Genomic DNA, 47,928 nt, shown 5'->3' with positions numbered 1-47,928 from the left:
CGGGCCCGGGCCGGTGCCGGGCCCCGGCTCGAACCGCACCGCCACCCCGAGCGCGCCGAGCAGCCCGCGCGCCCAGAACCGGGCCAGCGCGTGCCGCGGCCGGCGCGGCAGCAGCTTCGCCGGGACGGTGAGCGCCAGGCCCAGCACGAGCACCACCAGGAAGGTGCCCAGCCGCAGCACCCGCCGGGGGAGGGCGACGGCCGGGGCCTGCTCGGTCAGGCAGGTCGCCGGCGTGCACGGCGCGGTCGGCAGCCAGACGCTCATGACGAGGACCCGGCCCCGTCCGTCGGCCCGGCACCCGTCGACGCGGCACCCGGCGCGGCGGCCGGGGCGGCGGTGCCCACCCCGCCGACGCCGGACAGGAAGTGCCGCAGGTAGCGCGGGTCGGTCCGCTCCAGCGACAGCAGCACGTACAGGTCGGCGCAGTCGAAGTCCGCGTCGTGCGCGGGCGCGCCGCAGACCCAGGCGCCGAGCCGCAGGTAGCCGCGGAGCAGCGCGGGCAGCGGCGCCTTCTCGGCGCGCGGCACGCCGGTGGCGTCCCAGGGGCGGTGCGGGGCGACCCGGTACTCGGCGGGGGCGAGGTGCTTGGCGCTGACGGTGTCCCAGACCCGGGCGGCGGTGGCGCCGCCGTCGTCCAGCGGGATCGAGCAGCAGCCGCCGACCCAGGTGTTGCCGGTGTCCGCGAGGTAGCGGGCGATGCCGCCCCACATCAGGTTGATGACGGCGCCGTTGCCCCGGTGCTCGGCGGCTATGCAGGAGCGGCCGAGCTCGACCAGCCCGTCGCGCAGCGGGGCCAGGTTGCCGAGGTCGAACTCGCCGTCGGAGTAGAGCCGGCCGGCCCGGCGGGCGGCCTCGGGGCGCAGCAGGCGGTAGGTGCCGACGACGGTGCCGTCCTCGCCCTCGCGGACCAGCAGGTGGTCGCAGAACTCGTCGAACGGGTCGACGTCCAGGCCGGGGACGTCGCTGTGCAGGGTGGCGCCGAGTTCGGCGGCGAAGACCTGGTGGCGCAGCCGCTGGGCGGCGCGGACGTCGTCCTCGTCGCGGGCGAGCGCGACGGTGTAGACGGCCGAGGCGGAGCCGGCGGCGGAGGCGGGGGCCGGGCCGGGGGCCGGGCTCGGGGTGACTGCGGGCGGAGTGTACGTGGGGACGGTGCTCATGGCGGACCCTCCAGGGCAGCACGGACGACGGGCAGCCACGGGGGTTCCGTGGCACCGGTCCGGCCCGCGCGCTCGGCGGGCCCGCGAACCGGCACCCGTATGTCTCTCCAAGCCGACTGGAATCCACGTTGCGGTTCGGCGGAGCGCAGATGTGCACCTGCTGAATGGGGACACCTGACGTGTGCGGGACACCTGTTGGGCACCAGGACGCCGCCGAATCCTCCGCCGCGCGGGGTGGAAGCGGGGGCCGGGGTGCCGCCGTCCCCGGGTCGTCCCCGCGCCGCGAGACGGCGACCGCCCGGCCCCCGCCTGGTCGGGGGCGGGGACGGGCGGTCGGCGCGGCGCGGCGCGGGTTGCGCTACCGCTCGGGGCGCGGGTCAGAAGGTCTGCCAGCCCTGCGGGTCGAGGCCGCCCGGGATGGCCTCGGCCGGGCCGTACGGCTCCCGGGTGAGCACGAAGGAGCCGATGTCCAGGTGGCTGACCGAGCCGTCGGCGGCGTGCACCACGCGCAGGGTCTCGCCCGCGTAGTAGTCGTCGAGCCCGGTCCAGGTGCCGTCCGGCTCGGCCCGGAAGCGGGAGCCGCGGCCGAACTGGCCGAGCTGTCCGAGCGGGGCGAGCTCCAGCACCCGGTCGGCCCGCAGCCGCAGGGCGTGCGGGGCGGCGCCCCAGTACCAGGGGCCGGTGAGGGCGAGCAGCCGCTCGTCCACCTCTGGCAGCGGCCGCCAGGGCTCGGGGAGCCGGGGCTCGTGCTCGGCGGTGAGGGCGATCAGCTCGCTCGCGACCAGCGTGGTGCGGGTGCCGTGGGTGGCGTTGGCGAGCACGATCGCGGCCAGGCCGTCGGTCTCGCTGATCCAGAGCCCGGCGCTGAAGCCCGGCATCGAGCCGGCGTGCCCGTGCAGGATCCGGCCCTCGTGCTGGATGAGCTGCAGCCCGAGGCCGTAGGTCTCGCTCCAGTCGCCGGGCTCCGGGGCGACGGCGGGGCGGCGCATCTCGGCGACGGTGGCGGCGGACAGCACCTTCTCGTCCCCGCCGGTCAGGAAGGCGGCCCACTTCGCGAGGTCGGTGGCGGTGGACCAGAGCTGGCCGGCCGGGGCCATCAGGCCGGTGTCGGTGAGCGGCTCGGGCAGCATGACGTCCGCCCACGGGTGGACGGCGAAGCCGCCGGCGTGCGGGTGCTCGGGGAGCAGGGTGGTGCGGTCCATGCCGAGCGGTTCGAGGACCTCGCGGCGCAGCACCTCGCCCCAGTGCTCGCCGCGCAGCCGCCCGACCAGCGCGCCGAGCAGCGCGAAGGTGGGGTTGGAGTAGTGGTGCACGCGCCCGACCGGGTGCCGGCGCGGCCGCTCCTCCTCCAGGATGTCGGCGAGCGCGGGGCGCAGCGCGCCGTCGGTCCGCTCCCACCACGGCCCGGGGGTCTCGGCGGCCAGGCCCGCGGAGTGGGAGAGCAGCTGGGCGACGGTGGCGCCGTCGGCGGGGGTGCCGGGGAGGTGGCGCTCGACCGGGTCGGCGAGGTCGAGCAGGCCCTCGTCGCGCAGCCGCAGGACGAGCACGGCGACGAAGGTCTTGGTGATCGAACCGATCCGGAACTGCACGTCGGCGTCGGGCGCGTGGTCGTCGATCATGCTGCGGGCGCCGCTCCAGACCAGCCGGCCGTCCCGGACCAGGGCGCCGACCACCGCGGGGCTGCGGCCCTCGGACTGGGCGACGGCGAGCCGGTGCAGCAGCGCGCGGCGGGTGGTGGGGAGCAGTTCGTCGGACAGGTGGGTCATCTGATCCTCTGACGGGAGACGGCGGTTCGGTCGGCCGCGCCGGGGCACGGCCGCCCCCAACCTAGTTCGGCGCGACCCTCGCCTTCCACCGTATTTCCAGGCAATCCGCCCGTTGCCCGGACCGCCCGCCCGGCGCCGGACCGGACGTGTCGTCACCGACGCTTCGGGGGAGGATGCCTGACGCCGTCGATTGGTCCAGTCCACTTGACGGCCCCGTGCACCGCCGTCCCCGCACCGCCGTCCCCCACCTTTTCCCGGAGGCCACCGTGCATCACCGCACCCGCCTGCCCGCCGTCGGCGCCGCCACCCTGCTCGCCGCCACCGCCGCGTTCACCGCGCCGGCCGCGGCCCACGCTGCCGAACCGCCGGCCGCCACCGCCGCCGGCTTCAAGCAGGCCGCGCCCTACCTGTACAACGGCTGGGGCAACCCGCCGGCCGCCACCACGGTGATGAAGGCCACCGGCGTCAAGTGGTTCACCCTGGCGTTCGTCCTCGCCCAGAACGGCTGCAACCCCGCCTGGGACAGCCAGCGCCCGCTGCTCGGCGGCGTCGACCAGGCGACCATCAAGGCCGTCCGGGCCGCCGGCGGCGACGTCGTGCCGTCGATCGGCGGCTGGAGCGGCAACAAGCTCGGCCCCAACTGCGCCACCACCGCCGACCTCGCCGCCGCCTACCAGAAGGTGATCGACGCGTACGGGCTCAAGGCGATCGACGTCGACATCGAGAACACCGACGAGTTCGAGAACGCCGCCGTCCAGGACCGCGTCATCGGCGCGCTCAAGACCGTCAAGAAGAACAACCCCGGCCTGCGCACCATCCTGACCTTCGGCACCGCCACCACCGGCCCCACCTCCTGGGGCAACCGGCTGATCGAGCGGTCCAAGGCGCTGGGCGCGGACATCGACGTCTTCACGATCATGCCGTTCGACTTCGGCAACGCCTCCACCGACATGTACGCCGCCACCGTCAGCGCCACCGAGGGCCTGAAGACCAAGCTCAAGTCCACCTTCGGCTGGAACGACGCCACCGCCTACGCGCACATCGGCATCTCCGGAATGAACGGCCTCAGCGACACCGGCGAGACCACCACCGTGCGCAACTGGACCGCCATCCGCGACTGGGCCAACGGCCACCACCTGGCCCGGCTCGCCTTCTGGTCGGTCAACCGCGACCGCGGCTGCCCGGGCGGCGGCCAGCAGGAGACCTGCTCCGGCATCGCCCAGAAGGACTGGCAGTTCACCTCGATCACGGCGGGCTTCACCGGCTGACGGACCCCCGTCCGGCACCACCGGCCCGGCCCCTCCGTCCATGGGCCGGGCCGGTGGTGCCGGGCGACCCCGGCGGCGTGGCGCCACGGCCCGCTCCCTCGGCGCTCCTAGGGTCTGTGCGATCCGGCCGACCACGTAACGGAGCGTCATGCCCAGCCACCCCGAGCCGACCCTTCCCGAGCCGCGCCGGCCCGAACCGGCCACCGGCGTCCAGGCCCGCCGGGTGCTCCGCAACCCCAAGCTCTGGGTCGTCCCGGGCGTTCTGGTCGGCCTGCTCAGCCTGCTGATGTCGCTGCTCTACCTCGGCGGCATCCTCGACCCGCGCGCCGACCTGCACGACGTCCCCATCGCCCTGGTGAACACCGACCGCGGCGCCACCGTCGGCGGGCAGCAGCAGAACCTCGGCGAACAGCTCCTCACCGGCATCGCCACCGCCCCCGGCCAGGGGGACGCGGTGTCCTGGCGCCGGCTCGACGAGGCGACGGCGAAGGAGCAGCTCGCCTCCGGCAAGCTCTACGGGGCGCTCCAGGTGCCGGCCGACTTCACCGCGACCGTCGCCGCGCTCGGCGCCACCAGCGCCGAACCCGCCCGCCCCACCGTCGTCCAGTACACCAACCCGGGTGTCGGCAGCCTCGGCTCCTCGCTCGCCGCCCAGATCGGCCAGCAGGCCGTCCACCGGGCCTCGCTGCACCTCGGCGCCACCCTGGCCGCCCTGCCGCAGGCCCAGGGCGCGGGCAACGCGGCCCGGCTGCTGATCGCCGACCCGATCGCCGTCAGCACCACCCCCGGCCACCCGATCGGCAACCGCAGCGGGCTCGGCCTCACCGCCTTCTACTACACCCTGCTGCTGGTGCTGGCCGGCTTCATGGGCGCCAACATCATCGGCAACGGCGTCGACGTCGCGCTCGGCTACGCCGACAACGAGATCGGCCCCTGGCGGGCCCGCCACCCGGTGGTGCCGATCAACCGGACCAGCACCCTCGCGGTGAAGTGCGCGATGTCGGTGGTCCTGTCGCTGCTCACCTCGTCGCTGATCATGCTGGCCAGCGTGGTGATCCTGGACATGGACGCCGCCCACCTGCCGTTGCTCTGGGTCTTCTCGGTCTGCGCCACCAGCGCGGTCGGCCTCGGCGTCCAGGCGATCAACGCGGCCTTCGGCGGGCTCGGCCTGCTGATCAGCATGTTCGTCTTCATCGTGCTCGGCCTGCCGTCCTCCGGCGCGACCATCCCGCTGGACGCCCTGCCGTCGTTCTACAAGTTCCTCGCCCTGTTCGAGCCGATGCGCCAGCTCACCGACGGCGTGCGGGCCATCCTGTTCTTCGACGCGCAGGCCGACGCGGGGCTGGCCCGGGCCTGGATCTGGATCGCCATCGGGACCGTCGCCGCGCTGCTGTTCGGCTTCGCGATGACCCGCTACTACGACCGCAAGGGCCTGCACCGGGCCGTGCCCGAGATCGCCTGACCCCGGGCCCGGCGCCAGTGCGGAGGCTCCGTCACACCGGCAGCGGCGGCAGCTCCGGCCGCCACAGCCACGCCTCGAACAGCCCGTCCAGCGGGGCCGACGCGTACCCGGCGGCGTGCGCGGTGAAGTCCGCCGTGTCGACCACGCCGTGCCGGTGGAAGCCCGCCCAGTCCCTGAGCATCCGGAAGAACGCGGCGTCCCCGAGCGCCCGGCGCAGCGCGTGCACCGTCAGGCCGCCGCGCTGGTACAGCCGGTCGTCGAACATCAGCTTCCGGCCCGGGTCGCCCAGCCGCAGGTCCTGCGGCAGCCCGGCCAGCAGCCGGTGCGCGTCGGCCGCCCGGGCGGCGGCCGACGGCCCGCCCGAACGCTCCGACCAGAGCCACTCCGCGTACTTCGCCAGCCCCTCGTTGAGCCAGATGTGGCTCCAGTCGGCCACCGACACGCTGTTGCCGAACCACTGGTGCGCCAGCTCGTGCGCGACCAGCCGCTCCCGCTCCCAGCCGCCGCCCAGGTGGTTGGTGCCGAAGGTGGCCACCCCCTGCGCCTCCACCGGCACGTCCAGCTCCTCGTCGGCCACCACCACCGCGTACTCGCCGAACGGGTACGGGCCGAAGGCCTCCTCGAAGCAGGCCATCATCGCCGGCTGCCGCCCGAAGTCGGCCGCGAACGGGCCGGTCAGCCGCTCCGGCACGAACCCGGTCTGCGGCACCGCCGGCCGCTCGGCCAGCGCCACCGGCCGGTACTGCCCGATCGACACCGTCACCAGGTACGTCGAGGTCGGCGCCGCCTGCTCGTACACCCAGGTGGTGCTGGAGGCCCGGGTGGTCCGGGTCAGCAGCCGCCCGCCCACCACCACCGTGTAGGGCGACGGCGTGGTGACCGCGATCTGGTACGTCGCCTTGTCCGCTGGCCGGTCGTTGCACGGGAACCAGGACGGCGCCCCGACCGGCTGGCTGGCCACCAGCGCGCCGTCGGTCAGCTCCTCCCAGCCCAGCCCGCCCCACGGGCTGCGCACCGGCCGCGGATTGCCGGTGTAGTGCACCTCGACGGTGAACGCCGCGCCCGCCGCCAGCGCCTTGGCCGGCCGGATCCGCAGCTTGCCCGCCCGGTGGGTGTAGCGGGCGGCCTTGCCGTCCACCAGCACCCGGCCGATCCGGAACTCGGCCAGGTCCAGCGCGAACTCGGCCAGCGCGGTCACCGCGACCGCGCTCAGTCGGGCCGTGCCGCCCAGCCGGTTCGGGCCCGGCCGGTAGTCCAGCGCCAGTTCGTAGCGGTGGACGCGGTACCGGGGGTCCCCGCTGTTCGGGAAGTACGGGTCCGGCGCGGCGACCGGGGCCGGGGCAGTGGACCGCTGGGGCTGGTGGGGCTGGGGGGACTGGGCCGGGCGGGGGTTCACCGGGTCGTACGCTCCTGCGACAAAAGGGGACCGGAAGGGACTCAGGAGGTGGGCTGCCACACCTCGATCGGGTTGCCGAGCCACCGGGTGTCGGCGGGCACGGACTCCGCGCGCATCACCAGCGAGGCCGGGCCCAGCGTGCTGCGCGCGCCCACCGTGCTGCCGGGCAGCACGATGCCGCCGGGCCCCAGGGTGGCGCCCTCGCGGAGGACGACAGTATCCATCCGCATGATCCGGTCGTGGAAGAGGTGGGTCTGCACCACGCAGCCGCGGTTGACGGTCACGCCGTCGCCCAGCGTCACCAGGTCCGCCTCCGGCAGCCAGTAGCTCTCGCACCAGACCCCGCGCCCGACGCCCGCGCCGAGCGCCCGCAGCCACAGGTTCAGCACCGGCGTGCCCGGCACCGCGCCGATCAGCCACGGCACCGCCAGCACCTCCACGAAGGTGTCCGCCAGCTCGTTGCGCCACACGAACCCGCTCCACAGCGGGTGCTCCACCGCCCGGAACCGGCCCACCAGCAGCCACTTCGCCGCCACCGCGACCGCGCACGCCACCGAACCCGCCGCCAGCAGCACCAGGCCGGACAGTAGCGCTGCCACCACCGGCGACCAGTCCGTCGACAGCCAGGACAGCGCCGCCAGGGTCAGCGCGCCCAGCGCCCCCGAGGCCAGCACCGGCAGCAGCCGGCCCACCTCGACCAGCCCGCGCGCCCACAGCAGCCGGGCCGGCGGCTCGTAGGTCAGGCTCTGGTCCGCCTGGTCGGCCGACCGCGGCAGCCGCATCGGCGGCATGCCCAGGTACGAGCCGCCCTTCTTCGCCTTCTCCGGCGTCGCCGACAGCACCCCGACCAGACCGCGCTTGGGCACCGCGCGGCCCGGCGCGGTCATCCCCGAATTGCCCAGGAACGCCCGCTCGCCGACCTTCGCCTCGCCCAGCCGCACCCAGCCGCCGCCCAGCTCGTACGGCGCCATCAGGGTGTCGTCCGCGAGGAACGCGCCGTCCCCGACCGTGGTCAGGCTCGGCAGCGCCAGCACCGTCGACACCTCGGCGTGCTTGCCGACCCGCATCCCCAGCGCCCGCAGCCACAGCGGCGTCACCAGCCCCGCGTACAGCGGGAACAGGATCTCCCGGGCCTGGTCCATCAGCTGGGTGACCGTCCAGGCCTGCCAGCCGACCCGGCCGTGCAGCGGGTGGACCCCCGGCACCAGGCCGATCGACAGCAGCCGCACCGCCGCGACCAGCTGCGCCGCGTACACCACCCCGTACGCCAGGGTGGCGGGCAGCAGACCGAGCAGCGCGCCACCGAGCGCCCCGCCCAGGCCGGCCGCCGGGTCCACGAACGGCGCCAGCACCGCCAGACCGGCCACCGCCGGCAGCAGCGGCAGCAGGCTCAGCGCGGTACCGCTCACGCCGTACAGCGCCGACCAGCGGGCCTGCCGAACCGGACGCTCCTTCGGCCAGGACCGCTCGGCCCGGCCCAGCTTGACGGCGGGCGCGCCGCCCCAGCGCTGGCCGGTCGGCACCTGCCCGGTGACGCTGGACCCGGGCACCACCTGGGCCCGCTTGCCGACCCTGGCCCCCGGCAGCAGCGTCGACCGGGTGCCGACCACGGCGCCCGAACCGACCTTGAGCTGCCCGATCTCCAAGCGGTCGCCGTCCAGCCAGTAGCCGCTGAGGTCCACCTCGGCCTCCACCGCGCAGCCCCGGCCCAGCCGGAGCAGGCCGGTCACCGGCGGCAGCGAGTGCAGGTCCACCTCCTCGCCGACCTTGGCGCCCAGCGCCCGCGCGTACCGCACCAGCCACGCCCCGGACAGCGAGGTCGCGCCGCTCACCTCGGCGAGCCGCTCGGCCGCCCAGAGCCGCAGGTGGACCGAGCCGCCGCGCGGATGGCTGCCCGGCTCCACGCCGCGCAGCAGCAGCCGGGCGCCGCCGGCCGCCATCGCCAGCCGGCCGGCCGGGCTGAACAGCGCCAGCCCGCCCGCGCCGACCGCCCACCAGGAGGCGGTCGGCGCCCAGGCGAAGCCGTCCAGGTGCGAGAGCAGGTTGCCGAGCGCCAGCAGGGCGACCGTCCAGCGCAGGCCGACCACCGTGAACAGCGGGATCAGCAGGAGCAGCTGGAGCAGCTTGGCCCGGGTCGGCACCGGCGCGATCGTCCGGGCCTCGCCGGTCCCGGCGGCGGTGCGCTCCAGGTGCCGGGCGAGCTTGCGCAGCGTCGGGTGCTGGTAGATGTCCAGCACCGCCGCGTTCGGGTAGCGGGTGCGCAGCAGGGTGGTCAGCCGGGCGGCGGCCAGGCTGCCGCCGCCGATCGCGAAGAAGTCCTCCCGGGGGCCGCCCACCGGCACGCCCAGGATCTCGGTCCACTGCTCGGCCAGCCAGGCCTCGGTGCCGTACAGCTGCTCGGTCGGACCGGCGGCCTCCAGCTCGGGCAGCGGCCAGGGCAGCGCGTTGCGGTCGACCTTGCCGGAGGTGCGGGTGGGCAGCGTGTCGACCGGCGCGAGCAGCGGCACGAGCGCGGCCGGCAGCTCGGCGCGCAGCCGCTGCACCGCCTGCTCGCGGTCCCAGCCCTCGCCGGTCACCAGGTAGCCGACCAGCAGCTGGTTGCCGCCGCGCGCGGTGCGCACGGCCGCGGCCGCCCCGGCCACGCCGGGCAGCGCCTGCAGCGCCGCGTCGACCTCGCCGAGCTCGATCCGCCGGCCGCCGAGCTTGATCTGCTCGTCGGCGCGGCCGAGGAAGAGCAGGCCCTCGGGGTCGGCCTGGACCAGGTCGCCGCTGCGGTAGGCGCGCTCCCAGCCCAGCGCGGGCAGCGGCGCGTACTTCTCGGCGTCCTTCTCCGGGTCGAGGTAGCGGGCCAGGCCGACGCCGCCGATCACCAGCTGGCCGGTGCCGCCGGGCGCGACCGGCTCGCCCGCCTCGTCGACCACGACGAGGTCCCAGCCGTCCAGCGGCAGGCCGATCCGGACCGGGCCCTCGCCGGTCAGCAGCGCCGCGCAGGCGACCACGGTGGCCTCGGTGGGGCCGTAGGTGTTCCACACCTCGCGGCCCTCGGTGACCACCCGCTGCACCAGCTCGGGCGGGCAGGCCTCGCCGCCGAAGATCAGCAGCCGGACCTCGTTCAGCGCCTCGGCCGGCCAGAGCGCGGCCAGCGTCGGCACCGTGGAGACCACGGTGATCTCCTGCTCGGCCAGCCACGGGCCGAGGTCGGCGCCGCTGCGGACCTGGGAGCGGGGGACGGGCAGCAGGCAGGCGCCGTGGCGCCAGGCCAGCCACATCTCCTCGCAGGAGGCGTCGAAGGCGACGGACAGGCCGGCCATCACCCGGTCGCCGGGGCCGATCGGCTCGTCCTGGAGGAACAGCGCGGCCTCGGCGTCGACGAAGGCGGCGGCGTTGCGGTGGGTGACGGCGACGCCCTTGGGCTTGCCGGTCGAGCCGGAGGTGAAGATGATCCAGGCGTCGTCCCCGGGGGCGGGGCGGGCCGCGCTCCCCTCGGGGGCCTTGGCGTCGGCCGCGGAGCCGGTCAGGGGGGTGGCGGTGGCTCCGGAGCCGGTCAGGGCGGTGGTTCCGGGGCCGGCCGGGGCGGTGGCTTCGGGGCCGGTCAGGGCGGCGGTCCCGGTGCCGGTCAGGGTGAGCGCGCGGTCGGCGCCGAGGACGGCGGCGACGGCGGCCTCCTCGAAGACCAGCTGGGCGCGCTCGTCCGGGTCCTCGAAGTCCACCGGGACGTAGGCGGCGCCGGCGGCCAGGACGGCGAGGATCGCGATGTAGAGGTCGTTGGTACCGGAGGGCACCCGGATGCCGACCCGGTCGCCGCGGCCGATGCCGGCGGCGGCCAGTCGGCGGCGCAGCTGCTCGACCTCGGCGGCCAGCGCCCGGTAGCTGAGGACGGTGCGGCCGTCGTCCAGGGCGGGCTCGGCGGGGTGCAGGCGGACGGTGGCGTCCAGCAGGTCGACCAGGGTGCGCGGGGCGGCGGCGGGCCGGCCGGGGTAGTGGGCCTGCTTCTCGGCGCTGCCCTGGTCGATGGCGTCCTGCACGGCGTCCTGGTCGGGGCTGGGGCCGGGGTGCTCGATCGGCTCGGTCCGGTCCGGTTCCCGGCTCGGTTCGGCTGTCATGCTGCCCTGCGCTCCTTGTCCTCGCCCCGTCCGTGATCGATGTCCGACCCTTGGGGGCGGTGGGAGCACTCGCCTGACCGGGTGACCCCACTCCGGGGCCGGAGCGGACAACCCGACCGATGGTAGCCCCGGGCGGTGAACCGCGAATCGGTCGACACTCCGCCCAACTGGCCCCGGAATGGCCGAATCTGACGGTTTATCAGCCAACAACTGAGGCTCTGTGGGTCGATTGTGACGAGCCGTCAGTCATTTTGACGGATCGTCAGGTCTTTTTTCGGGTCGTGATCCACGCCACATCGGATTGGGCCTTTCCGGTGCTCCATCGGGGTGAATCCGGGGTGCCGGCGGGCTGAATCCGGGGTGATGCCGGGGTGATGCCGGGGCGGCCGCGGGCCCCGGGCGGCCCGTCGGGGCCGGTGCCGGGGCCCGCGGGCCGGGTCAGCGGAAGCTGTCGAGGTGCTCGCGCAGGAAGGCGTCCAGGGTGCGCGGAGGCCGCCCGGTCAGCCGGGTCGCGACGTCGTCCGGGGCCTCCGGTCGCTGGACGGCGAGCTGCTGGATCTCCGCCACGTGGGCGGCCAGCCAGTCCGGCATCCCGGCCCGGGCGACCAGGTGGGCGTGCAGCTCGGCCGGCGGAAGGTCGATGTAGCGCACCGGACGGCCGAGCATGATGCCCAGCATCGCCGCGAGCTCCGGGTGGCTGTACGCCCGCCCGCCGGTCAGCGCGTACGTGTCCCCGGCCGCCTCCGGGTGGGTGAGCACGTACGCGGCGAAGTCGCCGATGTCCCGGCAGTCGACGTAGTTGCACGGGGCGTCGCCCATCGCGCCGTGGATCAGCCCGGCCGCCGCGATGCCGGGCGCGAGCAGCAGCAGCTTCTGCATGAACGCGTACGGGCGGAGCACGGTGGTGGGGGTGCCGGAGGTCCGCAGGCGCTCCTCGATCAGGTGGTGGCCGCGGGAGATCGCGACCGGGGAGTGCGGTTCGGCGGCCGGCGCGGACACCTTGACGATGTGCTCCACGCCGCTGAGCAGTGCGAGGTCGATGGTGCGCAGCTCGTGCTCGACCTGCCGGGGCCCGTTGGCCATGGTGAGGAACAGCTGACGCGCGCCCTTGAGGGCGATGCGCATCGAGGCCGGGTCGCCGGCGTCGGCGGCCACCGTCTCGACCAGCGGGCGGGTGCGCTCGTCGAGGCCGGCCAGCAGTCGGCCGGGCTCGCGGCTCAGTGCGCGGACCGGGATGCCGAGGGAGGTGAGGCTGCGCAGGGTGGCGCCGCCGGTGGCGCCGCTGGCGCCCATGATGACGATCATGACGGGTCCTTCCGTGGTGGGTGTGCGGGTGTTTCGGGTTGGTCCGGATGTCTCCGGGGTGGGCTCAGTGCGCCGGGTGCCGGCGGGGACGGGTGCCGCGCCAGCGCCAGGTGATCATGGTCGCCGCGATCGCGGCGGAGAGCGGAAGGTCGAACCGGAGCCGTCCGGGCCACGGGCTGTCGGCGAGGGTCGGCACCCGGGGCAGCCAGTGCCCGCCGTCATGGCCGGCGCCGGCGGCCTCGCCACCCACCAGCCGGAGCTGCTGATCGCGGCCGGTACCACCATCGCCGGCACCTCGGCGGTGGTCGCCGCCCTGGTCGGCTCCCGCCTCCGCCGCCGTCCGGCCATGACGGCGGGCATCAGATAGGCGACCAGCACCTCGCGCCAGAGCACGAACGGCGGCGGGCCGGCGTCGGGGTCGGTGGCCTTCTGCTTCTTCCTGCGGGGCATGCGGGCTCCCAGGGATCTGGTTAGGTAGCTAATTACTACTGGTTAGGTGGCTAACTATTGGGGCGTGGAGTGGGCGGGCCGCCGGATCGGCTCCGGTGTGGCCCGCCGGGGTGGTCCGCCGTTGAGGCTGTGGTCAGTCCGCGGTGAGCGCGTCCATGCCGGCGACCAGCCGGGCCAGCAGGTCCAGGAAGACCGTGCGCTCCTCGACCGAGAGGCCGCCGACCATCGCCTGCATCCGCTCGTAGTGTTCGGGGGCCATGTCACGCAGTCGCTGGGCGCCGCGCGCGCTCAGCATCACGACGTTGCCCCGGCCGTCCTCGGTGGACGGGCGCCGGGCGACCAAGCCGTCTCGTTCGAGCCCGTCGACCAGGCCGGTCACGGTCGCCCGGGAGACGCCGAGTGCGGACGCCAGCTGCGACGGCGACTTCTCGCCGCCGTGGTCCTCCAGCTCGGCCAGCAGCCGGTAGCGGCCGGTGGACAGGCCGAAGCGCGCGAAGTGCGCCTCGCCGGCCTGGCCGAGCCGGGCGCCGGCGGCCATCAGCCGCGCCGCGACCAGGACCGCCTGCGGGTCGGCCGTCAGGCCGTACCGGGACAGCTGCCGGCGGGCCTGGTCGAGCGTGGGTGCGCCGTTGCCGGCCTCGTGCTGCTGAACCATGAAAGTAATATGGCACCTAACCAGATCGTGGTCAAGCCGGAGCGGGTGGTCTGCGGGTGGCCTGTGCCGCGCAGCGGCCGCCACTCCGACGCGGCACCCGTTGGACTGATGTCCCACACTTCCCCTACCGTCCACATACTTTCACACTAATTCGTATAGGGATTCCCGTATTTGACGCGCCGTGTTAGCGTGCGGCAGCCAGCTTCTCACCGTCGAGGAAGTGGGTCCCGAAAATGAGTCATGAATTCTCCCGCAGGGGATTTATCGGCAGTACCGGAATGGCCGCCGCCGGGGTCTCCGCCGCCTCCCTGGGCCTGGCCGCCACCGGCGCCGGGCGGGCCGCGGCCGCGCCGGTCGAGCAGCCCGAGGGGTACACCGTGTTCCCCCCGGACTCCCGCTACGAGACGCTCAGCCAGGGCTTCAACCAGCGCTGGCGGAGCAGTCCGGCCTACATCCGGCTGGTGGGCAACGAGGCCGACGCGGTGGCCGAGCTGAGGTCCGCGCTCGACCACGGGCTGCGGCCGACGGTCCGCGGCGGCGGCCACTGCTACGAGGGCTTCGTCGACAACGACCGGGGCGTCATCCTCGACCTCAGCACCCTGCGCGGGGTCGGGACCGCGACCGACAAGTTCGGCGGGGCCACCTACGCGGTGGAGGGCGGCGCCACCAACTGGGACATCTACACCACCCTGTTCCGCACCCACGGGGTGACGCTCCCGGCCGGCTCCTGCTACTCGGTCGGCGCCGGTGGCCACATCGCCGGCGGCGGGTACGGACTGCTCTCCCGCCGGCACGGGCTGACCGTCGACCACCTGGTCCAGGTCGACGTGGCCACCGTCCGCGGCGGCCGGGTCGAGCTCACCCGGGCCCACCGGGCGGACCCGGAGGGCTCACCGGAGCGCGAGCTGTTCTGGGCCCACACCGGGGGCGGCGGCGGCAATTTCGGCGTCGTCGTGCGCTACCACTTCGCCCACGACCTGCCGAAACCGCCGCCCCGGGTCTGGCTGAGCAGCGTCGCCTGGAAATGGGCGGACCTGCTCAAGCACCCCGAGGACTTCCGCACCCTGCTGGAGAACTTCGGCGCCTTCTTCGCCCGCCACAGCGACCGCACGGAGACGGTCTACCGGGGGCTGTTCTCCATCCTCCACCTCACCCACCACTCCAACGGGAACGTCGTCCTGTTCAGCCAGTGGGACGAGGACGACCCCGCACCGCTGGACGAGTACCTCGCCCAGGTGGAGCACGGGATGCGGACCCGGGCCGGCGTCCAGACCCACAAGGCCGGCCGGCTCCTCCTGCCCTACCCGGACAAGCGGCGCCGGATGCCCTGGTTCCAGGCGACCATGACGGTCAACGGCTCCGGCGCCAACCAACGCGGCAAGTACAAGTCCGCCTACCACCGCAAGCCCTTCACCGCCGCCCAGATCGACGCCTGGTGGTCCTGGCTCACCCGCGACGTCGAGGGGATCGACCTCACCCAGACCCTGGTCCAGATCGACTCCTACGGCTGCCAGGTCAACGCCCGCGCCACCACCGCGGCCGCCATCCCGCAACGCGACTCGATCCTCAAGCTCCAGTACCAGACCTACTGGACCGACCCCGCCCAGGACGCCGGCCACCTCGCCTACCTCCGCGGCCTCTACCAGGACACCTACCGCTCCACCGGCGGCATCCCCGAGCCCGACACCGACACCGACGGCGCCTACGTCAACTACCCCGACACCGACCTCGGCACCACCGCCGACCCCCGCCCGCCCTACCAGCGCCTCTACTACAAGCAGAACTACCCCCGCCTGCAAGCGGCCAAGAAGCTCTGGGACGAGCATGACGTCTTCCACCACGCCCAGTCCATCACCCTGCCGTCCTGACCGCACACGCAGAGCCATGTCGACCATCCGGTAAACGGATGATATCGGGGTGAAAGGTGCGAGTAAAGAGCTCTGAGTGACGGACTGCCCCGAGTGCGGACAGCTCGCCGGACCTCCTCGCGAGGTCGGAGCGGGCTCGGCGCGCTCGGCGCAGAGTCCTCAGGTGTGCGCATGTTTCGGAGGGTCCACTCGGACTGATGCTGACTTTTGCTGACCTAAGCTGGTGGTCCGTCGGGTCCGATCGGTGTGATCCGAAGCTCACCTTCTGGCATCAAGTCAGCTGTGGCATTCGTTGGTTCCCACCGTCGTCCCGCGCGGTGCCCTCGTAGAGCACGAACTCCGTCTCCACCCCCCACCCCCGCCCTCACACCAAGGCTGGCGAGGCGGTGCTGCTGCTCGGCCAGCACGGTGGCCGGGGCGAGCGGGTGCGGAAGCCCGCCGCTGATCGGATCGGCGAACACCACGACCGTGGACGGCAGCCACGGCAGCCACGGCAGCCACGGCAGCACCCGGGCCCGCTGTACGTCGGGCAGGAGCGCGATGTCGCCGAAGCCGCTCGCCCAGGAGAACGGCCCGTTCGCGGGGGCGGCCATGCCCAGGTCGGTGCCGATCACGTACCCGCACATCTCCGGAGCCAGAGCTCCCGACCGCAGCCGCTCCACCAGGTGGGCCGCGTCGAACTCCTTGCCCTTGAGCCGGCCTTGAGTGTCGACGGTACCCAGAAGCACGGTGTCGATTCCGAAGGCGTCGACCAGCTGGTCCAGTCGCCCGACCGGTGGAACCGATGACGATGCCGAGGGCTGGGCCGCACGGGTGCGGGCGGTGCGAATGGTCGCGCTCATACGATCTGCGTCTCGACCCGGGCCAGATGGGGATCGTTCACCACCGGCACACTGAACTTGCTGCCGGCGAGCCGCCACCAGGCCCACGCCAGCGCGAGGACCACGAGCAGGGTGACCGGCGCGTAGTTGAACGCCGTGGCGGTCACCGGGGTGCGTTGCGGCAGGCAGACCAGCACCGTCAGTACCACCACCCAGGCCACGGCGGCGATCCCGACGGGCCTGCTCCACCGGCCCAGGTTCCACGGGCCCGGGACGAACCGGGCGCCTTGGCGCAACCGAAGGAACACCGGAAGGACGTAACTGGGAGTCATCCCGATGACGTTCACGGCCGTGATCGCGCCGTAGGCGGTGGCGGACCACAGCGACGGCATGGCCAGGACGAACGCCACCGACACCGCCAGCCACACCGCCGCCACCGGAACCCCGGCCGGCGACACCCGGCGCCACATGGCGGATCCGGGCAGCGCGCCGTCCCGAGCGACGGCGTAGATCATCCGGGACGCCGCCGTCGTCTCCGCCGAGCCGCAGAACAACTGGGCGCCGATCACGATCAGCAGCAGCAGCTTCGCGCCGTCCGTCCCGACCGCGTCCAGGAAGATCTGGGCGGGCGGTACGGCGGCGGCAGCCGTTCCGTTGTAGTCCTGGACCGAGAACAGCAGGCCGGCCAGCAGTACGAAGCCCGTCAGCAGGGAGGCCCAAATGGCCCGGACGATGCCGCGAGGCGCGGCGACCCTGGCGTCCTTGGTCTCTTCCGACAGGTGCGCGGAGGCGTCGTAGCCGCAGAAGGTGTAGCCGGCGAGCAGGAGACCGATCGCCGAGACGTAGACCGGGCTGGACCAGCCGGTGTCGTTGGAGAAGTGTGTGAACACCCAGGACGGGGACTGGTGGTGGGAGGGGATGGCGGCGAGCACGCCGACGATCACGGCGACGCCCAGCAAGTGCCACCACACCGAGATGCTGTTGAGCAGGCTCACCACGCGGACCCCGAGGACGTTGAGCAGGGCGTGCAGCACCAGGACGCCGGCGAAGATCGCCAGGATCAGGCCTGGGGTCGGTGTGACGCCCCACTGGAGTCCGGCGAACGCGGCGATGAACGAGGCCGCGCCGTAGTCGATGCCGGCGATCCCGCCCAGCAGACCGAGGAGGTTCAGCCAGCCGGTCACCCAGGCCCAGCGCGGGCCGCCGAGCCTCTGGGCCATGTAGTAGAGGCCGCCGGAGGTGGGGTAGGCGCTGGTGACCTCGGCCAGGGCCAGGCCGACCAGCAGCACGGCCAGGCCGACGGCGACCCAGCCCCACATCATCACGGCTGGTCCGCCGGTGACCAGGCCGAATCCGAACAGCGTCATGCAGCCCGACAGCACGCTGATCACCGAGAAGCTGACCGCGAAGTTGCCGAAACCAGTCATTCTGCGGACGAGTTCGGGCTCGTAGCCGAGCGACCGGAGATGGTCGTCGTCCCCGTGGGCGGGAGCGGACCGGTGGGGCCAGGACATGGCGGGACCTCCGTGGTGAGATGGGTATCGGGACCGGCATGGGCGCCGGCCGGGGATCAGCCGGTGGCGGCGTAGGACTGGGCCGTCACCTGGCGGAGCAGGTCGTACGGCCGCTCCGACAGGCTCTGCCAGGGCTGTGCGGAGACGAACGGGGCCATGGCGGTGAGGACTTCGGCCGCCTCGCGGCGCTGACGGGCCGCCCACAGGGCGTGTGCGAGGTGGCCCTCGTCGCCGACCGGCCACCTGTCCCGTCCGAGCGCGGCCCGCCAGTGCTCGAACGCGCGCAGCACCGTGGCGCGGACCGTCTGGTCGTCCGTCCACTGCAGCTGGACCGCGTCCTTGCGCCGGGCCCGGCGGTAGCGGTCGACGTACAGGTACAACGGCAGGGCGTGGAGCGCGGAGCCCTCCGGGGCGCCGGGCAGGTAGGTGGCCAGGAAGCCGGCCGCTGGCCCGCTCTCCCCGCGGGACAGCCAGAAACGGAGCAGCCGGTGAAACGCCTCCCGGCCCCACGGATCCACCCGGCGCGCCTGGTCGAACAGGCCCCACGGGCCGGGCGGAAGCATCTCGTCGCAGGCCTGGACGCGATGCTCGGCCCGGAGCAGACCGGAGTCCAGCTGAGCGAGAGTGAGCAGGCCAAGCCACGGCACGGGGTCGTCGGCCAGCACCGAGGCCGCCAGCCAGCACCACTCCCGCGCCGCGGCTTCGAGCGCCACCGCGTCACGCGAACCGGGCTGCCGCCGGCCGGCCGGCAGAGCACGGTCGACGGCGACCCTCGACTGCAGCGCGGTCAGGCCGAAGGCGGCGGGCTCCTCGGCAGCCCAGATCCGGAGCACATCGGTGTGGCCGGCCACCGCACCGAGAGCCTGGGTACGCGACGCCCACGCACCCGGGTCACCCCACGTCGCGGCCAGCAACGCGCGGGCCGACCACCACCGCCCGTGACGCAGCTCCTCCACCGCCACCCGCAGATCGCCGTCGTGGCCGGCAGGGTGCTGGACGAACCGACCTGGATCGAGGGCGAAGGCTGTGTTCACGGCCGGATCCTTTCTGGAGACGGTGCCTGGTCGCGCCCGAGCACGGGCGGGAGGGCCGGGCAGGTCCGACGGCCCGAGTCGGTGTGATAGGTGAAGCTGACCGGCGCTGCCGGATTCGGGTGGCTCATACGGAACCATCAGCCAAACTCGGTGTGACAGTGCAGACTTGTTGCATCGCGTGGTGGTGATGTTGAAAATCCGCCCATGACCAGCGAAGTCGGCGGCCAAAGGAATCCGGGGGACGCAATGACGCGATGGGGACGGCTCGCCGTGCTGCGTAAGACTGCCGGCTACACCCAGGAACAGCTGGCGGCGGCGATGGACGTGGACCGGACGACTATCCACCGGTGGGAGAACGGCAAGGCGACGCCGCGCCCGTGGCAGATGCCGAAGCTCGCCCGACTGCTGAAGGTCTCCCGGGACGAGTTGCGCGCAGGCGTTTTCGGTAACCCGGATGCCGATCGCACTCCGAGCTCGGAAGGAGCGGCGACGAGAGACGAGCGCCTGTCCACCGCACCCTCGGCGCCAGGACCAGGTACCAGCGGGCAAGGAGCCGCGTCCATCGCCGGCGAGGCCGGACCGCGCCTTTCCGTGGTGGATGCCCTGATCGGCGACTGGGCATCCATCGACTCGAACACGCCGGCCCCCACTCTGTCGCTGTGGGTGACCGGGGAAGACGTCGCTATCGCGGAGGGCATGCTCGGCATGTTCCGCCAGCTCGACCACACACACGGGGCCCGCGGGCACTGGCAGCAGGTCAGCTCCTACATCGACACCGAACTCGAAGGCCTTCTGCGTCGGCCGGCCGTCGACGAACAGGTCGCACGTCAACGTGCCCGGCTCACGGTCGGGTTCTGCGAGCTCGCCGGGTACCAGGCCGTCGACATCGGCAGCCCCGAGCGGGCCCAGGAGTACTACCAGCGGGCCTTGGCCCTGACGACGGTTACCGGCGATCGGCCGTACGGCGCCTACCTCGTGGCAGTGAACCTCGGACACCTGGCCTTGCACTGCGGGGACCCGGAGACCGCTCTGCGGTGGGCCTCCTCCGCCCGCGCCGCAGCCGGTTCCACCGCGAGCCCGGCCACGCGGGCGGCCATCACCGCCGTCGTCGCCCGGGCGAACGCCAGAATGCTCAGGGAGAGCGAGGCGACGAAGCTGATCCTCGAAGCCGAGAAGCTCCTCGACGCAGCCGACGCGGACGACGAACCCGTCTGGATCCGGTACTTCACCCACGCCTACCTCGCGGACGAGGCCGCGCACTGCCTTCACGACCTCGGCCGAGCACCGGACGCCAGGATCCAGCTCGCCGACGCCCTCGGAGGCGTCGGCAAGGACAGAGTCCGTCGGCGCGCGATCGACGCGGCTCTGCTCGCCGCGACCTGGCTGCGCAGCGGGGACGTCGACCAGGCGTGCGCGGTTGGCCGTGATGCCGTCGCCTACGCGGCCAGGACAGGATCAGGGCGGTGCGTCGAGCGGGTGGCCGGCGTCCTGGCCGACCTGCAGAGACACGCCGACTACGTCGCGGTCCGGGAACTGCGAGAGTTCGCCCGGGCCGTGCTGCCGGACGCCGACAGACTGGCGGTCAGGCTGGCAGGCGGCTCATGATGCGTCGGTAGAAGTCGAGTTCGGCGCGGAGCGCCTGCTCCCGTGCCGAGGGTGCCGACAGATAGTGGTCGCCGCCCTCCACCAGGAGGCTGCCATGGTCACCGCCTCGGCCGGCCAGCTCCTCGGCGAAGTGCATGGCCTCCCCGGCAGACGTGATGGTGTCGGCGGAGCCGTGGATCACCAGCACGGGGCAGCGGACCCGCTCAGCCCTCACCGCGCCCGCCGGGCCGCGCAGCGCAGCGGCGTGCGGGCGCTGGAACGCTGGAACGGACAGTTCCCACCCACCGGGGTCGATGATCGCCGAGATGGCTGTCGCGGCGGTGAACGGTCCCGGACGGCAAGCCGCCTGGAGCGCTGTGTACCCGCCCGCGCTCGCCCCGCTGACGAACACCGCGCCAGGAGTCGCCTGGCCGGTCGTGAGGAGGTGCTCTGCGACGGCCGCGCAGTCGTCGACGTCGTAGGTGCCCCAGCGGCCGTGCAGCGACTGCCGGAAGGCGCGGCCCTGACCCGTGCTGCCTCGGTAGAGGACCTCGGCGACGGTGAAGCCGTGGCTGACGAAGTACTGGGTGACCCAGTCCAGCCGGAGGGGGACGTCGTCCGTCGGACCAGGGTGGGCCCGGACGAGCAGAGGTCCCGGTTGCGGGTCCCCAGGTGGCAGGTGAAGCAGGAAGCGCACCAGCCCGCCCGGACCCGAGGCGGTCTCGACCGAGGGCGGAATCGGAGTCCAGGGCACCGGGAACTCGGGAGCCTTGCCCGCTGGGAAGGCCTGGGAGTCAGTGCTCGCTGCCAGATCGACTGACCAGATGGCTGACGGGCTGCTTGGCGTGGAGCCGATCACGGCCAGGAGGCTGCCGTCGACGGTGACGTACGGCTTCACGGATGTGAGATTCGAACCGACCTGTCGCCGACGGCCCTTGCTTTCGACGGCGATCAACTCGGTGGCGAACCCGTCCATTGCCGTCAGCACGACGGTGCCGTCTCCGGTGAAACCGTACGATTGGTAGCCGCCTTCCCAGGGGGCCGGCGCGCAGTCCGCCTCGATGGGCGCGACCGCCTCCACCACGCTGTTGCGCAGCCGGTAGAGGTTCCACCACCCTGTCCGGTCCGACATGAAGTACAGCAGGCCGTCTGGCCCCCAGGACGGTTGCACCGCCGACTCCCCGCGGCCGCCGGCCACAACGCGGCTCGGTCCGACGGTGTCCGACCGGATGTCGGCCAGCACAAGGCGGGCGCTGTCCCACGGCATCCGGTCGCGCTGCCATTCCACGTAGGCCAGGGTGCCCCTCGCCAGCCGAGGAGAGCCGAGGAAGCCGCGGGAGCGGACGAGGACCCGGGAGCGCCCGGCCCGGGACACGGCGATGATCTCGTCCACGGTGTCATCCCCGCGCACCGCGAGCAGGCCGCCGCCTGGTGCGGTAGCGAGGTCTCCGTACTGCGCGGATCCGGCGACCGCGTCGATCAGCTCCGGCACGCGGCCGGCCGCGTGCCGGAGGAGGGACCCGTCGTCACCGACGAACCAGACTCCGTCCGCTGTCACCGTGAAGTCGCCGCCACCGTAGGCATGGAGCCGGCCTCCGACCGAGAAGTCGGGGGGCGTCACCGCGACGGTTGCGCCCGATGCGTCCGTGCGCATGACCCGGCGGACTCCGCCATGATCAGGATCCGACTGCAACCACCACAGCGAGCCTGACGCCGACCGGAGCTCGTCGCACGTCACCACTTTCCGGGCCACCCACTCGGGCGGGAGCCCGATGCCGTCGATCATGCGGTCGCGGTCCTCTCGGCGGGGGCTGCAGGCTGCTCGTAGGCTATCCGTCGCCTGGAGAGCAACCGTACCCGGCCGCTGGCCAAGAAGCCTTCGGGGCCGACAACGATGGCTTTCCCATAGAGGATTTCGACGACGGGCGTGACGCGCCCGAAGGTCAGCCGGACACGGACTTGGGGACGAACCGAGGGAGAGTGACGTCGCCGACCACCGCCACGCCGAGGAGGCGCATCCGGCGAGTGCTTCCGCCGGGGTAGTCGGCTGGGCGGAGGAAGCGGGCGCGGCGGAGTTGCCCACGAGCAGGATCTCGTCGATGCAGCGACAGTCCGATTGGGCGCGTCTTCGTGCCACTCTCGACCGCGAAGTCGCCTGGTCAACACCTGGTTTCCCGCATGGATGCCACATCGGTGCATCAATTGTGCGCTGTTCGGATGCGTCGCGCAGGGGTTCCCTGGTGTTCACCTGAAGGCCTGGAAAGCCGTCGTCGACGGCCGTCCCTGCCGCCGATTCGGCGTGCTCGTCGGAGCATCGGCCGAACCGTACGACCTTCGAGCGGAGACTGACATGCAGTCGTCGTTGAATCCGGCGAGTTCTGCGTCGCCCACGCCTGCCGCGCGTCCGGGCTCGCCGACCTGGTTGGTCACTCCGGGTATCGTGCCTGCGCGGTTCGCCACGGCCGTCGCCTCTGGTGCCGCGGTGGCGTTGCTCGACTTGGAGGACTCGGTACCCGCCGAGGCCAAGGCCGTCGCCCGGGCGTCGGTGCTCGCCTTCGTAGGCACCCGGTCGGCGGATGAGGCCGGACCACTTGTGGGCGTGCGGATCAACGTCGTGGACGGTGCCGAGGGTCGGCGAGACGTCGCCGCGATGACCGAGCGGAACGTGTGGCCGGACCTGATCCTGGTGCCGAAGGTCGAGTCGAGCCTCGACATCGGGGCCGTGGTGCGGACCGTGGCCGGGGCGCACCCGACGACGCAGGTCTGGGCGCTGATCGAATCCCCGCAGGCGATCGTCGGCCTGTCCGACATCGTGCAGACTCCAGGTCTGGCGGGGGTGCTGTTCGGCGCTGCCGACTACGCGGCAGCCGCCGGCTGCCGGATCACGTCCCGGGCATTGTGGTACCCGCGTTCCCAGCTCGTCACCGCAGCGGCGGCCGTCGGCATCCCCGCGATCGACTCCCCGTTCTTCGCCCTCGACGACATGGAGGCGTTGCGCAGGGAGACGCTGGAGGCGGTTGAACTGGGCTTCGCCGGCAAGGTGGCGATCCACCCGCGCCAGCTGCCGGTGATCGAGGAGGCGTTCGCCCCCAGCCCGCGCGAGCTCGAAGCGGCCCGGGCCGTGCTCGCCGCAGCCGACCGGGCGAGTGCCGGCGTCACCACGGCGGAGGGAGCGATGGTGGGCCCGCCTCTCGTCGCGGCGGCCCGCGCCGTCGTCCGTCGGGCCGACCGAGCCCTCAGGTTCACCACCCAGACAGCGAAGGTGAGATGACCATGCACCAGAGCCAGGCGGACTCTGTCCCGAGTGGGTTCCGCCCCGTCGGAGACAACCGGGTTCGCGAGGTCGTCGGGCTGGGCCTCGACGAACTCCTCCCCGGTTTGGTCATCGAGCACCGGCCGGCGCGGACCGTGACCGAGACCGAGCACGTCCAAGTCCTTGCGCTGATGGGCAACGAGGCACCCATCCACTCCGACACCGAATACTGCCGCCGCACCGGGCATCCGCAGGTCCTGGTGTGCGGGATGCTCACCCTCAACGTCGTGCTCGGCATGACGGTCCGCTCCACCAGCGGAATGACCACCGGCAACCTCGCCCTGGACGAGGTCCGCTGGGAGAGGCCCGTCCGCGTCGGCGACACCTTGTCCGCGCGCAGTACCGTCCTGGCCGCCCGCCGCTGCAACAGCCGCCCCGAGGAGGGCATCGTCACCTGCCGCGTCGAGGGCTTCAACCAGGACGGCGAGCGGGTCGTCACCGGCACCCGGACCTTCCTCGTCCCCGCCGACCCGGCCGTGCTGCGCGACGCCACCGGCTACTAGAGAAGAGGGGAGTACCGAAGCGTGGACGTGGATTTCACCGAGGCTGACCCGGGCCAGTGGGAGGAGTACGCCGCCCTCGCTCGCCGTGCCTACGGTCAGCCGGTGCCCGACATCGCGCGCCTGGGCCCGCACGCCGACCGGCGTGTGGCGCTACGCGGCGACAGGGTCGTCGCCGGGGGCCTGGGCCTGCTGATACCGCAGTGGTTCGGCGGCCGCCCGGTGCCCGCCGCGAGCATGTGCTGCGGCTGCGTCGCCCCGGAGGAGCGTGGCGGCCGGCTCGCTGCCCGCCTGGTGGGCGAGCGGCTGCGCGTCCTGCAGGAACAGGGCGCGGTCCTCGCCACGCTGTGGACGGCCTCCAACGGATACGTGCGCCGGCTGGGCTGGGAGGCCCCGGCACAGGTGTTCTCCTGGACGCTGCCGACCGGCGCCCTCAAGCAGACCACCGCCGAGGCCATGGAGATCACCCACGGCGACACCGGGCAGTTGACGGGTCTGCGTGAGCGCCTGGCCCGCCGGTGGAACGGGCCGTGGCAGCGTCCGGCCTGGTGGGGCGCCTGGCAGCAGGAGCAGCACCCGGACCTGGCCACCTACTCGTTCGCCGAGCCGGGCCGACAGCCGAGCGGGGTCCTGGCACTCGCGACTGAGCGCGGCCCGGACGGGCGGCAGTTGGTCGTCCACGACTTCTGGGCCACCGACCACCAGGTGGCCGATACGATGCTCGCCTTCCTCGGCCGGCACCATGGGCGCATCCCCACCGTCATGTTCCAGCGCACCGGCCTACCGCCCGGCTCATTGCTGCAGCACCGGCTCGCAGCCGGCGGTGCCGCGACCGCCAGATCCTGGCACCCCTGGATGCTGCGCGTCCTCGATCCAGCCCGCGCCGTCCGGCTACGCGGCTGGCCCGAGCACCTGGACACCGAAATCATGCTGGACCTCGTTGCCCCGGACAACACTGGCTCGAGTCGGCACACCCTGAGCATCGGCGGCGGCCGGGCCGAACTCGCCCCCCGCGACGCGACGAGCAGGGGAAGTGTCGACGTCACCCTGACCATGGCGCAGTTCGCGGTCTGGTATGCCGGCGGCTACCGCAGCCCGGCCGCCGCCGCGCTCGCCGGCCTGCACGGGGAGCCCTCCTCGCTTGCCCGCCTGCTGGCCGCCACCGCCGACCGGGAGCCCTGGCTCGCCGATTACTTCTGACCCATTGGCGACCGCACCCCACCGGCGTCGCCGGCCGTTGAACCCGTAGGAAGGAGCGCCCAGTTGAACCGAGGCCCGCCCCGTGCGCCACCGCGTTCCCGGCCCACCGAATCCATCCGCTTCCACGCCCGTTCGGAGACGTACCGCCATGACGACCGCCAAATCCACCAAGCCCTTCCCGCCCGAGCTGCACGACTGGGTCGCCGGCCACCTGCCCGACCTGGATACGAGCGAGGACCGCTCTTGGCCCCGGAGCAACTCCCTCGTGTGGCGCGTGACGGCCGGCACCCGCGCCGCCTACGTGAAGATCAGCCCCAGCGACCTCGACTACGAACGGGAGGTCGCCGGATACGCCTACGCCGAAGAGCACTTGGCCGACTGGGAGGCGCCGCGGCTGCTGGCCGCCGATCCGCGCCTGCGCGCGATCCTCAGCTCCCCGTTGCCCGGCCGCGTCGTGCGGGACCTTCCCCTGGAAAGGGACGTCGAGCTGCGACTGCACGAGGACGCCGGTCGGCTACTGCGCCGCTGGCACGACGCCTCCGCGCCCGGCACGGACGCGGACCGCGCCGCGGTGCGCGCCGACATTCAGGAGCAGACCCGGGAGGCCGCCGACTGCTTGCAGGGCACCGCGCCCCATCTGGCCGCAGACCGGCTCGCCCTCGTCGAGGCCGTGTCGGAGGAACTGGCCGACCTTGCCGAGCAGCTGCCGCTGGTCTACCGGCACGGCGACTACGAGACACGGAACTGGCTGTACGACGAGGAGACCGGACGGCACGGCCTGATCGACTTCGCGACGGCTGCGCACGGCATCGCCGCGGCGGAGTTCGTGTGGCTGTTCGGCGCGGTCTGGCCGCTGCGCCCGGACCTGCGCGAGGCGTACTTCGCCGGCTACGGCCGCCCGCTGACGCCCGAGGAGGGTCGGCTGCTGCAGCTGCTCACCGTCCGCCTCGGCGTCTCCTACCTGCGCAACGGCCTGGTCAAGGACCGGGCCGACCTCGTGGCGCGCGGCCACCTCGTCCTCAACCGAATGGTGGCCTACCGGCCGTAGCCCGATCGGTGCGCGGGCCTGGCTCGGGTCCGCTCACCGACCTCCGCAGCGACCTGGATCAGGAGTTGCCCCATGTCTCTCGCCCCCCACCTGCCCGGCCTCGCCGCGTCCACTGTGTGGAGCGGCGTCCCGCAGCCGCTGCGCGCAGCTGTCGAGGTCACCGCCGGTCCGGTGCTCGCCGCCACCGAGGCCGCGGCGGGCAGGACCGCCCGGCTGCGCCTGTCCCTGGAGGTCCCCGGCGGCCGGGTGTTCCTCAAGGCCACACCGCTGTCCCACCGCCATGCCCACACCCTGGACACCGAGGCCCTCGTCGCGCCCGCCGTCCGCTCGCTCGCACCCCGCCTGCTGCACCACGGCACTGCCGGCGGGTGGCGGTGGCTGCTGTTCGATCACGTCCTGGGCCGGACGGCTGACCTGTCCCCGGGCTCGGAGGATCTCGGCGCTGTCGCCCGCGTACTCCAGCGCCTCGCGGCGCTGCCCGCCCCCTGTGCCGCCCCGCTACGGGCCGAGGACCGCTGGGCGCACCTGGGCGCCGGCCTGGACCTCGGCCTGCTGGCCGGGGACCGGCTGGTGCACGCGGACCTGAACGCGGGCAACGTCCTCGTCCAGGACGACGGCACTGCCGTCCTGCTGGACTGGGCGCGGCCCGGCCGTGGCGCCGGATGGTTGAGCGTCGGCTTCCTGCTCGCGCAACTGATCGACGCCGGCACCTCCCCGGCCGACGCAGAGGACTGGGCCCGCCGGACGCTGCCCGACTGGGCCTCCGCCCCCGCCGACGCCGTCGATACGTTCGTCACCGCCCTCACCCGACGCAGGGCCGACCAGGCTGCCACCTGTGCGCCCGCCCGCCGCCAGGAGCGGGATGGACAACTGCGTTCCGCCATGGGCTGGCACCGCTTCCGCACCCATGCCTGACCGGCCCTCAGACCTCCGGCCGTCCGCCCGGCGCGGCCCGGTCCTGCCCTCACCACGCCGCCGAACGGGAGAGCCATGACTGACCCCGCCCCCTTGGCCGGCGGCCCCGTGCCCGCCGACGCGGCGACCGTGCGGGTGCCGATCACCGAACTCGAGGACCTGATGGCCCGGGCGTGCGCAACCGCGGGTGTTCCTGCCGGAGTGAGCCGCCGGGTGGTCGAGCACTTCCTGATCGGGGAACTGCGCGGCAAGCCCTCGCACGGGTTGGCGAAGTTCGCCTTCGAGTCCCGGTTCTTCCCCGAGCGGCAGGCTCCGCCCGAGGTGGTCCGCGAGCACGGGGTGTTCGCCGTCGTCGACGCGCACCGCGAGATCGGCCCGCTGAGCGCCGAATTCGCCGTCTCCGTTGCGGTGGAGCGAGCCGGCCGGCTCGGCGCGGGCCTGGTCGGGATGATCAACACTCAGCGCTACGGCGTCCTGTCCGCGTTCACCGAGGCCATTGCCGCACACGGCATGATCGGCATCGCCGCCAACACCTCCCGGCCCGAAGCCGTCCCGGTCGGCGGCCGCACCCCGGTCCTCGGCGTCAACCCGCTCTCCTTCGCCCTGCCCACCCTCGACGAACCGCTGACGGCGGACATGGGCACCACCCTCGCGCCGATGGGAGTGCTGTGGGAGCACCGGCGGTCGGGTCGGCCGCTGCCGGAGCACAGCTTCGTCGACGCCGACGGACACACCACCCGCGACCCCGACGGAGCCGTCTCCGCGGTCGTCTTCGGCACCCACCGCGGCTTCGCGCTCTCCCTCCTCCTGCAAACGCTGACCGGCTCCCTGTTCGGCTTCCCGATGGGCACCGACGTCCACGACACCTACAGCACCGGCTACGCCTTCATCGCGCTCGACCCCTCCTTCGCCGACCCCGACCGCAACGCCGCCACCGCGAACAGCCGCCTCGTCGGCCGCCTGCGTACCGCCTCCGCCGCCGACGGCACCTGGCGCCTACCAGGCGAGCAAGGCCGCGCCCGCGAGGCCGCAGCCCGGGCGGTCGGCACGATCCCCGTGCCCACACCGGTCCTCGCCCGACTCCGGGCCCGCGCCACCGGCGACTTCACCTCCGACTGACTCTCAGGAGCCCGCTCTTGAAGCCCACCAAGTTCCACTGGTTCCTGCCGACCGGCAGCGACGGTCGCACCCTGACCACCGGGATGCGCGGCACCCACGGGCCCGGCCACGACACCACCACGGTGATCGGTCCAGGCGCCGACCGGCACCGCGCCCCCGACCTGCGCTACCTCACCCAGATCGCGCAGGCCGCCGAGCACATGGGTTTCGACGCGGTCCTCACCCCCGCCGGCACGTTCAGCGAGGACCCATGGATCACCTGCGCCGCCCTCGCCCAGGCCACCGAGCACCTGAAGTTCCTCGTCGCGCTGCGTCCGGACGCGATATCACCGACGCTGGCCGCGCAGATGGCCGCGACCTTCCAGCGCCAGTCCCGGGGCCGACTACTACTGAACGTCGTCACCGGCGGCGAGGCGGTCGAGCAGGCCCGCTTCGGTGACCACCTCGACAAGGCGGCGCGGTACGTGCGCACCGATGAGTGGCTGACCGTGCTGCGCGGCGCCTGGATGCCCGAGCCGTTCGACTTCGTCGGTGCGCACTACGACGTACGCGGCGCAGCCGTCTTCTCCCCACCCGACCACGCACCGGGCGTGTACTTCGGCGGCTCCTCCGCCGAGGCCGGGCCGGTCGCGGCCCGCCACGCCGACGTCCACCTCACCTGGGGCGAGCCGCCCGCCGCGGTCGCCGCCAAGTTGGAGCGCATCCGCGCCCTGGCTGCGGCCACCGGGCGCACAGTGCGGTTCGGTGTCCGGTTCCACGTCGTCGCCCGCGACACGAGCGAGCGGGCGTGGGCCGCCGCCGAGCGCCTGCTGACCGGGATCGACCCGGTGCACGTGAAGAGGGTGCAGGCCACGCTCGCCGGCAGCCAGTCCACCGGCCAGGCCCGGCAGAGCGGCCTGCACGCCGCCTTCCGGGACAGCGGCCGCCCCGCCGACCTGGAGGTGTACCCGAATGTGTGGGCCGGGGTGGGGCTGCTGCGCGGCGGCGCGGGCACCGCGCTGGTCGGCTCGCACCGGGAGGTCGCCGACCGGATCGCCGAGTACACGGCGCTGGGTATCGAGGAGTTCATCCTGTCCGGGTTCCCGCACCTGGAGGAGGCGTACGAGGTCGGCGAGGGCGTCTTGCCGCTGCTCGGTGCGGGCGCGGCGGCGGTGGGCCGGTGAACGCCGCCGTGAACGTGTTGGTGGTCGGCGTCGGCCCGCACACTCGCCTCAACCACCTGTCGGCGCTGGCCGCGGCCCAGGACGCGGGCCTGGCCGGGACGGTCACCGGCGTCGACCTGCCTCACGCGGCCGTCGCCGCGGTCGAGTACGGCACGCCCGGCCGGCTGCGGCGGATGCCGGTCGTGGCCGTCCAGCAGATCCCGGCCACCCGCCAGACGCTGCCCAGAGGGGTTCGGCAGGTGTTGGAGGGCGTGGTGAGGCGGGAACGGATCGGCGCGGTGGTCGTGGCGACCGAGCCGTCGGTGCACTTGCCGTACGCGCTGTGGGCGATGGAGCGGGGCCTGCCGGTACTGCTCGACAAACCGCTGACCGTGCACCCCGCCGCGTCCACCGACCCGGCGGCCGCAATGGCTATCGCCGACGACTTCGAAACCTTGCTGGACGCTTACCGGGCGGCGCGGCGGCGCGATCCGCGGATGGTGGTCAGTGTGCTGAGCCAGCGCCGCTGGCACCCCGCGTTCCGCCTCGTGCGGGAGCTGATCGGCGAGGTCGCCGAGACCACGAACTGCCCGGTCACCTCGATCCGGTCCAGCCACGGCGACGGCCAGTGGCGTCTGCCGGACGAACTCGTCGACCTCAGCTACCACGGCTTCGACCGCGGCTACGGCAAGGCCGCGCACTCCGGCTACCACCACTTCGACGTCGTGCCGTGGTGGCTGGCCGCCGGCGAGCGCCCAGGCAAGGAGATCGACGAGATCGAGGTCCACGCCGCGTGCACCAGGCCCGCCGACTTCCTCGCCCAGCTCACCGTCGCCGACCACGAGCTGCTGCTGCCCGGCCTCGCCGACCGTAACCCGTATACCGAGCAGGACCTGCACCGGCTCACCGCCGGCTTCGGCGAGGTGGACGTGTTCCTCAATGTGGCCTACCGCAGCCGCGGGCGCACGATGGCGCTCGGCAGCCACAGCCTCGCGCACACCACCTTCTCCCAGCGCGGCAACCTCCACCCCGAACCCGGCGGCCTGTACAAGAGCAACGGCCGCATCGGGCAGGAGACCCACATCATCCAACAGGGCCCCTTCCAAGCCCTGCACCTGCACATTCTGCAGTCCCTCCACGCCGACCAGGACGGCATCGACCGGCGGGCACCGGGCGGCGCCGACCACATCGAGCTCCACGTCTTCCGCAACAACAAGATGTGCCCCGACTGGGAACGGCACCGCACGCTCGGCTTCGCGGACCTCGTCCAAGGCAGCGGCACCGGCGCGGTGCTGCCCACCCAGCGCTCGGCCCGTACCTGCGCCATCGTCGAGTTCCTCTCCAACCTCGCCGGTCGAATCCCCCGCACGGCGATGGCCTCCGACCTGGCCGACCACCGACGCCCGGCCCGGCTGATGGCCGCGGCCTACCTGTCGATGGCCCGCCGGTACGCCGACGGCGGCCGGCCCACCGCCCCCGCGGTGCTCGACTTCCACCCCGCGCCCGCCCCGGCCGACCGCCGCGCCGACCAGGCCCTCGCCGCCCTGGGAGCAGCGCGATGACGGCTCCGTTCAGCACCGACCGCACCGCGCCCGACCTGGCCGCGGTCCTCGGCCCGCACCTGTACCGGGTCCTCGCCGCATGCCGGCCACATGCGGGCCGACTCACCCATATCGAGGCGTGCACGGGCGGTAACGTCAGCCACGTCTTCCGCGTCCATGGCGAGGCGGGCCGCGTCATCGTCAAGGTCCGCAGCCGCCGCTTCGCCGGGATCGCGCACCTCACCACCGACCCGGCGCTGATCGGAGTCGAGCAACGGGCCCTGACGCTCCACCATGGCCTGTTGCCGGACCTGTTTCCCAGGATCCTGGCATTCCTTCCCGAAGCGCACGCCATGATGATGACCGACGTCTTCCCCGACGGCCGCACCTGGCGCGAGCACCTGGAGGAGCGCTGCGCCACCACCGAGGAGTGCACACGCCTGGGCCGGGCCCTGGCCCGGATCCACCACGCCACCGCCGGCCTGCCGCCGCTGCGCGACGGGGACGGAGACGATCTCTTCCGCGCCGAGCACGCCTACGGCTACGTCCTGCGCGCTGCCGGCCACCGAGCTCTGGACGAGGCGTGCCGCCGCCTGGACGCCCTGCCCGGCCACCAACTGATCCTCGGCGATGCCTGCCCGAAGAACCTCAGCCTCGCCGACGGGCGCACGGCGTTCGTCGACCTCGACAACGTCCACACGGGTGCCCCGCTGTTCGACACCGGCTACCTCCTCGCCCACCTGGTCCTGCACCACGCGGCCGGGCCTGAGCAGCAGCACCCGCTTGCCGCCGCGTTCCTCGACGCCTACACCCTCCCTGGCCCACCCCGCCGCTGGCAGCAGGACGGCCTCCTCGCGACGGTGACCGCCGGCGTGCTGCTGTACAGGCTGGAGGCCCGCATCGTCCCCTACCCGCCGACCGCTCCGCCCGGGACCACCGACCTGCTGCGCCGCCGTCTCCGGGGCCTGCTGGATGCCGGGCCGTTCACCGTCCTCGACCTGCTGGACATCGCCGCCGGGCTGGAGGCGGAGTGAGTATCACTGTCACTCAGGCCGGCGATCGGCCGGACCTGGTCGCGCTCGCCGAGCTGAGCGCCCGCGGCATCAACGTCCCCAGCGTCCAGTCCATCGCAGTCGACCAGAGCCCGTTCGCCCGCCCCACCTTGGCCTGGACCAGGCACCCCGCGCCGGGCGTCGCCCTCACCGCCCGGACCGTCGACCTCGGCGACGGCTGCTTCACCAACGCCTACACCCTCACCACCGACCTCAACTGCACCCGTTGCCGACCCGTCTCCTCACCGACCGGCTTCCACCTGCGTCACCTCGTGACGAGCTCTGCGGTCGCCGCGGTCTCAGGCACCTTCGCCTTCATCTCCGACGACCCCGCCTACCAGCCCGCCGAACCCCGCCTCGACCTGGCCGTCCGCGACCACCACGCCGCCAGCCTGCCCACCGTCACCAAGCCCGCCCTCCTCATCCACCGCGACCGCCCGACCATCCGCACCGTCGCCGCCACCGGCACCCTCACCGTCGCCGGCCACCCGCACACCTGGACCGGTTCCAAGGAACCACCCCCGGCCCAGCCCGGCCACCTCACCGTGTTCGGCGCGGCCAATTGCCACATCCGCTACCACGACGACCCGCGCACCGGTTTCCGCCGCGATGTCGACCCGGCAGGCAACACCACCCCTCGTAACGTGGACGCGCTCGACTGCACCGTCACCCGCACCCCGACCGGGCCTCGGATCACCGCCCTGCACCCCGGGGGAGGCGCCGATCTGTTCGCCGGCGCCTACGTCTTGCGCGCCTACCCGCCCTGGCCCGCCAACCTCGTCATCGGCGCACCCATCCACGTCACCGCGCTCGACACCCTCGCGATCGCCGATATCGAAAGCGCCTTGTCGTTGGGCCCGTCCGCGGCCAACGCCGCCGCCGGCCGCACCAGCGCCTGGGACGCGAGCCTGGGTGTCGCCCCATTCCGGCCCGACGCTCGCTACGCCCGCACCATGCTCACCCTCGACGATCGGACCCTGAGCCTGGTCGTCCTCGACGGAGCGCCCCTGGCCCGCACCTTCCAGGGCGTCACCGTTCAGGAGGCCGCCGAGCTCTGCGAGCGGGCCGGCCACGACCCGACGACGGTGTTCCACCTTGACGGCGGCCAGACCTCCAAAATCGCCTACACCCGCGGTCATGGGCCAGCCGATGCCGTCGGCAGCCTCCACTACCTGAGCTGGCCCCGCCACGAGGACGAGCCGTTCCGCTGGCACGGCCTCGACGGCCGCCGCCTGCACAGCGCGCTGCAGATCACCACCACCGAGGAGATCCCTTGACTCCGCCCATGCCCGGCCGCCACCGGTCCGTCCTCGTCGTCGTTGCGCACCCTGACGACGCCGAGCTCGGAATGGGCATGCAGATCCTCGATCACGCCCTCGCGGGCGACCGCGTCCGCGTCCACTGCCTGAGCGCCGGACACCCCGAGAAGGACGACGGCGAGGTACGCCGGGCGGAGTGCCGGGCCGCCGCGAAAATCCTGCGTGTTGCCGGCTACAGCTTCTCGGAAATCCCCGACACGCGGTTCACCGACCACCGCGGCCGGATCAACGCAGAGCTGTTCACAGCCTTCGCTGCCGAGCGGCCCGACGTCGTTTACACGCACTATCCCGACGACCAGCACCTCGACCACGCCGTCACCGGCGAGGAGGCGACCACCGTGGCGATGCGCGAGGCCGCCGACCTCATCTACTTCCGCTCCCCGCTCAGCCGGGGCTTCGAGCCCACCCGCTACTTCGTCGGAACCCTCGAGCTCCTGGCGGCCAAGCAGGCCGCGCTGGCGTGCTTCGTCTCCCAACAGCAACTCGACATGGGCGTGTTCGGCGGTCTGACGGCGCTCGCCTACCGCCAGCACGTGCACCACCGCGTCGTCGAACGCTTCCCCACCGACGCCCACGGCGCCGAGATGTTCCGCACCGCACGCCAGATCGTTCACGCCACCCGCCCGGCCGCCGTCCACCCCTTGGGGTCGTCTTCAAAGATCAGATCCAGAGGAGGAGCGAGGCGATGGTGACGAACCCAAGGGCGCGCTTGCCCCTGATGTGAGGGTTCGCCACAAAACCGGAGTCCTTGGGATGGTGGTGAGTACGCGGACGGCGGGGCAGCCACCGGCAGCGGTGCGGGTTTCGCGTATGACGTCCCTTCGCCCGGTCCGGCGTGGCGACTCGGCAGCTCGGTGGCCCGCTCGGTTTCATTTGTCCCGACCGGCTTTCCGAGACGAGGGGCTGATGTGGTGAGCGGAGTTCCGGCGCGAAGTGCCAAGGATTTCCGGGTGAGCCCGTCGCGTCGACGGCTGCTCGCCGCCGCGGCGGTGGCGCCGGTGCTGGTCGGTGCCGCGCCGGGGGCGGCTGCGGCCGAGGCAGCACGGCGGCAGAGAGTGCTGCCGGTGCCGACGGCGGAAGCGGACTGGCGCACGGTGTCCGACGTCCTGGGGCGGCGCGGGGCGATGGTGGACGGTGCGGTCTACCGGGTGCGCTTCGCCCGGCAGGACCTGCCGGTGACCACCTACGGCGTCACGTTGTTCCTGGGCTCCTACGCGGCGTTCACCCGCTACGAGGACGGCCATACCGTGCTGATGGGCAGCCTGGCGGTCACCGAGGCCGAACTGCAGCACGCCACCGACGCGCTGCAGGCGGGCGGCCTGGAGCTGACCGCGATCCACAAGCACCTGCTTGCGCACGAGCCGGCCATGTGGTGGGTCCATTTCCACGGACATGCCGAGGACCCCTTGGCCCTGGCCCATGGCGTGAAGGCCGCTCTGGCCGTCACGGCCACGCCCTCCGTCCCGCCGGTCGCCTCGCAGCCGCGGGTCGATCTGGACACCGCCGCCATCGAGGGCGCGCTGAACACGAGCGGCGTGAACGACAGCGGAATCCACCGGTTCACCTTCAACCGCCGGGAGACGGTCAGCGACCACGGACGCGTCCTGCTCCCGGGCACGGGGATGACCACGCTGATCAGCTTCTATCCGGTCGGTGCCGGCCGGGCCGCGGTCAATGGTGACTTCGCCATGACCGCTGACGAGGTGCAGAACGTGCTGGCGGCCCTGCGCCGCGGCGGGATTGATGTCGTCGAGCTCCACAACCACGGCCTCACGGAGGAGCCCCGGCTGTTCTTCGCCCACTTCTGGGCGATCGAGGACGGAGCGACCCTGGCCCGCGCACTGCGTGCGGCGCTGGACGCCACCAACACCGTCCCAGCCGTCTGACGGAGCCTTCGCCTCGGGCGCCGCCCGGTCGTTCCGGGAGACGTGTCTGTCGGCGGACGGGGCAACGACGGCGGCACGGGCGGCGGCGGGGGCTCCGGCACCCGTCACCTGGGCGGCAGAGGCGACTCGGGCCAGGTCGGTCAGCGCGGCAGCCGAGGTGGCGACGGTCCGGTGAGTTTCCGTGCCGTCGCGCCTTGCTTGTCCACCTGGACCTGCACCGGGTGCTCAACCCGGCGTTCGCCGCCGCTGAGACGGTCTGGATCCTCTCCGGCTCCAGCGCTGACCGGATCCACGACTTCGACAGTCGCCTCGCTGCCCTTACCGACCACGGCACCCTCCAGAGTTCCTACGGCCGCCGCTGTGGCGCTGGCATGGGCGGCTGGGCCAACTCGATTGCGTCAGAGGCCAGCTGACCCGTGACAGCGAGAGACGTCGGGTCGTCGTTCAGACGGTCGAGCGCTGGATCCTCAGGAACCGCGAACCGTACCGGCGGCATCGGCAAGCAGCGGCGCCCAAGCTCCAGATCGACGAGGACTACCTCTGGCCGGACGCGAAGTCCGAGAACCAACGGCTTGACGAGGCCGACGCCGAGATCGTCCATGTCTATCCTCACCGCTCCTCCGTGCCGCCGGATCTGTGGCTTCGGTTCGCCGAGCGGGCCACCACGGAGATCGGGATCCTCGTGCATGCCGGCGTGCATCTCGCGGAGAACCCCCGATGGCATCGGACGCTCACCGAGCGCGCGCGGTCGGGGGTTCGAATCCGCCTGCTGTTGGGTGATCCGGACAGCCCGAGATCGCTCGGCGGGGCGAGGAGGAGGAGATCGGAGCGGGTGTCGCGTACAAGGTGCGCGAGGTCATGAAGCTCTATCGCCCGCTCTACGGCACGCCCGGAATCGAGTTCCGCGCACACTGCTCCACGCTGCACAACTCCCTGTACATGTTCGACGATGAGATACTCGTCAACACCCAGATCTACGGCGTCAGCGCTCCGTTGACTCCGGTGCTCCACCTGAGGCGGGTTGCCGGCGCCCAGCTCGTCTTGACCTATCAGCACAGCTTCGAAAAGGTCTGGGCGAGCGCTGTTCCCCTACCGAGGCAGGCACCGTGAGCCGTACCGACTACTTCGACGACCCGGGCGCGCCGAAGGCCCAGCGGATCGTTCCCGCCGTCACCGCCTTCGTGGTGAACGACCGCGGCGAGCTCCTGCTGGAGCGTCGCTCCGACAACGGGCGCTGGGGGATGCCGGGAGGCGTTCTCGAGATCGGGGAGAACCTGCCCGGCGCGGTCGTGCGCGAGGTCCGGGAGGAGACGGGGATCGAGGTCGAGGTCACAGGTCTGGTCGGCACCTACAGCGACCCTGGTCATGTGATCGAGTTCTCCGACGGCGAGGTCCGTCAGGAGTTCTCGCTGTGCTTCCGGGCGAGACCGGTCGGTGGCGAACTGAGCGCGAGCTCCGAGTCCTTCGAGGTCCGGTGGGTGTCGCGCGAGGAGCTGGAGGCGCTGGACATTGCTCCGACCACCCGGTTGCGGCTTCTCCACGGATTCCGGAACAACCTCGCTCCGCACATCGGTTGATCAGGGCCGGTCGGGCTCGGCGAGCCGCTTCTCAACGCGTTTGACCATGGCCAGCAGGGTCGGTCGCGCCGCCGCGACGGCTCGGTGGACGACGTGGTCCGGATCGTACCGCCGGAGCACCTCGTCGAGCCGCGAGACGGGGTCGACCTCGGCGCCATCGGGCCCGCTGGTGAGATCGCAGTAGGTGATCGCGTCCAGCAGCTCCGACGGCGGTCGGTGGAATTCCGCAAGCTCGGCAGACAGACCGAGTTCGGCAGCCTCCCACTCCGATGAGGAGTGATAGGCGACGAGCGAGCAGACCTCCGAATCGACGCCGAGCCGAGTCAGGTATCGGGCGCCGTCGATCATGTGCTGCCCGGTGTCCACCGCGGCGGGTGCGTAGCCGACGTCGTGGAGAACCGCAGCGACCGCGAGGATCTCGGCGCCCGGCACCACCACCGACGAGAGACGTTGGGCCTGCTCAAGCACCTGACGGGAGTGTGCCCAGCGCGAAGGGAGATCCGCGAGGAGCGATTCGGCCGTCCGGTAGGCGATGGTCAGATGCATCGTTCCAGGCTAGATGACGATGTGGCAGTAGCGATCCCCCTGATCTGCTGGTGTGCCAGGTGATAGATCGGTCGGAGCGCTTCCGTGGCAGCAGTGATCGACATTCGAGGCCCGAAACGGTGATCGCGGACCGCACGTACCCAGACCCGGCCGCACGATGCTTTTGGAGACCGACGACCAGCCCGGATCCGGAGCCGTTCGCCGAGCAGATCGTCGGGCTGCTGTCCGACCTCCTCGCCGCCAGGGCCGAGCAGTTGCGCACGGGCGGCTGCTCATGTCGAGGCCCAGCCGGGGCTCGTACCCACGGTGGTCACCGGCAACTTGCAGCGGAGCGCTGAGATCAAGCTCCACGCCTTCGGCCTCGATCAGTACGTCGACCTGGCCGTTGGCGGCTACGCCTCCGACGACTCCCACCGGCCGAACCTGGTCGGCATCGCTCGGCACCGGGCGGCCGCCCGCTACGGGAAGGTCTTCGACCGGTCGAACACGGTCATCATCGGGGATTCGCTTGAAGACGTGCGGACCGGTTCAGAGGGCGGAGCCACCGTGATCGCCGTCGCGTCCGGCACCACCATGGCCGACGAACTCGCCGAGGCCGGAGCGGACCGGGTCCTCGACAGCCTCGGCGATCCGGCGGCGGTACTCCACGCCATCGCGGAACTCGCCTCCGACGGTCGGTAGTTCGGCAACGGCGCCAACGAGGGTTCCTCCCTTCGGTCGGCTGCTACCGTCACCGTCATGGTGCTCTCGGAAGCGGACGGCCGCGTGGTGGATCTTCGGAAGGCGCCGGTCGACCACGTCCTCGATCGGGTTGAGCAGCGCCTCGGCACAGGGCTCGACCGGGCCGGCCTCGTCAGGAAGCGCCGGTCGATCGGAGTGAGAACCGATCGGGACACCTGGGTCCGTGTCGAGCGCCGCCCGTGGACGAGGGCCCGCGAGCAGGGCTGGGCCGGCACTGAAACCGCTGCTGTACTGACTGGTGTGGCGATGCCCCGCTGGGTGGGTTCAGCGGCGTGGCGTGACACGGGGGAGGGGGCGATCTGGCGGGTGGACGAGACGTCGCTGCTTCCGGCCCCTCCGGTCGGCACCGCCGTCCTGGCGACCGGTCCCGAGCTTTCGGACAGCTGGTGGAAGGCCCTGAACGCCTCCCTGGACGCACTTGCCGCCCAGCCCACGGGCAGGGTCGCGACGCCGGACACCGAACCGATCACCCAACAGCTGGTCGACCACGTGATCCGAACCGCCTTCCCGGCGGCGATGAACACCCGGGTGATCTCGTGGTCTCCGGCGCACGCCGATCTGAACTGGGCCAACGTCACCGGCCCCGAGTTCTGCGTCTTCGACTGGGAGGACTGGGGGACGGCGCCGCACGGCCTGGACTCCGCGTCGCTGCTGGCCGCTTCCCTGGCCGTCCCGGCGCTCGCGGACCGCGTACGCCGGGAGCGCCGGGCGGACCTCGAAAGCCGGGACGGCATGGTGATGCGCCTCTTCGTGCTGGCGAAGATCGCCGGCTCGCACGCTCACCCGGACGACCCTCGGGTGGTCCCGGCCCGGGTCGAGGCCGAGCAGTTGATCCACGCGCTTCAACGGCTCTGACGGGCGGCCCTCTCACCCAGCAGGCGCCGGTACCCAGCGACGCGGTCGGCGTCGACCGCCAACCCGGTGGCGTCAACCAGCCCGTGCAGGTGATCCGGCCGATCGGTGCCCACCACGACCGCGCCCACCGACGGCAGCTCGAAGGCGACCCGGAACGCTGCCTGCACCGCGGTCGCTTCCCCGGTGGCGCCCGTCAGGAAGAGACGCGGGTCGGTTCGACCCCAGGGCGGGCTGACAGGGTCTCCGCCGAACGGGCTCATGCCCCATCGGCGTTCGGCCGGAACGCTCCAGCTCCGGGCGAGGACCTCGCCGGCGGCCAGGACCTCATGGCCGACGAGCAGCCCGGATCGGACCATCAGCACCGCTGGCGCGACCGGGAGAGGGGCAGCGACCGCGGTCAGGGCGCGTGGGTTCCACGTCGCGATCCCCCAAGCCCCGCAGGACCCGGCCGCCGCCGCTTCGGCGAGGACACCACAGGCGGTGGCCAGCTGCTGCTCACCTCGTTCACCTGCCGAACGGCTTCTCGCGGTAGATCAGTAGGCAACCGCGGTTGACCGGCCTGTTGCCCTGGTCGGGCGCACGTCGGGTGCGTGAGTCCGACCGGGTAGGAAGCGGTCGGCCCGGGCAGGTACCTCCGGGGGTGCCTCGCCGCCTGGCAGAGGCCGGATGAGGTGCCTAGGCTCTTGACCGTGGCCGGACTCAACCGTCCCGGTCGCACGCCGATAGTTCCGAGGCAAAGCCCATGGTCCACCCGTTGATGTTGCTGCGTACGGGGATGGGCCTGTCCCATCCGGAATACGCCCGTCTCGTGGCCGAGCGGCACGCGGGTCTCGGTCACGGGCGGATGGCCGCGCGGCGGGAGAAGGTGTCGCGGTGGGAGTCGGGGCGGATCGTGCCCGAGTACACCGCGCAGCTGGCCATGGCGGACATCCATGGCGTCCCGGCCGTGCAGGTCGATCGGCTCGGCTGGCCGCACTGGCTGTACCTGGCCGTCGGCGACGCTCCTCTGCACGACGAGCACTGGGGCGGCGACGGTGCGGTCGCCGCCTTGCGCAGCTCGGTTCACCTGGCGGAGGCCGCTTCGCCTCCCGAGCTCGTTCTCCGCGGGGCTGCCCTGGCCACTCAGCTCAGGGTGGCGATCGTGCGCGCCGCCACCCCGGGGCGTGGCCTCGTCGGGGACGGCATGCCCATGGAGGTGGAAGGGCTGGAGTGGATCTCCGCGCGTGTCGCCGGTCTGGAGCAGCAGTTCTACCGCACGCAGCTGCCGTCGACGGCGTTGTACGTGGCCGCTCTGGCGGAACACCGGCTGGTCGTGCGGCTGCTCATGGCGGCCGGCCGCGGCGGGTCGGGCGGTCGAGCCCTGCTGCTGCTCGGGGCCCGCACCGGGCTGTTGTGCGCCTGGGTCAGCAACGCTCTCGGTGAGCAGGCCCGGGCGGAGCGGCAGGCGTTGGCCGCGATGCGAGCGGCCGCGGTGGCGGGCGATGGGGGCAGGGTGTCCGAGGCGATGCTGTTGCTTGGACTGCGACACCTGGATGTGGGGAGCCCCGCCGATGCACGGATGCTCGTCCGTGCCGCCCGTACCGCAAACCCGGATCATCCGGCAGAGTTCGCGGCGGTCCTGCACGGCGCGGAGGCCATGGCTCTCGCCCGTGAGGGCGAAGCCCGCCGTGCCGACCGGTCACTGGACCGGGCGGAGGGGGCCGTCGTCGGCTACGAGGGCGCCGGGGTGCCGGACGTGGGGCTCGACGCCGAGATGGACCACCTCACCCTGAACCTCGTTCGGGCCCGGGTGGCGCTCCACCTCGGCCGTTCCGAGCGGGCGGGGCAGCATGTCGACACCGTGACAAGGGCTCTGGCTGTGCCGCGTTCCGACGGGATGCCTCCCTTCACCGCGATCTACCTCCTGCATGTGCTGGACGTGGACCTCGCCCCGGGGGAGGTCGATCGTGCCGAGGACGTGATCGGGCAGGTCGTGGCGGTCACGGGGGGTCTTCCGCCGGCGCTCGGCCGTCAGTTCCGCGAGCGTCTCGACCCGTTGCGGCAGGATTCTCGCCTCCGTCGTGCGGCCGACCGGCTGACGGAATCGGGGGCTGTCTGAGTACCTGGTCGCCGTTCGGCCTCAGCCGCCGGTTGCCGGTGGGCTGGTGGTGAGGGCGCTGATGCTCTCGGCGGCCTTGCGGGTGTGGTAGATCAGCGGGCGCAGGTCGGCCGGCATGTCGGTGGAGGGTTTGAGCATGAGGGCGGCGCCCATGATGGCGTCGTGCCAAAGGACCGGGGCGGCGACGGAGTCCCAGCCGAGCATGCATTCCTGGCGGCCGACGGCGAATCCGAGCCGGCGGATCTCGTCCAGGGTGGCGGCGAGTTCGTCGTTGTCGCGGATGACGCCGGGGAACCCACCGCCGCACAACTCAACTTTGTCCAGATAAGCGAGGAAGACCCGCGGCCCGGTGGTGAGGGGCTCCGATGTCGGAAGTGCGAAGCACCAGCCATCGAGCATCGTACCGAAGCTCGGAAAGGGTGCCGATTAAAGCACCAAGTGCCCACAGATCAGGCTGGGTTGAGCCGTCTCCCAGGCACCACGGGCATGGTTCCACGTCGCCAGGGGTACCGGCGGGGGAGGTGAGGAGTCCGTACACATTCTCGGCCACCAGGAGGCAGGGACGGAGGGCCTCGACCGCGCGCCACGTTCAGCCAGAGTCCCTTACGGGTAGGGGAGTTGAGCCCGGCGCGTCGGCTGGCGACCGAGACACCGGGCCAGTGCCGGGCAAGGATTTTCGACGCGCCGGGGTCGACCTCGGTGCGTCAGGCCACGCGGCCGCCGACCACCGCCTGGACCCCAAGGTCGAGACCGCCGTACCCGGAACACAGGGACCCGATCAGCGGAGCCGCCGTTCCGGGGTCCGTCGCGTGCATCATCGTGACTTCCGGGCGCCGGGCGGGCGGACCGCAGCCGTAGCCGTGGCGGAGGTGCCGCGAGCAACAGGCACAGCCGCCGGGGCGGTGCGGCTGAAGGCGGCCTCCAGCCGGGCGCACTCGGCAAGGCGTGTGATCATCGAGGACTCCGAGCGCAGCCGGCCGACGGCTTCGTCCAGTTCCTCCTGCGCGTTGGAGACCGCGAGATCGAGGACCCGCAGCGCGGTCTTACGGGCCGCCGCGATGTCGGGCTTGTCCCTCAGTTCGTGCGTGTGGGCGAAGAAAGCGATCTGGCCGGTGACGGCTCCGCGGGCGGAGACCACCTGGCCGAGCCGGTCGCTCACGTCGGCGTACGCCCACGCCGCGCGGATGCCGCACTCGGACGGGGGCTCGGCGCTGAGCCGCTGCTGGAAGTCCGCGCTCGTCTCGGCGATGAGGTGGCCGAGTTCGCCGAGCTGGCGGCCGGTGGTCTGCGGCTCGGGCAGCTCGAAGGGGATGGCCGCGCTGGGCAGCTTGGCCCGGTGCTCGACCAGGCGGGCGGCCAGGGTGTCGAGCGCCTGGGACTCGGCGAGGGGGGTGTTCATGAGGTGCTCCGGACGGGGTGTCGGTGGGTGGCTGTGCCCTGCGTGGCCGGCGGGTGAGCCGGCTGGGTGGATGGGGTGGTGTGGGCGCTGCGGGCGAGCGCGGCGTGGACGCGGGCGGTGTGGCCGGTCTCGGGCCGTGGCGGCGGCGGGTCGGCGGCCCGGGTCCAGCGGGCCCGCACCTCGTCGAGCGGGCCGAGGGCGTGCAGTGCCTGGCCGATGAGGCGGCCGGGCGCCAGGCTCTGGTCCTCGGCCAGGGCTTTGATGTCGGTGGCAGCCCTGGCGGCGGTACGGACGAGGGAGGAGCGGATGACCTGGTCGCTCAGCCATTCCGCCGAGCCGGCGCCCGGCCCGCCGAGGATGCCGTCGAGCAGCTCCTGTGAGAGCGTGCCGTCGGCCAGCAGGCCGCGCCGCTGGACCTCCCACAGAGCGGTGACTTCGTCGATCGGTTCGCCCCGGTGGTGGAGGGCGCCCAGGCAGCGGTAGAGCTGGCCGTGGCCGGGGCCCGCGAAATCCCCGGGCCGCAACCAGTCGTAGACCTCGCCCATCGCCGCAGGCCGGCTGACGAGGACGGACAGCAGGAGCCGCTCGTCCGCGCTCTGCTCGGGGCCGGCCGGCGATGGTGCCTCGCTCGGTCCCGTCCGGGGCGGCGGTACCGGCCGGGGGCCGGTTCCCCAGCGGCGGGCGAGGTCGCCGAGCACACTCGCCAGGACGTCGGCGTGGTGCACCACGTCGTCGACCTGGTGCTGCCCGGCGCCGAGTTGGGCGATGTGCTCCAGCCGGGCGGCGTGCTCCGCCACCGTCCTGTGGATCGACCCTTCGAGCACCAGCCGGCCGTAGACCGGGGCGTTCTGCGGGCGCGGGCACGCGGCGATCAGGGTGTGGGCGTAGGAGGCGCTCAGCCCGCGCACGTGGCGGCCGGCCTCGGCGACGGTGTCGGTCACCCACGACAGCGGCACCGTGCCGTCGGTGCTCGGGCCGGGCCGCCCGTCGGTGCTCAGGGTCCGCATGGCGGCGAACATGGCCCGGTGGGCGGGCCGGTAGAAGTCGGCGGGCGTCAGCCAGTACAGCGTGTCGAGCTGGGCCGGGTCGAGCAGGACCGCGCCGAGGACGGCCTGCTCGCCCCGCAACAGCACGTCCGTCACCGCCGCTCCCGCCGGGCGGCTGCCCGCTCGTCCCGAAGCCGGGCGACCTCCCGGTCGGCAGCGGCCATCGCGGTGGCGAAGCGGTCCAGTTCACCGGTGAAGGCCGGGTCGGTGGCCAGGATCGAGCCGGCGCCGGTGACCAGCCACCACTGGCTGCCCCGGCGCACGACCGGCGAGCCCGCCAACTGCTCGGAGCGCGGCACGCGGGAAGGAGGCAAGCGTTCGGACACGGGCAACTCCTAGACACGGTAGAGGGGTTCAGGCGGCCAGGGTGAGACCGGCCGTCGCGGGAGCACCGGACCGGCAGGCCCACGGTGAGCAGCCGTCCGCCTCGCCGTTCTCCAACTCGGCGTCGGCGATGGCATCGAAGATGTCGCCCTGGCGGCCGGACCACTCGTGGGCGGTGACCCGGTCGACCGGCGCCTCGTCGAGCGGACGCCGACTGCGGTGCAGGTACGCCTGGCCGAGCAGCGGCGTGCCCTCGGCGGTGGCGCGCGCGTTGCCCGCGCGGATCGCGTGGTCGAAGGCGACGACGTCGGCCCACTCCTCGGGCGAATGATCGCGCAGCGCCCGCCACTGGGCGTTGTTGTGGTAAGAGCACCCCAGACACGAGCGCTTGGGGGTGGCGCCGAAGACCGCCCACCACGAGAGCCCGGTCAGCCGCTGGTGGCTCCGCGCAGCCCTGCGCGGCTAGGAGGCCAACCTCGACCGTCTGCGGCAGGACCGCATCCTCGATGAGGTCGAAGCCGCAGGCGTCTGCGGCCCCCTGCACATCGCGGCGCTCTTCGGCCTTCGGCCCGACACCGCCCAGCGGTACGTTGACGCCGTTCACGGACGCCACGACGGTACGCACCCTGCTGGCCCTGCGGCCAAGCCAACGCCCTCCTGAGCGAACAGGTGCCTCAGTAAAGTTGGCGCAGGACGACGGTAATTGATGATGTGTCGGCACGATAATCCCGGAGAGACAATGGACAACCCCTTCGCCCCTCCTGCAGGCAGCGAGCAAGGTCCGGCTTGGTCCTGGCTCGACGAGTACCTGTGGCTCTCGTGCGACATCATCGCCGACCTGGCCGAGGGACGGTTGGAGCGGCGTCCGCTGGTTACCACTGTGGCTCGGCTCGAGCCCGGTGATCGGGCACTCGCGGTTGGCCCTGCACAGCGTCTGACCTGGCGGGCCGTCGGCAACGGCAGTTACACACACCGGAGCGTCGTTGCCTTCGGCAGTCCCGCATTCGTCCTGGGCAGTATGGCCGGCTCGGCCCTCGGCAACTCCGCTCGCCGGCGTGCCGCCGCGAACGACGCGCAACCACGCTGGGTGGTGGACGGTTCCGGCGAAATCACCGTCACCACACGCAAGGTCTATTTTGGGCATCCGCAGTGCCCGCTCGACCTCGCCTGGGGCGGCCTGGACACGATCGACCTCGTCGGACCCGAGGTCTTCCAGACCAGCTTCTGCAACATCAACAACGGACGGCAGACGACAATCCAGCTCCGTACCCCCTGGGCCTCGCTTCTGTTCGTCCTGGCCGCGGTCACGGCGTTCCCTGCCCACCCCCGGCTGTTGGGACGCGGATGGCTCCCCCCAGACTTCGAGAAGCGATGCGCCAATTTCGGCAGGCCATATCGCTCGGCGGCTCACCTCCTGCTGAACCGCGACCACTAGAGAGCGCCAGCCGGAACACACGGGCGGCGGTACTGTTACACCCTCAAGTTCCGCCTCAATGGCCCTTCGGTAATCCTGAACTTGTGGACTCCGCAGCGGCATCGAGGCGAAGCGCCTGGCCGGATCGAGGGCGACGTCGCGGATGTTGCCGGAGGAGACCCGCAGGACCGGGATGCCCGCCGGCTCGGCGATCTCCCGCTCGATCCGATCGAGGTGCTCGTACACGGCCCGGGGCTCCCAACCGGTGTCGGCGAAAACCGCGAGATCGAGGCCGGGCAGGTGGCCCTCGGCGGCCAGCAGCAGGAGGGCGGAGCTCTGGACGCCGGAGCCCAAGGACAGGACCCGCAGCCTGGGCTTGCCGCCGACCGGTGCCGGGCGGCCGGAGGGGGCGGGCGGGGTGGAGGCGGTCATCGAGGGGAGGCCCTTCGGGGTGGGGGACTTGGCGGCGGGGTGCCCGTAGGGCCGGGCCTGCGTGCGCGTGGCGGTGGGGCGGCCGGTGGCGGTGTTCACGAGGTGAGTCCGAAGTCGTCGTGGCCGGCGGCCTTGGCGAGGGCGCGTTCGGTGATGGCCTTGGTGGCGCGGGCGGAGGCCGGGCCGATCGTCTTCGCGGACGGCTCCTTGTACCAGGGCTTGAGGTCGAGCATCGCTACCCGCAGGCCGGTGGCGAACAGCAGGATCTTGCCCTTGGGTAGGGCGCGGATCCGGTCCGGCGGCAGGATTCGCTCGGTGCGCATCGACACGGACATGGACTTGCCGCTGTCGCTGGTCGAGACCGAGGTGGTCTGGACGTCGTGCTCGCCGATCTGCCGGGAGAGCTTGTCCGCGAAGTCGGCGTCGTCGATGCCCGACCCGACGACCTTGACGGTGGCGGCGGACCAGAGGGCGTCCATGCCGGCCTCGCCCCAACAGCGCTGGCCCTGCCGGTAGGACTGCAGGATGGTCATCGGGATGACGCCCCGGCTGCCCAGATGGGAGTACAGGTCCGGCAGGTCCGAGATCTTGCAGACGTTGGCGGCCTCGTCGAGGACGCACAGCGCCGGCGGGTCGAGCCGTCCGCCGGAGCGCTCGGCGACGATCACGGCCGCCCGCATCACCGCGTCGGCTGCCGCCGCGATGATCGCGCTCGCGCTGCCGCCGCCGTCCTTGCTGAGCAGGTACAGCGTGTCGCGGGAGGTGGCGAAGTCGAACGGCTTGAACTCCGGCAGGCCGGGCGTCGGGGTGACCCAGGCGGCGATCTCCGGGTCGAGCAGGCAGCTCGCGTACTGCCGAGCCGTCTCGTAGATGCCGTCGCGGGTCTCGGTCGCGCCCGAGACGGTGCCCTGGAGCTGGGCGGCGACGGCGTGGTGGCCGGCATCGGTGAGCAGGTCGACGGGGGTGCGGTCGGCCGGCGAGGCGAGCCAGGCGAGGACATCGGTGATCGGGCGCCGGTGGCTGGACGCGGCGAGGAACAACGCGCCGAGGGTGTTGCTCGCCGCGGTCGACCAGAAGTCGGAGCCGCTGGACTCGTCCACGCTGGCGGTGACGAAGTGTCCGGCGAGCCGCTTCGCGCCGGCGAGGTCGCGGGCGTCGGCGAGGATGTCCCACCACATCTCGCGCGGGTGGTGGGCGATCTGCTGCGGGTCGAGCGTCCAGATGGTGCCCACCTCGGCCCGCGCGTCGACCGTGGTGGTGTAGGCGTCGTTCGCTGCCTTGTTGCTGGTGAGCAGGACGGGACCGGGAGCCGCGAGGATCGCGGGGATCGCCAGGCCGGACGTCTTGCCGGAGCGTGGCGCCATGATGGCGACGAGCACGTCCTCCCAGGAGGCGCGGATCTCGGCCCGGCCGGGGGAGAGCGTGCCGACCAGGATGCCACGGTCGTTCGGCGCGACCTCTTTTGCACTCTCGGCCGTTCAGGCTCGGGCGCAGGCTGCGGGCCTTCGCGGTGACCTCCTTGCCCAGCAGCGGGCCGAGATCGCCCTTGCGGGCGAGACCGGTCTTTGCACCGCCGCGCCAGCGCATCCACAGCACCAGGCCGGCGATGGTGAGGGCCAGGGTGAGCAGGCCGGGGGCGACGCGGGCACCCAGGAGCAGGGCGGTGGCGCTCAGGTGCGGCCACAGCATGTTCGGGTGGAGGAGGGCATCGGTCGCGCGGAACGGCGCCCACGGTCCGCTGCCGGCCCAGGCGTTGGTGAGGTTGCCGGTCAGCCAGGCGAGGGAGCCGAAGGCGAGGGCGGCGCCGAGGACGCCGAACAGGAGGTAGAGGAGCGCGTCGGACCCGGTGGTGGCCGACGGCGCGCCGGTGCGTGGGGAGGGCAAGGCGGTTCCTGGGGTGTGTGAGCGGGCGGGGCGGGGCGCGCTCGGCTCTCGAAGGGTTTACGGGCCTGCTCTCGGTGGATCGGTGGGATGGTCCCGGCCGGAGGCAGCCGGGGGGATCTCGTGGTGCTCAGCGGGTGCGGACCGCCGGGCGGGCGCCCACGGCGGCCGCAGGCGCGGTGGCGGTGCCCGGGGCG

At 72.7% G+C, this 47,928-nt stretch carries 40 protein-coding genes and 4 pseudogenes; 24 read left to right on the top strand and 20 right to left on the bottom strand.

Going from position 1 to position 47,928, the window contains the following annotated elements; all coding sequences use genetic code 11:
- From AB0N76_RS26110 to AB0N76_RS26100, 3 genes and pseudogenes are all read right to left on the bottom strand, one after another.
- Positions 1-264: pseudogene (locus AB0N76_RS26110) on the bottom strand (1-acyl-sn-glycerol-3-phosphate acyltransferase); the annotation flags it as partial.
- Entirely contained in the window at positions 261-1,157 is an 897-nt protein-coding gene (locus AB0N76_RS26105) for a GNAT family N-acyltransferase (RefSeq protein ID WP_363560902.1), read from the bottom strand. The pseudogene AB0N76_RS26110 and the gene AB0N76_RS26105, both read right to left, overlap by 4 nt.
- Positions 1,158-1,534: 377 nt before the next feature.
- Positions 1,535-2,923, bottom strand: a complete 1,389-nt coding sequence (locus AB0N76_RS26100; RefSeq protein WP_363560900.1) for a serine hydrolase domain-containing protein — start codon at positions 2,921-2,923, stop codon at positions 1,535-1,537.
- A gap of 383 nt (positions 2,924-3,306) precedes the next feature.
- Between AB0N76_RS26100 and AB0N76_RS26095 the strand changes: the two are divergent.
- Positions 3,307-4,191 (top strand): annotated as a pseudogene (locus tag AB0N76_RS26095) (chitinase); the annotation flags it as partial.
- Between the two features lie 148 nt (positions 4,192-4,339).
- Positions 4,340-5,653 (top strand): DUF3533 domain-containing protein, encoded by a 1,314-nt coding sequence (locus AB0N76_RS26090; RefSeq protein WP_363560898.1) that lies wholly within the window; start codon positions 4,340-4,342, stop codon positions 5,651-5,653.
- A 31-nt stretch (positions 5,654-5,684) separates the two neighbouring features.
- Here the strand turns inward: AB0N76_RS26090 and AB0N76_RS26085 are convergent, their stop codons facing one another.
- From AB0N76_RS26085 to AB0N76_RS26070, 4 genes are all read right to left on the bottom strand, one after another.
- A complete protein-coding gene (locus tag AB0N76_RS26085) occupies positions 5,685-7,049 on the bottom strand; it encodes a M1 family metallopeptidase (protein ID WP_363560896.1) in 1,365 nt (454 codons plus the stop codon).
- A gap of 41 nt (positions 7,050-7,090) precedes the next feature.
- Positions 7,091-11,152, bottom strand: a complete 4,062-nt coding sequence (locus AB0N76_RS26080; protein ID WP_363560894.1) for a Pls/PosA family non-ribosomal peptide synthetase — start codon at positions 11,150-11,152, stop codon at positions 7,091-7,093.
- A 438-nt stretch (positions 11,153-11,590) separates the two neighbouring features.
- Positions 11,591-12,457: an NmrA family NAD(P)-binding protein gene (locus AB0N76_RS26075; protein WP_363560892.1), complete on the bottom strand. Its 867-nt coding sequence runs from the start codon at positions 12,455-12,457 to the stop codon at positions 11,591-11,593.
- Between the two features lie 64 nt (positions 12,458-12,521).
- Positions 12,522-12,653: a hypothetical protein gene (locus AB0N76_RS26070; protein ID WP_363560890.1), complete on the bottom strand. Its 132-nt coding sequence runs from the start codon at positions 12,651-12,653 to the stop codon at positions 12,522-12,524.
- A 12-nt stretch (positions 12,654-12,665) separates the two neighbouring features.
- On the opposite strand from AB0N76_RS26070, the gene AB0N76_RS26065 reads away from it, so the two are divergent.
- On the top strand, positions 12,666-12,824 hold the full coding sequence (locus AB0N76_RS26065; protein ID WP_363560888.1) for a hypothetical protein: 159 nt from the start codon (positions 12,666-12,668) through the stop codon (positions 12,822-12,824).
- Between the two features lie 216 nt (positions 12,825-13,040).
- Here the strand turns inward: AB0N76_RS26065 and AB0N76_RS26060 are convergent, their stop codons facing one another.
- Positions 13,041-13,562 carry a MarR family transcriptional regulator gene (locus AB0N76_RS26060; protein ID WP_363560886.1) on the bottom strand — a complete coding sequence of 174 codons (522 nt, stop codon included), beginning with the start codon at positions 13,560-13,562 and terminating at the stop codon, positions 13,041-13,043.
- 233 nt (positions 13,563-13,795) lie between these two features.
- Between AB0N76_RS26060 and AB0N76_RS26055 the strand changes: the two genes are divergently transcribed.
- Entirely contained in the window at positions 13,796-15,430 is a 1,635-nt protein-coding gene (locus tag AB0N76_RS26055) for an FAD-binding protein (RefSeq protein ID WP_363560884.1), read from the top strand.
- A gap of 215 nt (positions 15,431-15,645) precedes the next feature.
- On the opposite strand, the gene AB0N76_RS26050 is transcribed toward AB0N76_RS26055, so the two are convergent.
- The 3 genes from AB0N76_RS26050 to AB0N76_RS26040 are packed head-to-tail and all read right to left on the bottom strand — an operon-like array spanning position 15,646 to position 18,799.
- Entirely contained in the window at positions 15,646-16,272 is a 627-nt protein-coding gene (locus AB0N76_RS26050; protein WP_363560882.1) for a hypothetical protein, read from the bottom strand.
- Complete coding sequence (locus AB0N76_RS26045; protein WP_363560880.1) at positions 16,269-17,765, bottom strand: amino acid permease; 1,497 nt, start codon at positions 17,763-17,765, stop codon at positions 16,269-16,271. Before AB0N76_RS26045 ends, AB0N76_RS26050 begins: the two co-directional genes overlap by 4 nt.
- Before the next feature lie 56 nt (positions 17,766-17,821).
- Complete coding sequence (locus AB0N76_RS26040; RefSeq protein WP_363560878.1) at positions 17,822-18,799, bottom strand: hypothetical protein; 978 nt, start codon at positions 18,797-18,799, stop codon at positions 17,822-17,824.
- Positions 18,800-19,003: 204 nt separating this feature from the next.
- Here AB0N76_RS26040 and AB0N76_RS26035 point away from each other — a divergent pair, with 204 nt between their 5' ends.
- Positions 19,004-20,404 (top strand): helix-turn-helix transcriptional regulator, encoded by a 1,401-nt coding sequence (locus AB0N76_RS26035; protein WP_363560876.1) that lies wholly within the window; start codon positions 19,004-19,006, stop codon positions 20,402-20,404.
- Here AB0N76_RS26035 and AB0N76_RS26030 read toward each other — a convergent pair.
- The gene (locus AB0N76_RS26030) at positions 20,382-22,169 is read right to left on the bottom strand and encodes a prolyl oligopeptidase family serine peptidase (RefSeq protein WP_363560874.1); all 1,788 of its coding nucleotides are present in this window, start codon (positions 22,167-22,169) and stop codon (positions 20,382-20,384) included. The genes AB0N76_RS26035 and AB0N76_RS26030 overlap by 23 nt on opposite strands.
- Before the next feature lie 564 nt (positions 22,170-22,733).
- Between AB0N76_RS26030 and AB0N76_RS26025 the strand changes: the two genes are divergently transcribed.
- From AB0N76_RS26025 to AB0N76_RS25955, 15 genes are all read left to right on the top strand, one after another.
- Complete coding sequence (locus AB0N76_RS26025) at positions 22,734-23,654, top strand: aldolase/citrate lyase family protein (protein WP_363560872.1); 921 nt, start codon at positions 22,734-22,736, stop codon at positions 23,652-23,654.
- Between the two features lie 2 nt (positions 23,655-23,656).
- Positions 23,657-24,199 (top strand): MaoC family dehydratase, encoded by a 543-nt coding sequence (locus tag AB0N76_RS26020; protein ID WP_363560870.1) that lies wholly within the window; start codon positions 23,657-23,659, stop codon positions 24,197-24,199.
- Positions 24,200-24,220: 21 nt separating this feature from the next.
- A complete protein-coding gene (locus AB0N76_RS26015; RefSeq protein ID WP_363560868.1) occupies positions 24,221-25,396 on the top strand; it encodes a GNAT family N-acetyltransferase in 1,176 nt (391 codons plus the stop codon).
- Between the two features lie 148 nt (positions 25,397-25,544).
- Positions 25,545-26,444 carry an aminoglycoside phosphotransferase family protein gene (locus tag AB0N76_RS26010; protein WP_363560866.1) on the top strand — a complete coding sequence of 300 codons (900 nt, stop codon included), beginning with the start codon at positions 25,545-25,547 and terminating at the stop codon, positions 26,442-26,444.
- A 72-nt stretch (positions 26,445-26,516) separates the two neighbouring features.
- Positions 26,517-27,359, top strand: a complete 843-nt coding sequence (locus tag AB0N76_RS26005; RefSeq protein WP_363560864.1) for a hypothetical protein — start codon at positions 26,517-26,519, stop codon at positions 27,357-27,359.
- A gap of 75 nt (positions 27,360-27,434) precedes the next feature.
- Positions 27,435-28,478, top strand: coding sequence for an Ldh family oxidoreductase (locus tag AB0N76_RS26000; RefSeq protein WP_363560862.1), 1,044 nt, complete (start codon positions 27,435-27,437; stop codon positions 28,476-28,478).
- A 17-nt stretch (positions 28,479-28,495) separates the two neighbouring features.
- Complete coding sequence (locus tag AB0N76_RS25995; protein WP_363560860.1) at positions 28,496-29,641, top strand: LLM class flavin-dependent oxidoreductase; 1,146 nt, start codon at positions 28,496-28,498, stop codon at positions 29,639-29,641.
- Positions 29,638-31,182 carry a Gfo/Idh/MocA family oxidoreductase gene (locus tag AB0N76_RS25990; RefSeq protein WP_363560858.1) on the top strand — a complete coding sequence of 515 codons (1,545 nt, stop codon included), beginning with the start codon at positions 29,638-29,640 and terminating at the stop codon, positions 31,180-31,182. Before AB0N76_RS25995 ends, AB0N76_RS25990 begins: the two co-directional genes overlap by 4 nt.
- Positions 31,179-32,195: a phosphotransferase gene (locus tag AB0N76_RS25985; RefSeq protein ID WP_363560856.1), complete on the top strand. Its 1,017-nt coding sequence runs from the start codon at positions 31,179-31,181 to the stop codon at positions 32,193-32,195. Before AB0N76_RS25990 ends, AB0N76_RS25985 begins: the two co-directional genes overlap by 4 nt.
- Complete coding sequence (locus AB0N76_RS25980; protein WP_363560854.1) at positions 32,192-33,490, top strand: hypothetical protein; 1,299 nt, start codon at positions 32,192-32,194, stop codon at positions 33,488-33,490. The genes AB0N76_RS25985 and AB0N76_RS25980 overlap by 4 nt, the downstream gene beginning before the upstream one ends.
- An 8-nt stretch (positions 33,491-33,498) precedes the next feature.
- On the top strand, positions 33,499-34,224 hold the full coding sequence (locus tag AB0N76_RS25975) for a PIG-L family deacetylase (protein ID WP_363560852.1): 726 nt from the start codon (positions 33,499-33,501) through the stop codon (positions 34,222-34,224).
- Between the two features lie 258 nt (positions 34,225-34,482).
- Positions 34,483-35,418: a DUF1259 domain-containing protein gene (locus AB0N76_RS25970; protein ID WP_363560850.1), complete on the top strand. Its 936-nt coding sequence runs from the start codon at positions 34,483-34,485 to the stop codon at positions 35,416-35,418.
- Between the two features lie 194 nt (positions 35,419-35,612).
- Positions 35,613-35,831 (top strand): hypothetical protein, encoded by a 219-nt coding sequence (locus AB0N76_RS25965; protein ID WP_363560848.1) that lies wholly within the window; start codon positions 35,613-35,615, stop codon positions 35,829-35,831.
- Positions 35,832-36,276: 445 nt separating this feature from the next.
- Positions 36,277-36,528, top strand: coding sequence for a hypothetical protein (locus AB0N76_RS25960; protein WP_363560846.1), 252 nt, complete (start codon positions 36,277-36,279; stop codon positions 36,526-36,528).
- Positions 36,525-36,995 carry an NUDIX domain-containing protein gene (locus AB0N76_RS25955; protein ID WP_363560844.1) on the top strand — a complete coding sequence of 157 codons (471 nt, stop codon included), beginning with the start codon at positions 36,525-36,527 and terminating at the stop codon, positions 36,993-36,995. The genes AB0N76_RS25960 and AB0N76_RS25955 overlap by 4 nt, the downstream gene beginning before the upstream one ends.
- Here the strand turns inward: AB0N76_RS25955 and AB0N76_RS25950 are convergent, their stop codons facing one another.
- Entirely contained in the window at positions 36,996-37,541 is a 546-nt protein-coding gene (locus AB0N76_RS25950) for an HD domain-containing protein (protein WP_363560842.1), read from the bottom strand.
- A 321-nt stretch (positions 37,542-37,862) separates the two neighbouring features.
- Here AB0N76_RS25950 and AB0N76_RS25945 point away from each other — a divergent pair, with 321 nt between their 5' ends.
- Together AB0N76_RS25945 and AB0N76_RS25940 are read left to right on the top strand one after the other, a co-directional pair.
- On the top strand, positions 37,863-38,222 hold the full coding sequence (locus tag AB0N76_RS25945; RefSeq protein ID WP_363560840.1) for an HAD hydrolase-like protein: 360 nt from the start codon (positions 37,863-37,865) through the stop codon (positions 38,220-38,222).
- A gap of 57 nt (positions 38,223-38,279) precedes the next feature.
- Entirely contained in the window at positions 38,280-39,137 is an 858-nt protein-coding gene (locus AB0N76_RS25940) for a hypothetical protein (RefSeq protein WP_363560838.1), read from the top strand.
- Here AB0N76_RS25940 and AB0N76_RS25935 read toward each other — a convergent pair.
- Positions 39,125-39,499 carry a hypothetical protein gene (locus tag AB0N76_RS25935; protein WP_363560836.1) on the bottom strand — a complete coding sequence of 125 codons (375 nt, stop codon included), beginning with the start codon at positions 39,497-39,499 and terminating at the stop codon, positions 39,125-39,127. The two genes, AB0N76_RS25940 and AB0N76_RS25935, sit on opposite strands and share 13 nt — an antisense overlap.
- 380 nt (positions 39,500-39,879) lie before the next feature.
- Here AB0N76_RS25935 and AB0N76_RS25930 point away from each other — a divergent pair, with 380 nt between their 5' ends.
- The gene (locus tag AB0N76_RS25930; RefSeq protein WP_363560834.1) at positions 39,880-41,235 is read left to right on the top strand and encodes a hypothetical protein; all 1,356 of its coding nucleotides are present in this window, start codon (positions 39,880-39,882) and stop codon (positions 41,233-41,235) included.
- A gap of 21 nt (positions 41,236-41,256) precedes the next feature.
- Here the strand turns inward: AB0N76_RS25930 and AB0N76_RS25925 are convergent, their stop codons facing one another.
- The 4 genes from AB0N76_RS25925 to AB0N76_RS25910 form a co-directional block, all read right to left on the bottom strand.
- Entirely contained in the window at positions 41,257-41,634 is a 378-nt protein-coding gene (locus AB0N76_RS25925) for an IclR family transcriptional regulator C-terminal domain-containing protein (RefSeq protein ID WP_363560832.1), read from the bottom strand.
- A 415-nt stretch (positions 41,635-42,049) separates the two neighbouring features.
- A complete protein-coding gene (locus tag AB0N76_RS25920) occupies positions 42,050-42,634 on the bottom strand; it encodes a hypothetical protein (RefSeq protein ID WP_363560904.1) in 585 nt (194 codons plus the stop codon).
- Positions 42,631-43,776: a DnaB-like helicase N-terminal domain-containing protein gene (locus AB0N76_RS25915; protein WP_363560830.1), complete on the bottom strand. Its 1,146-nt coding sequence runs from the start codon at positions 43,774-43,776 to the stop codon at positions 42,631-42,633. Before AB0N76_RS25915 ends, AB0N76_RS25920 begins: the two co-directional genes overlap by 4 nt.
- A complete protein-coding gene (locus tag AB0N76_RS25910; RefSeq protein WP_363560828.1) occupies positions 43,773-44,006 on the bottom strand; it encodes a hypothetical protein in 234 nt (77 codons plus the stop codon). The genes AB0N76_RS25915 and AB0N76_RS25910 overlap by 4 nt, the downstream gene beginning before the upstream one ends.
- Positions 44,007-44,743: 737 nt before the next feature.
- Here AB0N76_RS25910 and AB0N76_RS25905 point away from each other — a divergent pair.
- Positions 44,744-45,439, top strand: coding sequence for a hypothetical protein (locus AB0N76_RS25905; RefSeq protein ID WP_363560826.1), 696 nt, complete (start codon positions 44,744-44,746; stop codon positions 45,437-45,439).
- A 93-nt stretch (positions 45,440-45,532) separates the two neighbouring features.
- On the opposite strand, the pseudogene AB0N76_RS25900 reads toward AB0N76_RS25905, so the two are convergent.
- Together AB0N76_RS25900 and AB0N76_RS25895 are read right to left on the bottom strand one after the other, a co-directional pair.
- Positions 45,533-45,850, bottom strand: a pseudogene (locus AB0N76_RS25900) (hypothetical protein); the annotation flags it as partial.
- 95 nt (positions 45,851-45,945) lie between these two features.
- Positions 45,946-47,734, bottom strand: a pseudogene (locus tag AB0N76_RS25895) (TraM recognition domain-containing protein).
- Positions 47,735-47,928 lie beyond the last annotated feature (194 nt).

This window comes from Kitasatospora sp. NPDC093806, from assembly GCF_040683335.1.
Lineage (GTDB): Bacteria > Actinomycetota > Actinomycetes > Streptomycetales > Streptomycetaceae > Kitasatospora.
The sequence above is the reverse complement of the archived record's forward strand: the minus strand, read 5'-3'. Positions and strand labels throughout refer to the sequence as shown.

What these genes read in the sequence shown, in the direction of transcription:
- AB0N76_RS26105 (WP_363560902.1), bottom strand. Translation starts at nt 1,157, where the DNA reads ATGAGCACCGTCCCCACGTACACTCCGCCCGCAGTCACCCCGAGCCCG.
- AB0N76_RS26100 (WP_363560900.1), bottom strand. Translation starts at nt 2,923, where the DNA reads ATGACCCACCTGTCCGACGAACTGCTCCCCACCACCCGCCGCGCGCTG.
- AB0N76_RS26090 (WP_363560898.1), top strand. Translation starts at nt 4,340, where the DNA reads ATGCCCAGCCACCCCGAGCCGACCCTTCCCGAGCCGCGCCGGCCCGAA.
- AB0N76_RS26080 (WP_363560894.1), bottom strand. Translation starts at nt 11,152, where the DNA reads ATGACAGCCGAACCGAGCCGGGAACCGGACCGGACCGAGCCGATCGAG.
- AB0N76_RS26075 (WP_363560892.1), bottom strand. Translation starts at nt 12,457, where the DNA reads ATGATCGTCATCATGGGCGCCAGCGGCGCCACCGGCGGCGCCACCCTG.
- AB0N76_RS26060 (WP_363560886.1), bottom strand. Translation starts at nt 13,562, where the DNA reads ATGGTTCAGCAGCACGAGGCCGGCAACGGCGCACCCACGCTCGACCAG.
- AB0N76_RS26055 (WP_363560884.1), top strand. Translation starts at nt 13,796, where the DNA reads ATGAGTCATGAATTCTCCCGCAGGGGATTTATCGGCAGTACCGGAATG.
- AB0N76_RS26050 (WP_363560882.1), bottom strand. Translation starts at nt 16,272, where the DNA reads ATGAGCGCGACCATTCGCACCGCCCGCACCCGTGCGGCCCAGCCCTCG.
- AB0N76_RS26045 (WP_363560880.1), bottom strand. Translation starts at nt 17,765, where the DNA reads ATGTCCTGGCCCCACCGGTCCGCTCCCGCCCACGGGGACGACGACCAT.
- AB0N76_RS26035 (WP_363560876.1), top strand. Translation starts at nt 19,004, where the DNA reads ATGACCAGCGAAGTCGGCGGCCAAAGGAATCCGGGGGACGCAATGACG.
- AB0N76_RS26030 (WP_363560874.1), bottom strand. Translation starts at nt 22,169, where the DNA reads ATGATCGACGGCATCGGGCTCCCGCCCGAGTGGGTGGCCCGGAAAGTG.
- AB0N76_RS26025 (WP_363560872.1), top strand. Translation starts at nt 22,734, where the DNA reads ATGCAGTCGTCGTTGAATCCGGCGAGTTCTGCGTCGCCCACGCCTGCC.
- AB0N76_RS26020 (WP_363560870.1), top strand. Translation starts at nt 23,657, where the DNA reads ATGCACCAGAGCCAGGCGGACTCTGTCCCGAGTGGGTTCCGCCCCGTC.
- AB0N76_RS26010 (WP_363560866.1), top strand. Translation starts at nt 25,545, where the DNA reads ATGACGACCGCCAAATCCACCAAGCCCTTCCCGCCCGAGCTGCACGAC.
- AB0N76_RS26005 (WP_363560864.1), top strand. Translation starts at nt 26,517, where the DNA reads ATGTCTCTCGCCCCCCACCTGCCCGGCCTCGCCGCGTCCACTGTGTGG.
- AB0N76_RS26000 (WP_363560862.1), top strand. Translation starts at nt 27,435, where the DNA reads ATGACTGACCCCGCCCCCTTGGCCGGCGGCCCCGTGCCCGCCGACGCG.
- AB0N76_RS25985 (WP_363560856.1), top strand. Translation starts at nt 31,179, where the DNA reads ATGACGGCTCCGTTCAGCACCGACCGCACCGCGCCCGACCTGGCCGCG.
- AB0N76_RS25975 (WP_363560852.1), top strand. Translation starts at nt 33,499, where the DNA reads ATGCCCGGCCGCCACCGGTCCGTCCTCGTCGTCGTTGCGCACCCTGAC.
- AB0N76_RS25960 (WP_363560846.1), top strand. Translation starts at nt 36,277, where the DNA reads ATGAAGCTCTATCGCCCGCTCTACGGCACGCCCGGAATCGAGTTCCGC.
- AB0N76_RS25950 (WP_363560842.1), bottom strand. Translation starts at nt 37,541, where the DNA reads ATGCATCTGACCATCGCCTACCGGACGGCCGAATCGCTCCTCGCGGAT.
- AB0N76_RS25940 (WP_363560838.1), top strand. Translation starts at nt 38,280, where the DNA reads ATGGTGCTCTCGGAAGCGGACGGCCGCGTGGTGGATCTTCGGAAGGCG.
- AB0N76_RS25930 (WP_363560834.1), top strand. Translation starts at nt 39,880, where the DNA reads ATGGTCCACCCGTTGATGTTGCTGCGTACGGGGATGGGCCTGTCCCAT.
- AB0N76_RS25925 (WP_363560832.1), bottom strand. Translation starts at nt 41,634, where the DNA reads ATGCTCGATGGCTGGTGCTTCGCACTTCCGACATCGGAGCCCCTCACC.
- AB0N76_RS25920 (WP_363560904.1), bottom strand. Translation starts at nt 42,634, where the DNA reads ATGAACACCCCCCTCGCCGAGTCCCAGGCGCTCGACACCCTGGCCGCC.
- AB0N76_RS25905 (WP_363560826.1), top strand. Translation starts at nt 44,744, where the DNA reads ATGGACAACCCCTTCGCCCCTCCTGCAGGCAGCGAGCAAGGTCCGGCT.